Raw genomic sequence first — 57,671 nt, 5'->3', positions numbered from 1 at the left:
ACGCCGATCATGCTCTGGCTGCGGGAGCAGGGCGGAACGACCGACGCGTACCACCAGTCGACCCTGCTCCGGGTGCCGGCCGCACTCGACGCCGGTCTGCTGGCCACCGCCGTACAGGCTCTCGCCGAGCGGCACCAGTCGCTGCGCGCACGCCTCCAGGAGGACGGGGCGCTGACGCTGGACCCGGCGGACCCGGTGAAGTCGGCGGACCCGGCGGACCCGGTGAAGTCGCGGAACCCGGTACGCCGGGTGGATGTCGTGGGTCTCGCGCCGGAAGGCGTCCGTCTGCGGATCGCCGCGTGCGCCCGCGAGGACGCCGACTCCCTCGCCCCGCGCGCCGGCGCCATGCTGCGGGTGACCTGGTTCGACGCCGGCGAGGGTGCCCAGGGCAGGCTGCTCGTCACCGTCCACCACCTGGCCGTCGACGCGGTCTCCTGGCACATCCTGCTGACCGACCTGTACGGCATCTGGCAGGACCTGGCAGCGGGTGCCGTCCCGGAGACCGGTCCGGTCCCGTTCTCGATGCGGGAGTGGAGCCTGCTGCTCCGCGCCGAGGCGGAGGCGCCCGCGCTGCGGGACGAACTGCCCCACTGGCGGCGGACTCTCGGCAGAGGACGGGGGCCGGGTGACGGCAGGCTCGCCGACGTGGAGCTCTCCCCGTCGCACGACGTCTACGCGACGGCCGGTGAACTCTCCCTCGCCCTTCCGCCGGAGCTGACCGCCCCGCTGCTCACGACCGTGCCCGCCGTCTTCGGCACCCACACGAACGAGGTACTGCTCACCGCCCTCGCGGTGGCCGTCGCCGCCTGGCGTCGTGACCGCTCGCCCGACGAGGGCGACAGCACGGCCGTACTGATCGACGTCGAGGGCCACGGCCGCGAACAGCTGTCCGAGGACGTCGACCTGTCCGGCACCGTCGGCTGGCTGACCACGCTGTACCCGGTACGCGTCGACGCCAGGATCGCCGACTGGGCGCCGGACGACGATCCGGCCGGAGCCCGCCTCGGCGAGGCCGTGCGCCGGGTCACGGCCCAGGTCGAGGCCGTCCCCCGGCGCGGCACCGGCTTCGGTCTGCTGCGCTACCTGAACCAGGAGACAGCCGCCGAGCTGGCGTCCCGCCCCGCACCCCAGATCGGGTACAACTACCTCGGCAGACAGGGCGGCGCGGGGACCACCGACTGGAGCGTGGCCCCCGAGTCGGACGTACTGCCCCTCGGGGCCGACCCCCGTATGCCCATGGCGCACGTCGTCGAACTGACCGCGGCGGTCAGCGACGGCGCGGAAGGACCACGCCTGGTCACCCACTGGCTGTGGGCCCGCCGGCTCCTGACCGACCAGGACGTCGCCGAGCTGGGTCGGCTCTGGTTCGCGGCGCTGCGCGCGCTGGTGGAGCACGGGACGAGCACGGAGGCCATCGTCCCGCGGCAGACGACGCCGCCCGCCCTGCCACGGGAGGGCGGTCCGCTGGGCGGAGAACCGCTCGACCGGCACGACACCGAACTCGCCGCTCTCGGCGCCCGTATCGGCCTGCCCGTCGTCGAGGCCCTGCCGATGACGCCGCTCCAGGAAGGGCTGCTCTTCCACGCCCGGTACGACAGCCGGGACCTTGACGTCTACAACGTGCAGATCTCGTTGGAGGTGCGGGGCCGGCTCCACGCCGAGCGGTTCCGGGGCGCCTGCGACGCTCTCCTGGAACGGCACCCGATGCTGCGGGCGGCCTTCCTGCAGAAGCGGTCCGGGGAGCCGGTCCAGGTGATCCCGGAGCGGACGGCCATGCCGTGGCACGTCCATGACCTGACCGGCCTCGACCCGCACGAACAGGCCGAGAGGCAGGCGGCGGTGGTGGCGGCCGACCGGCGGCGGCGCTTCGACCCCGCCGCCCCGCCGCTGATGCGCTGCACCCTGGTCGGCCTGGGCGAGGACCGGCAGAGAATCGTCCTGACCATGCACCACCTGCTGGTGGACGGCTGGACCACGTCGCTGCTGCTGCGCGACCTGCTCGCCCTCTACGACCACGGCACCGCGAGCGGGCTGCCCGCACCCGGCCACTACCCCGACTATCTGCGGTGGCTGGCCGAGCAGGACCGCGAGAAGGCGCGTACGGCCTGGCTGGAGGCGCTGGCGGGTCTGAAGGAGCCCACGCTGGCCTGCCCCGGCACGGACACCGCGCGGGTACACGTCCTTCCGGAGCGGATCGTCGTCGCCCTCTCCGAGGCGGACACCTCCGCGCTGCTCGACATCTCGCGCCGTCACGGTGTCACGCTCAACACCCTGGTCCGGGTCGCCTGGGCGCTGTGCCTGCACCGGCGGACCGGGCAGCTGGACATCACCTTCGGGGCCACGGTCTCGGGCAGGGTGGCCGAACTCCCGGGCGTCGAGGAGATGGTGGGGGTGTTCATCAACACGGTGCCGGTACGGGTGCGCCTCGACCCGTCCGAGCCGGTGGCCGAACTGCTCGAACGCCTCCAGGGCGAGCACGCCGAACTCCTCGACCACCACTACCTTCCGCTGAGCGACATCCAGCGGACGGTGGGACTGGGGGCCCTGTTCGACAGTTGCGTCGTCTTCGAGAACTTCCCGACCGCCGAGACCCTGCCGAGCGGTCCGGACAACGGCTTGCGGCTGACCGATGTCGTCGGCCACGACGCCTATCACTATCCGCTCAAGCTGATGGCCGCACCCGGCCGGCAGCTGGAGCTGGAGATCAGCTACCGCCCGGACCTGTTCGACGCACCACTCGGGCAGCAGGTGGCCGATCGTCTACGGGAACTGCTGATCGAGCTGCCCGGAGCGCTGGCCCTCCCGACGGGCCGGTTCCTGGAACACACTCCCGCACCCCCTGCCGGACCAGGGCAGCAGATGATGTGCGAGCTGATCGCGGAGGTGCTGGGACGCGACTTCGTCCATGCGGACGAGGACGTGTTCGAGCTCGGCTGCGACTCCCTGACGGCCCTGCGCCTGGCGGGCCGCATCGAGACGGAGCTGGGACGGCCCGTCGACGTGGAGAGCGTCTTCCGCTGCCGTACCGCCCGCGCCCTCGGCACCGCACTCGCCTGAGGCCCACGCGAAGCCCGGAACCAGCCCGGGCCGACCCCCGAGAACAGAGAGACTCAAACCATGACAAACCCGTTCGACAACGAAGACGGCGTCTTCCACGTGCTCGTCAACGACGAGCGTCAGCACTCCCTGTGGCCCGCGTTCGTCGAGGTCCCGGCCGGCTGGAACGCGGTGGTGTCGGACAGCACCCGGCAGGCCTGCCTCGACTACATCGAGGAGAACTGGACCGACCTCCGGCCCGCCTCGCTCGCCGCGACCGACGCGGCCTGACCCGTTTCCTCATCGAACGCTCCGGCAGAGACAGGTGACCGCACATGCCGAACAACCTCCCCCCCGTCGTCAACTCGTGGAACGAGTGGGACACCCTCCGGGAAATGGTGGTCGGCTCCGCCGACAACGCCTGCTTCGAACCGGCTGAACCAGGCAGCCGGCCCGCGATCCGCAACGCCCCCGACCAGCCGTTCCCGACGGGCCCGAAGTCCAAGGAGGCCATCGATCTGGCCAACGAGGAACTCGCCGGTCTCGCCTCGCTCCTGGAATCCCAGGGCGTGACCGTACGCCGCCCCGAGACGCACGACTTCTCCGCCCCGGTCACCACCCCCGACTTCGAGGTCGAGAACCAGTACTGCGCCGTCTGCCCGCGCGACGTGATGATCACCATGGGCAACGAGATCATCGAGGCGACCATGTCGCGCCGGGCCCGCTACTTCGAGTACCAGCCCTACCGGAAGCTGGTCTACGAGTACTGGAACGCCGACCCGCGGGTGGGATGGACGACCGCGCCCAAGCCGTCGATGAAGGACGGCATGTACCGCGAGGACTTCTGGGAGTGGCCGCTGGAGGAGCGCCACGCGAAGATGCACTCGTTCGAATTCTGCGTCACCCAGGACGAGGTGGTCTTCGACGCGGCCGACATGAGCCGGCTGGGCCGCGACATCCTGGTCCAGGAGTCGATGACCACCAACCGGGCCGGCATCCACTGGCTCAAGCGCCACCTGGAGCCCCGCGGCTTCCGCGTCCACCCCGTGCACTTCCCGCTGGACTTCTTCCCGTCCCACATCGACTGCACCTTCGTACCGCTGCGCCCCGGCCTGATCCTCACCAACCCGGAGCGGCCGCTGCGCGAGGGCGAGGAGAAGATGTTCCTCGACAACGACTGGCAACTGGTCGATGTGCCCCAGCCCGTCCTGACCAACGACGAGATGCCGATGTACTGCCAGTCGTCGAAGTGGCTCTCGATGAACGTGCTGAGCATCTCGCCGACCAAGGTCATCTGCGAGGAGCAGGAGAAGCCCCTCCAGGACCTTCTCTCCTCGCACGGTTTCGAGGTCTTCCCGATCCCGTTCCGCAACGTCTTCGAGTACGGCGGCTCCCTCCACTGCGCCACGTGGGACATCCACCGCGACGGCGACCGGGAGGACTATTTCCCCTCCCTCGCGTACGAGCCGCTGTCCTGACCGTTCCACCCGAACGCGAACGGCGGGCACCACGACCGCCGGAGTTGTCGAATCGCTTTCCCGAACCAGCAGAGGCGGCCCCGGCCAGTGGCCGGGGCCGTCGGCTTCGGGCGAGGCGCTCTCGCTGCGCACCGGCGGCGGTGTACGTGCGCCGCGGTGGCCTGCGGCCCCGCCCTCCATACATGCCGCCGAATGCGCCCCTATGATCAAGAAATGGGATGTAAAGCTACATTTCGGTCTTCTGAAGGTGGTGCATGAGCGGCGTGGATCTGAACACGGTGCGGGCGACGGCGGCGGAGGGCTGGATCTATGGCCATCCCATGCTGGAGAACTATCGGACGATGTACGCGCAGGCGGTGGACCCGAACGATTCCCGGTACGTAGGCGGTTTCGGTACGTTCCGGCACTATCCGCAGCCGTCGAGGCCGGAGAACACCGACATCGTCACGCCGAACAACGACACCCCGTACTCGTGGTGCTGGCTGGATCTGCGCGCGGAGCCGTGGGTCGTGTCGGTGCCCGCGATGGACCGCTACTACGTGCTGCCTTTCCATGACCTGGACACCACCTACGTCGGCTTCGTGGGCGCCCGCACCACCGGCCAGGACGCCGGGAACTATCTGATCGCGGGTCCCGGGTGGGCCGGCGACGTACCCGACGGTGTGGCCGGGGTCCTGCGCGCCGACACCTACCTCGTGGGATGCCTGGGCCGCACCACCCTCACCGGCCTGGCCGACGCGGACGTCGAGAAACTGCGCGCCATCCAGGAGCAGTACGCGCTGCGGCCCCTGAGCTCTTTCACAGAAACCCGCGCCCCGGCCCCTGTCGCGGACCCGGTGTGGCCGGTGTGGCGCGAGGAATCCGGTCAGAACATCGAGTTCTTCACCGTGCTGGACTTCCTGCTCGGCTTCTTCCCGGTCCTTCCCGGGAGCAAGAATCTCCGCGAGCGGCTGGCCGCCCTCGGTGTGGGCGGCAGCGGCACCTTCGACCCGGCCGCTCCGGCGCCCGAAGTCCGCGCCGCGATGGAAGAGGGCATCAGCGAGGGCCGCGAGCGACTGGAGGCCGCCAAGGCCGGGGCGACCACCTCGGCCGGAATCTTCGGCACGCGCGCGGAGCTGGGAGAGGACTACCTCGCCCGCGGGATCGGCGCGGACAAGGGCCTGTACGGGCTTCCCCCGGCGGAAGCCTGGTACGGAGGCTGGGTCAACGACAGCGAGGGCAACCGCCCGCCGAACGCCTCGGACCGCGACTACACCGTCCACTTCACCGCCGACCAGCTTCCCAGGCCGCGGTTCTTCTGGTCGGCCACCCTCTACCGGCTCCCCGAGCGCCTCCTGGTGGACAACCCGATCGACCGGTACTCCATCGGCGACCGCACCCCGGGCCTGGTCCACGACCAGGACGGCGGCCTGACCCTCTACGTCCAGCACACCCGCCCCACCGACCCGCGGCAGGCCGCGAACTGGCTGCCCGCCCCCGACGGACCCTTCTCCGTCATCATCCGCGTCTACGGGCCGGAGGCCGCCGTGCTCGACGGCACCTGGCAGCTGCCGGCCCTGACCGTGGCAGGCTGATCATGGGGGACGCCATCGGACAGATGCTCACTCCGGCCGTCGGTATCGCCATCAGCCCGGTGCCGCTCATCGCGGTCGTGCTGATGCTGGCGACACCGCGCGGGCGCGCGAACGGCACCGCCTTCACGGCCGCCTGGGTGGTGACCCTGACGGCCTTGAGCACGGTCGTCGTCCTGCTCGGCTCCGGCGCCGACGCACACGAGGACGGGGAGACGGCCTCCTGGGTGTACTGGGTGAAGCTCCTGGCCGGTGTTCTCTTCGTGCTCCTGGGCCTGAAGCAGTGGAAGGGCCGTCCGCGCGCGGGGCAGGAGGCCGAGCTGCCCGGCTGGATGAAGGCCATCGACACCTTCTCCCCGAGCCGGGCGGCGGGTCTGGCCGCCGCCCTGTCCGGGCTCAACCCGAAGAACCTGGTGCTGGCCGTGGGCGGCGCCGTCTCCATCTCCGGCAGCTCCGCCTCGGCGGGGGGCAAGACCGTCGCCGTCGCGCTGTTCGTGCTGATCGCCTCGCTGTGCGCGCTGCTGCCGCTCGGCGTCTACCTGACCGGCGGCGAGAAGTCGGCGCGCGTCCTGGAGTCCTGGAAGGGCTGGATGGCGGCCCACAACGCGGCGATCATGACCGTGGTCCTGGTGCTCCTGGGCGCCAAGTACGTCGGCGACGCGATCTCAGGCCTCACCTCCTGACCGGGCGTCGCAACGGTGAGGGTGTGGTGGAAGTCGTCATGCCCGGCCCGGCGCTGATCAGCCCGGTCGGCCCCGGTCGAGGCCGAGGCCGAGGCCGAGGCCGAGGCCGAGGTGTGGTTCGCACAGGGCCGCGCCGAGCGGGCTGTGCCGGTAACGGACGTGGCGTCCGTGGCGGGCCCGCTCCAGAAGCTGCGCGGTGTGCAGGACGGACAGGTGCTGGCCGCTGCGCCAGCTCCGTCGTGGAGGCCGGCTCGGCCAGCAGGCGCGCTCGTGGCACGCCCAGGAGCCGTTCCAGTGGCCGGGGGGCCGGCGGCACGGGGCGTTCGGCGAGGGTGGCCAGGCCCCGCGTGCCGTAGATGATGTGGGGCAGCGCCCGGGAGCTGAGCATGGTGGAGACGCCGTCCGCGAAGCAGCTGGGGGTCAGCAGCAGACATCGTCCGTCGATCGCGATCTCGGTCTGCGGCGACGGCCAGGGCACCTACCAGAGCATTCACCAGACCGGGATCTCGGTCAGCCAGGCGCTCGGCCCGGGCCTGCTGACCGCCTTCGTCCTCCCCAACGGCACCCTGGGGTGGACGGCTCTCGCGACCCTCTTCGCCGGTGCGGCACTCGCCCTCCCGACAGCCGTCCGCTGGGCAGAACGAAGCCGACCAGCCACCAGCGCCGCCGCCCGCCCCTGTTCACCCGTACCGTCGACCACCACGATATGACCGTTCAGGGCGACGGGCAGCCGGACCTGGTGACCGCCCTGGACGGCGGGCGGTCGGAGATCAAGAGGCTCTGGACGTTGTTCCGGCCGGAGGCTCGGGCTCGTGGGGTTCGACGGTCAGGCCGAGCAGGCGCAGTTCTCGCACGGATTTTCCGGCGATCTTTCTGCCGAGGAGGGGGCGGCCGTCGTCGTGGCGGTAGACGCCGGCGGGTTCGGCGGCCAGGGGCTCCTCCCAGCCCCGGTACAGGGCGGTGAGGCGGACGGTGAAGCCGACCAGGAACGCGAGCGGAGCACTCGCGGCGCGTGGGAGTCCCGCCTGGTCGAGGGCGATCCATACGGCGCCGGTCAGTGCGGCGATGGCGACGAACCACTCGCCGCGGACGAACTGCTTGGGCGGGACGCCGCAGGCGACGTCGATGAGGAAGCGCCCCGCCGTGGGGCCCACGACGGCGAGGACGAGGGAGCCCAGGACCGGCAGGCCGACGTCCACCCCGGTCTGGGCGCCGACGATGGCGTACCAGGGCAGGGCGAAGGACGTGACGAACTGGAAGAGCCCCTCGCGGAACAGCTGCCCCTCGGCGTACGCCAGGCGGTGTCCGATGTATCCGGCGACCAGGCACAGCACGACGTACGAGGAGTTGGTCAGCGCGGCCGGTACGTGGCCGACCATGACGTCGCGGCTGACTCCGCCGCCGATGCCGCCGAGCAGCGCCATGAGCAGGATGCCGACCACCGTGAAGTTCTTGTAGTGGTCGGGACGGCGGGCGAGCAGCGCCCCGTTGAGAGCGTTGGTGGTCGCCGCGACCAGGTTGATGAACGTGCCGCCACCGGTGAACTCGAACGACCCGAAACCGACGGCGCCGATCGCCAGCTGCGCCGTGCCGCTCACCGCACTGTTCCCGTGGGTGCCGCAGCCGGGGGCTCCTGGCTCCGGCGGCCGGGGGCGTCTGTGGCGGCCGGAGCGTGCGGGGCGTCGGTGGTCACGGCGTGACGATGGGGAAGTCGGGGTCGGGGGTGTCGAGCAGCCCGGTGAGGGTCGCGAAGACCTGCGGATCGCCCTCGACGCCCACGCCGTCGAGTCCCTTGCCCGCGAGGACCCCGAGCAGTTGCGGTTTGGTCAGGGTCAAGGTCAGGTCGGCGGCCGGTACCGGACCGTTCGCCCCGGCGGCGGCATCGGTGCTGCGGTGGGTGAGGGCGCCGTTGGACAGCAGGAGGTGCCAGGCGCGGCCCTCGTCGGTGACGTTCCAGGTCATGGTGAGCTCCTCGTCCCACGCTCGGGGGCCGTCGACGCGGACGGCGAGCGAGTCGATGAGCATGTCGACGGTCAGCGCCATCGCCATCTCGGGGTTGGTCGTCTCCAGCGAGGTGTGCGCGACGGGGCCGCGCAGTTCCTGGGCTCCCATCAGGTAGAAGTTGCGCCAGGTGGCGTTCTCCGCGCCGAAGCCGAGCTTCTCGTACACCGACGCCAGCGCCTGCTTGGCGAGCGAGTCGTCGGGGGCGGCGAAGACCGCGTGCCCCAGCAGCGTCGCGGCGAAGCGCAGGTCACCGGAGGCGGCGTAGTCCTCGCCCTTGGCGACCAGCGCGGGCACGCCCCCGTAGTCGGCGGCGAACCGTTTGGCCTGCTCGACGGGCGGGTGCTCCCACAGGTGGGCCGGATTGCCGTCGAACCAGCCCATGTAGCGCTGGTAGATGGCCTTGGCGTTGTGGCTGACGGAACCGTAGTAGCCGCGGTTCGCCCACCGGTTCGCGATCGCCGGCGGAAGTTCGATCCGCTCGGCGATCTCCGGTCCGGTCAGTCCCTGGTTGGTCATGCGCAGGGTCTGGTCGTGGAGGTACGCCCACATGTCACGCTGGCCCGCCAGGTGCTCGACGATGCGGTCCCGGCCCCAGGTGGGCCAGTGGTGCGAGGCGAACGCGACCTCGGCCTGCTCGCCGAACAGCGTGATCGCCTCGTCCAGGTAATGCGCCCAGATGCGGGTGTCGCGGACCACCGCCCCACGCAGGGTCAGGATGTTGTGCATGTTGTGCGTCGCGTTCTCCGCCATGCACAGGGCGCGCCGGTCGGGGAAGAAGAAGTTCATCTCCGAGGGCGCCTCGGTGTCCGGCGTCATCTGGAACACGATCCGCACCCCGTCGACGGTCTCCTCCTGGCCGGTGCGGGTGATGTCCAGCGTCGGCGGAACCAGGGTGATCGTGCCCGTGGACGTCGTCATGCCGAGACCGGCGCCGATCTGCCCGGCGGGCCCCTTCTTCAGTTCGGCGCCGTACATGTAGACCGCGCGGCGGGTCATCGCGCCGCCCGCGTACACGTTCTCGGCCACGGCGTGTTCCAGGAACCCGGCGGGGGCGATCACCGGTACGGGGGCGTGGCCGTGCGGCAGGACCCCGCGGGAGCCGCCGAAATGGTCGCCGTGGGAGTGGGTGTAGATCAGCCCGGTGACCGGGCGGTCGCCGCGGTGCTCGCGGTAGAGCGCGAGGGCGGCGGCCGCGGTCTCCGCCGAGATCAGCGGGTCGATGACGATGACACCGGTGTCGCCCTCGACCAGCGTCATGTTCGAGAGGTCGAGGTTGCGGACCTAAGAGATCCCCGTCGTCACCTCGAACAGGCCCTGCTTGGCGCAGAGCCGGCTCTGCCGCCACAGGCTCGGGTGCGCGCTGGGCGGGCAGTCCTCGTCCAGGAAGGCGTACGCCTCCCCGTCCCAGATCACCCGGCCGTCCTCCGTCCGGACCACCGCCGGTGAGAGGGCGGCGACGAAGCCCCGCTCGGCGTCGTCGAAGTCGGACCTGTCCGCGTAATCGAGATCACCCATAAGTAACAAATAGCCCAGAAATTCCTACGAACCTCGGAGCTGCATCGCGCGTCTCTCGATGCCGACCCACGACCAGGGCCTGCCGCGCCTTGGTGCGGCTGTCCGGCGCACAGGCCGTGTACGCACTGAACGTGCCGCTCCATGGCTGACGGCGGCCTGCCCCGTGCCCGAGTCGCGCAAGGGCCGCCCAGGAGGCATGCGCCCGGTGAAGGGTCACGGGAGCGATGCCCGCGTCGCTCCTACGGGTGACACCGGGTCAGGCCAACTACGAGGCGGTCGGGGTGTGCCTTCCTGGTGGTCGCGGGCCGGCCTCTGCCCAAACATCGGTTTCAGGTCTGCCCCGTGGCCCGCCGCGCACGTGACCCTCTGCTGCGGCGACGACACTTCAGGCGTCATTCCCTATGGAAGGTGTCAGACATGCCCGAGTGGAAGCAGATCCGTGGAACCCTCACTGCGATCTCGGCCGGTTCGCGGACGAACGTGTGGGGTGTCAATGCCGCGGGGAACATCTACAAGTTCTCCGGCTACGACGACCTCGGCACCAGCCCGTGGATCCAGATCCCCGGCAGTCTCTCGGACATCGGGGCCGCCGCCGACGGCACCGTCTGGGGCGTCAACGCAGCGGGGAACATCTACCGCTACGCCGGCGACCGGGAGGAGAGCGCCGACCAGTGGGTCCAGATTCCCGGCAATCTGAAGCGCATCGCGGTCGGTTCGCGCACGAACGTGTGGGGCGTCAACGCCGCGGGGAACATCTACAAGTTCTCCGGCTTCGACTTCCTCACCCCGAGCCCGTGGATCCAGATCCCCGGCAGCCTCTCGGACATCGGGGCCGCCGCCGACGGCACCGTCTGGGGCGTCAACGCAGCGGGGAACATCTACCGCTACGCCGGCGACCAGAACGACAAAAACCACTGGTCCGAGATCTCCGGCAACCTGACCCGCATCGCGGCCGGTTCGCGGACGAACGTCTGGGGCGTCAACTCGGGAGGCAGCATCTACAGCTTCTCCGGCTTCGACACGCGCGCCTCCAGCCCCTGGAACCAGATCACAGGCAGCCTCACCGACATCGGGGCCGCCGCCGACGGCACCGTCTGGGGCGTCAACGCGGGCGGCAACATCTACCGCTACACCGGTGACCGACAGGACTGATCAGTCCCAGAACGTCACCCCGGGGCTCCCGCCTGTTTGTTCAGGCGCGAGCCCCACCGTCCTTCCCGAGAGGCGCAGCCATGCCCTGAGGCAACCGGCAGACCCTGCGAGCACCTTCAGCGCGGGGTGCCGGCGAACGACGCGATGGCCGAGGCGGGCGGGGGGCAAGTCGCAGTCGGGGTCTCGCGGATCCGGCGGGCATTCGGCCTCGCCCCCCATCGTTCGGACGTGGAAGCTGTCGACCGACCCCCAGTTCGTGACCAAGGTCCGCGACGAGGTGGGCGTTTACCTGTCCCCGCCGGAGAACGCCCTGGTCCTGGCCGTGGACGAGGGGCGTTCATGCCGACGTCGCCACGAGCGCCTCGCGGCCAGCACATCGACAGCCCCACGTCTCCGAGCATTTGCACATCAGGGCGTCAGACGCCAGGCCCGGGCCGGATCGTGTCCGACCCGGGCTTGGCAGGTGCTCGGTGAGGGCGCTTCGCGTCGGTCTCGGCACCGTCCCGAAAGCTGATGAGCTCGGTGCGCCGGAAGAGTGAATACCCCCGCCCGCCTTATTGCGAGAGGCTTGCAATAAGGCGGGCGTGCCTCTTTCGGCCCAGTGGTCGGCGACTGTGTCGTCGCTGATTTTCCTGGGATGCCGCTTGGCTGAATCACCGCTCCCACCGGCCTGTTCACCCTCCGTGGACCGCGTGCCCGACCTGGGAATCCGGTCGGAGTGTGTACGGGCCGGGGTTTCGGCGTGCTTGTCTACGGCTGCGCAGTCTTTGGGTGCCGACGGGCCCGCGTTTCGAGCCGCCCCGTCGATCGTCCCTTTCCTGCCTGACCGCTCGGTTCGCAATCTCCCGCCGCGGTACCGAACGCCATCCCCATCAGCCCACCCTCGCTTTCGCATGCCTCGACGCATGCCTGGCAGGGGTTCAGCAGACAGAAGGTACGCCGTGAAGGTTTCACAGGACAGGCCCCGTTCGCGGAGGGTCCTGGACCAGTCCCTGCTCGTGCTCGGTGCCACCACCCTGGCCGCAGGACTGGGGGCGATGACCCTCGCCCCGGGTCTCAGCGCGGCCTCCAGCCACCGTGAGGCGCCCCTGATCGCAGGTGACCCGCGGGCGGACAACACCGACGTGTACGCGTTCACCAGCCCCGACAAGGCCGACACCGTCACGATGGTGGCGAACTGGATCCCGATGGAGGAGCCCAACGGCGGACCGAACTTCTACGCGTTCGGCGACGACCTGCGCTACAACATCAAGATCGACAACAGCGGTGACGGTGTCGCCGACGTCACCTACAGCTGGCGCTTCCGCGGCAGTTACCGCGATGACGCGAACCAGTTCCTCTACAACACCGGCCAGGTCACCTCGCTGAACGACCCGGACCTCAACTTCCGCCAGGTCTACGACCTGGTCGTCACGACCGGAGGAAAGAGCCGGACGCTCCTGTCGGGCGTGCCCGCAGCCCCGTCCCGCACGGGCAAGGCGTCGATGCCCGACTACACGGCCCTGCGCAAGCAGGCGACCTTCGGTCTGCCGGGCGGCGGCAAGACGTACACGGGGCAGGCCGAGGACCCGTTCTTCGCCGACCTGCGCGTCTTCGACCTCCTCTACGGCGGCGACCTGAGCGAGCGCGGGCAGGACACCCTGGCCGGCTACAACGTCAACACCATCGCCATCCAGGTCCCCAAGAAGCAGCTCGCCCTCAAGGGCGACTCGTCCCGCAACCCGGTGATCGGCGTGTGGTCGACCACCGATCGCGCGGGTGTCACCGTCGCCGACTCCCGTGACCAGGAGGGCAAGGGCGGCGCGAAGCAGTGGAAGCAGGTCTCCCGCCTCGGGAACCCGCTGGTCAACGAGGTCGTCGTCCCGCTGAAGTTCAAGGACGCCTTCAACACGCTCAACCCGAGCCAGGACCGCACGGTCCAGCCCGTCGTCGACAAGGTGTACGACCCGATCCTGCCCAAGCTCATTCAGCAGGTCTACGGCATCCCCGCGCCCGCGACGCCCCGCAACGACCTCGCCGAGATCTACCTGACCGGCATCTGCAAGCTCTGCGGTCCGATCAAGGCCGACCTCAACGCTCACCGCCTCAACAAGGACGCGCCGCTCAGGAAGATCGTCCCGGCGGAGGAGCTGCGCCTGAACATGGCGGTGCCGCCCACCGCCAAGCCTCAGCGCCTCGGTGTCCTCGCGGGTGACCTGGCCGGCTTCCCGAACGGGCGCCGTCTCGCCGACGACGTCATCGACATCTCGCTCCAGGCCGTCGAGGGCGCCGCCCAGACCGGCGTTATCGTCCCCGAACTCGCGGAGGGCGACAAGGTGAACGCCAACGAGGTCCCGTTCGGCGCCTCGTTCCCCTACGTCGCGCTGCCGCACACCAAGAACGTCAACCGCGGCCCGGGCGCGGCAGGCCGCACCGCCGAGCAGTCCTCGATGGAGAACACCGCGGCGGCCCCCGTCACGAGGACCACCCAGGCCGCGGCGCTCGCCGGTGCCGGCGCGCTCCTTCTCGGCGTCGGCGGCTTCCGCCTCCGCCGCCGCGGCAAGGACAGCTGACCCGGCAGGCGACGGACATCTGACGCGGTGCCCGGGCCGGGCCGAAGAACGCCGCCCGGCCCGGGCACCGCGGCTCCAGCAGTATCGAACCTTCGGGAGGGAACTCGTGCACCCGGACCACACCGAACCCCCGCGCTGGCCGCCACCCGCCTCGCACGGCAGGCGGCTGCGGAACATCGTGGTCACCCTGGCCCTGGGCGCGGCGATGTTCGCCGCCGGAGCGGTCATGCCGGCGCTCGATCAGACCACTGCCTCCCGTCCGTCGGGCCAAGGCGGGCCCGGGGCTTCTCCACCCCGTGGGTCGATCGAGGCGCTCCAGGCCCGGGTCACCCGCCTGCCGAAGGACCCGGGGGGCTGGGCCGCCCTGGGAATGGCTTACGTCCAGCAGGCCCGTTCCACCGCCGACCCTGCCACGTACGACCGGGCCGAGAAGGCGCTGCGTACCTCGTTCACGGTGCGGGCCGAAGGCAACACGGACGCCGAGACCGGCATGGGCGCCCTGGCCGCGGCCCGCCACGACTTCCCCGCCGCGTTGCGCTGGGCGCGCAAGGCCACCGCCAGCGGCCCGTACAGCTCCTCCGCCTACGGAGTCCTGGCCGACGCGTACACCCAGCTGGGCCGCTACGACGAAGCCGACGAGGCCGTCCAGAAGATGACGGACCTGCGCCCGGACGCCGCTTCCCTGGCCCGCGCCTCCTACGCCTTCGAGCTGAAGGGGGAAACCGACCGGGCCCGCGCCCTCATGCGCCGGTCCCTGGCGGCAGCGGCGAGCCGGGCCGACACCTCGTTCGCCCACAACGTCCTGGCCACCCTGGACCTCCAGGACGCCGACCCACGGGCCGCCCTGACCCGGACGCGGACCGGGCTCAGGGCCGCCCCGGGCGATTCGGCGCTCCTGGAGACCCGGGCGCGCGCTCACCTGGCCCTGGGCGACACCGCCAAAGCCCTCGCCGACTACCGGGCGGCCGTCGCCGTCGCACCCCTGCCGCACTACCTGCTGGGCCTGGGCGAACTCGAACAGTCCCTGGGCCACCGCGAACAGGCCGAATCGCAGTACACCCTCCTGCGCGCACAGGACCGCGTCCGACAAGCCGCGGGCGACCCGGCCGACACGGACGCCATCCTCTTCGAAGCGGATCACGGCGATCCACGACGCGCCGTCACCATGGCCGAACAGACACTGCGCACCCGACCCTTCGTCGCCGTCCACGACGCGTACGCCTGGTCCTTGCACCTGGCCGGCCGGGACACCGAAGCACTCGTCCAAGCCGGCAAGGCCCTGGCCACGGGGATGCGCAGCGCGCTCTTCCACTACCACCGCGCCGTCGTCCATCACGCACTGGGCCATACCGAAGCCGCCCGCCGGGACCTGACCGAAGCACTCCGTGAGCCTGCCTTCCACCCCCTGCACGCCACCGCCGCCCGTGACCTGCTCCAGCGAATCGACACCACGCCATGAACCACACCCTGCGCCAAGCCGTCACCACGCTGACCGCCGCCATCCTCGCCGCCGTCGCGAGCGTGGCGGCGGCCCCCGCGGCTGCTGCCCACCCCTTGGGCAACTTCAGCGTCAACTACCACACGGGGCTCGTCCTTCGACCCGACCGGATCGACGCCCTGATCGTCGTCGACCGCGCGGAGATCGCGGCGCTTCAGGAGCGTCCCGTCGTCGACTCCGACCACGACGACGCCGTCAGCGACGGTGAGTCGCGCGCCTACGCCGAGGAAGCGTGTTCCGTTCTGAGGAAACAGCTCCACCTGAGCCTGGACGGTAACCGGGCGGACTGGAAGCAGTCCTCGGCCGCCCTGGTGTACGAGAACGGGGAAGCGGGTCTGAAGACCAGCCGCCTCACCTGCGAGCTGACCACTCGGGCCGATCTCACCGAGCCCACCGGCATCCGAGCCGAGACGGACTACGACACCACCCGCATCGGCTGGCACGAGATGACCGCCAGCGGCCAAGGCGTCAGGATCACCCGCACCGACGTACCAGCGGCCTCCGCCACCCGCGAACTGCGCCAGTACCCGCAGGACCCCCTCGCCTCCCCGCTCGACCAGCGCACGGCATCGCTGCGCAGCGAACCCGGGCAGGGCGCGGGCGTCGTCCCGGCCGTGGTGGCGGACCTCCCCGGCGCGGATGTGATCAGCGGGGTGCTCGCCAAGGTCACCGGGGCCTTCGACTCGCTCGTCGGCGCCCGCGAGATCACCTTGCCGGTGGGGCTCCTGGCTCTGTTCCTGGCGCTGGTCCTCGGGGCGTCCCACGCGGCGATGCCCGGCCACGGCAAGACCATCATGGCCGCCTACCTCGCGGGCCGCCGCGGCACCAGGCGGGACGCCCTCACCGTCGGAGCCACCGTCACTCTGACGCATACCGCCGGCGTCCTGGTCCTCGGACTCGCCCTGCCCGTCTCCACCCACCTGGCCGGAGAGACCGTCCTGATGTGGCTCGGAGCCGCCAGCGGACTCCTCGTCACGTCCATCGGCCTCTGGCTCCTCCTCGGAGCCGTCCGGGGCAGGCCGCAACACAACCACCATCACCACGGCCCGGGCCACAGCCACAGCGACCACGATCACGACCACTGGGGCGACAGCCCTCACCACCACGGGCCCCTCACCCCAGCCTCCGCACACCACAGCGCGCCGGCCGGGGAACTCCGGGCGGCCTCCGCGGTCGCGACACTCGCCCCGCCGGACCACGAGCACCACCCGGCGGACACGTCAACGGCTCCCCCGAACGCCCGGCGTACACGCCGCTCCGGCCTCATCGGCATGGGAATCGCCGGCGGGCTGGTCCCCAGCCCCTCCGCCCTCGTCGTGCTCCTCGGCGCCGTCGCCCTGGGACGCACCGCCTTCGGCGTCCTCCTCGTCATCGGCTACGGACTCGGCATGGCCGCCACCCTCACCCTCGCCGGACTCCTCCTCGTACGCCTGCGCGAACGCATCGAGAGTCACGACCGCGCCCGGACCCTCCGCCACAACCCCCTGCTCCGGAAGCTGGCACGGACCGGCCCCGTCATCACCTCGCTCCTCGTCGTCGGCGTCGGCCTCGGCCTGACCCTGCGGGCCGCGACCGGGAACGGCTAGGTCCTGTCGTCAAACGCCCCTGCGGGAGAAGCCTCGACCATCTGCTCGCGGTGAGGTCCGTCGCGGGGCGCCCAGGAGAGTAGCGCCCCGCGACAGCTGTCCTCCACGGGCCTTCCACCGTGGGGAACGGATGAGGCATCCATCCCCGATGGCTGCCTCGACGTGTGCGGTGCTTCCTCCGAACAGCCGCTCACATGGGGCATTCGCCACCGCCCGCACGCCGGATTGGTCGTCCCGCGCACTGCACCCGGACGGCTCAATGGATCCCGGGCTCGAACCTTCTCGCTATTCGGACCAATCCGCTGTCGCGGCAGCCCCGAATAGCAGACATGACGATCAAGGCGGCACCAGCACGGCGCGAGCACCGCGAGCACCACCTTCAGCGCACTGCCCGGTCGACTGCGTTGACCGTCGTCTCTGTGTCCCGACGCCTGACCTGACGTCAGCGCTCGCCTCGCCCGAGCCACGCCCGAGCCACGCCTCACCCACACCCCTCGTCGATACCCAGCGCAACCGACCGAGCACACAGGAGAACGTCCGTGAACGCCTTCCGCTTCCGCCGCGCCGCCATCGCCGTCACCGCCGCCGCCGTCCTGCCCCTCACGCTGACCGCCTGTGGCGGGGACGACAGTTCCTCCGACACGGCCGCCGACAAGGCGAGCAGCTCCGCCCCCGCCGACGAGAAGTCGAGCCCGGCGGCTGACGGCGCCGCCGCCGCGGACGGCCCGTTCGGGCCGGCCTGCGCGTCCGTCCCCCAGGACGGCGCGGGCTCCTTCGACGGCATGGCCCAGGACCCGGTCGCCACCGCCGCCTCCAAGAACCCGGACCTGTCCACGCTGGTCACCGCGGTCAAGAAGGCCGGCCTCGTCGACACCCTGAACAACGCACAGAACATCACCGTGTTCGCGCCGACCAACGATGCCTTCGCCAAGATCCCCAAGGCCGACCTCGACAAGGTCCTGGCCGACAAGGAGATGCTCACCAACATCCTCACCTACCACGTCGTCGGCGAGAAGCTCTCTCCCGAGCAGCTGGAAAGCGGAACCTACGACACCCTCCAGAAGTCCACCCTCGCCACCAAGGGTTCCGGCGAGAACTACACCGTCAACGACACGTCCAAGGTCGTCTGCGGCAACGTGCCCACCGCCAACGCCACCGTCCACATCGTCGACACCGTTCTGATGCCCAAGGCCTGACCACTCCCGCGGCCTGCACGCCGAGCCCCGAGTCGCCTCCAACGGACTCGGGGCTCGGCGCAGGCCGACCAGGGTTGCCGGCAAGCGGACCCTTCCGGCCTCGGAATCACCGGTCACCTCTGGACCTGGAGCAACGACGCTCCAGGTCCAGCTGCGTTCACGGACGCACAGTGCACAGGGCGAGAAGGCAGAGGTTGAATCCCTGGGTGTTGCTGGGACCCGTGTGGCCGCCGGGTCCGGATTCGCCGACGGTGCACCGGGCCAGCAGGCAGAGATTTCCGCCCTGTATTCCCCGGTAGCGGGCGAACGGGCCGGGCGAAGTCCCGCCCTCGCGCGCGGTAGGCGCCTGGCGGGGCGCGACCTCCGAAGAGGCGGCGGCCGAGGCCGTGGGTGCGGACGCCAGCAGCACGGTGCCGACGAGGGCTCCGACGAGCTGCCACCGCAGAGCGGGAACAGGCATCTTCATCATGTTCTCCTTTTCGCATTCCGGGACGTGGAAACGCAGTGTCCGAACGAACGTCCGGACATCACCACTTCGGTACGGAGCCCTCCACGGATGGGTGTCTGGCGTGAAGCCGCCTGCCGATTGGCTGATACGCGCCAGCTAACTGCAAAAGATCGGCCCGCTGATGTGCCGTGCGCCACATGAGCAATCCGAGGCTGATGTGACTCCGAACGACTGGTGTGAAGGCCCCGTTGGGGCGACGTCAGCGCAACGGAGGCTGTCAACGTGCACCGGCCCGAAGAAGCGGACGCTTCGCGATCGCGATGTGTACGCGCTCGACCGGGACCGGCGGTTCCCGCGACCGGCCCCGACCCGTCCCGCTCCGCCCTGCCGCACATGCGCGCCCCGGCCCATGCCGCAGGTCTCCCCCACCGAGGTGAATTCGCGTGACCGACGTACCGCACACCGGAACCCCGACGACCACCCTGCGCCTGACCGCCGCTCAGCAGGGAGTCTGGTTCGCGCAGCGGCTCGACCCGGCGGATCCGGCGTACAACATCGCGGAGTACGCCGATATCCAGGGCCCTGTGGAACCGGAGCTGCTGCGCCGCGCGGTCGGCCACACCGCGTCCGAGATGGAGGCTCTGCGCACCGTCTTCGGTGAGCGGGACGGGGTTCCCTTCCAGCGCGTGCAGGAGAGTGCGCCCATATCCATGCCGTGGGTGGACCTCTCCGACGAGGTCGACCCGCACGCGGAGGCTCTGCGGCGGATGCGGGTGTGTCTGGCCGAGCCGGCCGACCTGTCGGCCGGGCCGCTGGTCCGTGTCACCCTCTACCGGCTCTCTCCCTCGCGCCACCTCTTCCACCAGCAGGTGCACCACCTGGCGCTCGACGGCTACGCGGCGGCCCTGGCTCTCTCCCGTATCGCCGAGGTCTACACCGCTCTCGTCCTCGCCCCGGATGTCCTTCCCGAGCCGCGTCCCGCGGGTTCTCTCGCCGCGCTCATCGAGGAGGAGGACGCTTACCTCGCGTCCGAACAGGGCGCCCGGGACGAGAGGTTCTGGACCGGGCACCTCGTCGGCGCCGATACGCCCGAAGCCCCCGCACGCTCAGGTACGAGGAGGAAGTACGGGACGGAGTCGGTGCGACGGGTGTACAGCCGGGCGGAGACGGCACGGCTGAAGGCCGCCGCCAAGCGGGCCGGAACCGGCTGGCCGACGTTCGTCATGGCGGCGCTGGCGCTGTGCCTGCACCGGGAGAAGGGCCTCGGCGAGGTCGTGCTGGGCCTGCCGGTCACCGGTCGGCGCACTCCCGCGGCACGTTCGACGCCCGCCATGCTCAGCTCGATCCTGCCGATGCGACTCGCCGTCTCCCCCGCCGACCGGGTGGCCGATCTGGCGCGCCGGGCCTCCGCCGAAGCCCGTTCGGTACTGCGTCACCAGCGTCGGCCGGCCGAGGTGCTCCGCCACCAGCTGGGGTTGACCGGGACGACGGCGACGCTGACCGGACCGTCCGTCAATATCCTCGCCTTCGACGACGCCCTGCGATTCGGCCCTCACCCGGCGACCCTGCACAACCTGTCGATCGGCCCGGTGGAGGACCTGGCTGTGGCCGTGCACGCCTCCTTCGGCGACGGTGGTATGCACGTCGATCTGCTGGGCAACGCCGCGCGCTACGGTCAGCAGGACCTCGTGGGGCCGCATGAACGCCTGTGCCGGGTTCTCGACGCGTTCGTGGCGGACCCGGAGCGGACGGTCGGAGCGCTGAGCCCCGTCGCCGAGGACGAACAACGGCGAGTGCTCGGCCTCGGCGCCGCTCAGCCCCCGGGGAGTGACGCCCCGGAACCGTCCCCCTTGACCGAGCAGTTCGCCCGGCAGGCGCGAACCACCCCCCACCACACTGCCGTTGTCTGCGACGGTACGACCCTCACCTTCGAGGAACTCGGCCACCGGGTGAGCCGCCTGACGACCCTGCTCGCCTCGCGGGGCGCCCGGCCCGGCACCCGCGTCGCGGTGGGACTGCCACGCTCCACGGACCTGGTGGTGGCGATGCTCGCCGTGATGCGGACGGGGGCCGCCTATCTGCCGCTCGACCCGTCCTACCCGGCGGACCGGCTCGCCTTCATGATCGACGACTCCCGGCCAGTGGTCCTGGTGGCGACCGCGTCCTCGGCGGGCACGATCGACCCTCGGGGCACGGTCCCGCGCATCGACCCTCGGGGCACGGTCCCGCGCATCGACCCCTCGACGGCACCGGCCTGCTTCCCGTCCGGTGCCGTCGAGGAGCTGCCCGGACCCGGACCCCAGGATGCCGCGTACGTCATCTACACCTCGGGGTCCGCCGGCCGCCCCAAGGGCGTGGTCGTCGAGCACCGCTCCCTGAGCAACCTCCTGGAGCACCACCGCCGGGAGGCCCACACCCTGGCCGAGGAAGCTCTGGGGCGACGGCTGCGGGTGGCGCTGTCCGCCGCGACCTCCTTCGACGCGGCCTGGGATCCGGTGCTCTGGATGGTCGCCGGACACGAGTTGCACATCATCGCGGACGACGTCCGCCGCGACCCCCAGGCGCTGGTTCGGTACCTCGTCGACCATCGCGTCGACGCGATCGAGACGACCCCCACCTATCTGCGGCAGATGCTGGCGGCGGGGCTGCTCACCTCCGAGAGCCACCGGCCGCGTGTCATCGCCCTGGGCGGGGAAGCTGTCGACGACGGGCTCTGGGAGGAGCTGGCCGCCGATCCCGACCTGCTGGTGTTCAACTTCTACGGACCCACCGAGACCACCGTCAACGCCGTGACCGCCCGGATCACCGGTGCGTCCCCCGTGATCGGGCGCCCCGTCACCGGGGCCGGGGCCTATGTGCTCGACCCGTCCCTGCACCCTCTGCCCAGAGGATCGGTGGGCGAGCTGTATCTGTCGGGCGAGGGCGTGGCGCGCGGATACGCGGGCCGTCCGGGGCTCACGGCGGAACGCTTCATGCCGGACCCCTTCGGCCTTCCGGGTGCCCGGATGTACCGCACCGGTGACCTCGCCCGGTGGGGCGAGGACGGCTCACTGGAGTTCGTCGGACGCAGCGACCGGCAGATCAAGGTGCGCGGTGTACGGGTCGAGACTGGGGAGATCGAGGCCGCGCTGCGCTCTCTCCCCGGTGTCGTGGACGCCGCTGTCGCCCTGACCACCGCGCAGGACGGTCCCGAGCGGCTGGCCGCGTTCCTGGTGGTCGGAGCGGATGCGCCCGCTCACGCCGAGACGCGCGACGCGGTCGCGGCCCTGCTGCCCGGCCCGTTGGTGCCGACGGCCTGGGCGGCGGTGGAGCGCCTGCCGCTCACCCCCAACGGGAAGCTCGATGTGGCGGCTCTGCCGCCGGCGCTGCCGGTCGCGTCCGACGGCGGTGCCCCGCGCACCGCCCTGGAGGCCCGCATGTGTGCGGTCTTCGCATCGTGTCTGGGGGTGGACCGGGTCGGCCGGGACGACGACTTCTTCGCGCTGGGCGGCCACTCGTTGCTGGCGATGCGGCTGATCGGCCGGATCCGCGACACGTTCGACGCGGAGGTGCCGATCAGCACCCTGTTCGCCACACCCACGCCGGCCGGCCTGGTCGCGACGCTGGGCGAAGCCGTCCCGGCCCGGCCTTCGGTGACGGCCCTCGCCCCTCGCCCGCGACGGCTTCCCCTCTCGTTCGGGCAGCAGCGGCTGTGGCTTCTGGAGACGCTGGGCGACGCGGGTGCCTCCTACCATCTGCCGGTGGCGCTGCGCCTGCGCGGGGCCCTGGACCGCGACGCTCTTGAACTGGCCCTCCACGACGTCGTGGAGCGGCACGAAGTGCTGCGCACGATCGTGGCGCAGACCCCGGAGGGCCCGTGCCAGAAGATCCTGCCGCCCGCGCGGCTCCCGCATCCGCTTCTGCGGGTCATGGCAGCCGGCGACCCGCTGGAGCCGGACGGCGCACGCTTCGACCTGGAGCACGAGATCCCTTTGCGCGCCCGGCTGTTCCCCGTGGGCGCCGAGGAGAACGTCCTGATCGTGACGTTGCACCACATCGCCGCCGACGGATGGTCGATGGGGCCGCTCGTACGGGATCTGTCCACCGCCTACGGCGCGCGCCGCTCGGGATGGGCACCCGGGTGGGGCGAACTCCCCGTGCAGTACGCCGATTTCGCGCTGTGGCAGCGTGACCTGCTCGGAGATCCCGACGCGCCGGACAGTCTCGCGCGCCGCCAGCTCTCCTCCTGGGCGGACTCGCTGGCCGGGCTGCCGGAGGAGTCGTCGTTCCCGATGGACCGACCGCGCCCGGCCCGCTCCTCCGGACGGGGCGGGAGCGTCCCCGTGCGGATCGGGGCCCAGGACCACCGGACGCTGGCGAGACTGGCCAGGGACCACGGCGCGAGTTCCTTCATGGTGCTGCACGCGGCGCTGGCCGCCCTGATGTCGCGCCTGGGCACGGGCGAGGACATCGCCGTCGGCACCCCGGTGGCCGGCCGTACCGACGACGCGCTCACCGAACTGGTCGGCTTCTTCGTCAACACGCTGGTCCTGCGGGCCGACACCTCCGGCTCCCCGGCGTTCCGTACGCTCGTGGACCGGGTGGCGCGTACCGACGTGGCCGCCTACGCGCACCAGGACGTCCCCTTCGAGCGGGTGGTCGAGGAGCTGGTGCCGCCGCGGTCACTCGCGCGCCATCCGCTGTTCCAGGTGATGCTGAGCCTCAACAACACACCCGTCCCCCGCCCGCACCTCGACGGTCTCACGGTCGGCCACGAGAGGTCCGTGGGGCGGTCGGGCTCCAAGTTCGATCTCAGCTGGGACCTGTCCGAGCACCACGACGGCCAAGGCCGCCCGGACGGGATCACCGGTGAGCTGGAGTACGACGAGGGCCTCTTCGACCGTACGACGGCGGATCGGTTCGCCGAGCACTTCACCCGCCTCCTGAGCGCCCTGCTCTCCGAGCCGGACCGTCCGATGACGGACGTCGGATTCCTGACCTCGTCGCAGCGCGCGGCGGCACTGGACGAACTGCCTCGCACCGCGCGGAAGCCGCTCAGCGCGTCGCCGGAGGCGGCCGACGGCGACGGGACGGTGCTGGACGTCCTGGCGACCCGCGCGGCCGTCCAGCCGGACCGCACCGCGGTCGTGGCCGACGACGAGCGCCTCACCTTCGGTGAACTGCGCCTGCTCTCGGACCGCCTGGCCTGCTCGCTCAGGGACCGGGGGGTCGAGGCCGGTGACCGGGTGGCGGTGGCACTGCCCCGCACCGCCCTCGCCGTCGTGGCGGTGCTGGGCATCCTGCGAGCCGGGGCGGTGTACGTCCCGCTCGACCCGGCGCAGCCCGCGGCCCGGACCTCCCTGATCCTCGACACCGCCGCCCCGCGCCTGGTGCTGGCCACCTCCGCCACTCGGTCGGCCCTCCCGGACGCGGCCGACGTCCTCCTTCTCGACGAGGCCGCCGGGCAGGAGAGCCCCGTAGCGGTGACCCTGCCGGTGCCGCCCCGCGGCCGTGACGCCGCGTACGTGCTGTACACCTCCGGATCCACCGGGCTGCCCAAGGGCGTCGTGGTCGAGCACCGGTCTCTGGCCGCGCTGCTGGCCCATCACCGCGACCGGCTGATGGGCCCCGCCGAGGCGGACAACAACGGCCTTCCACTGCGGGTGGCGCACACGGCCGCGATGACGTTCGACGCCTCCCTCGACCCGTTGCTCTGGATGATCGCGGGCCATGAGCTGCACCTGGTGGACGACGTGACGCGCCGGGATCCGGAAGCCCTCACCGCCCTGCTCCACGACCGGGCGATCGATGTCCTGGAAACCACCCCCTCGTTCGTCGAACAGCTGCGCTCCTGGGGCCTGTTCGCTCCCGGCCGACCTCGGCCACGCGTGCTGGCGCTGGGCGGGGAGGCCGTACCCGCACCGCTGTGGCGGGAACTGGCCGCCCTGTCCGACGTGGCGGTGTGGAACCTGTACGGACCCACGGAGACCACCGTGGACAGCGTGATGGGCCGTGTCCTGCCCGGGACGCGACCCCACCTCGGAGATCCGGTGGCCGGCGCCCGGGCCCGGGTCCTGGACCGGCGGCTGGAGCCGGTCGCCCCCGGAGTGACGGGAGAGCTGTATCTTTCGGGCCCGGGCGTGGCCCGCGGCTACGACAACCGCTCCGGCGCGACGGCGGAGCGCTTTCTGCCCGATCCGTACGGGGCGCCGGGCTCACGGATGTACCGCACCGGTGACCTGGTACGCCGGGTCGAAGGACGCCTGGAGTATCTGAGCCGCGCCGACGGGCAGATCAAGATCCGCGGTTTCCGGGTCGAGGCCGGCGAGGTCGCGTCTGCCCTGAACGCCCACAGCGACATCGCGCAGTCGGCGGTCGCGGTCCGCTCGGGCTCGGACTCCGGCTCGGGCTCCGGCTCGGGTTCCGGCTCGGGCTCGGGGGCGGGCTCGGGGGCGGCGCAGTTGGTCGCCTGGGTCGTGCCCGCCGGTCATCGGGACCTGTCCTCCCGGGAGTTGCGGGCCTTCGTCGCGCGGCGGCTGCCGGTCCACATGGTGCCTTCGCTGATCGTGCCGGTCGCCGCCCTCCCCCTGACCCCGCACGGGAAGGTGGACTTCGCGGCGCTTGCGCTGACCACCGTCGCGGAGAGCGCCGATGGGGAGAAGCGGGCACCACGGTCCGCCCCGGAGGAGATCCTCTGCGCCCTGTTCGCGGAGAGCCTGGAGCACGAACGGGTTGCCCCCGACGACGACTTCTTCGAGCTGGGCGGACACTCGCTCCTGGCGACCCGGCTGATCGGCCGGATCCGCTCCGCTTTCGGCGTCGAACTCCCGGTACGGGCCCTGTTCGAAGCCACGACCCCCGCCGCGCTGGCCGAGCGGCTGGAGGGAGCGGGCGCGGCGCGGCCCGCGCTGCGGCGGGTGCCCCGCACGGAACGGCCACCGCTGTCCACGGCTCAGGAGCGTCTGTGGTTCCTGCACCAACTGGATCCCGACGCGGCGGCCTACCACATGGCGTTCGCGGTCCGGTTGGACGGCAGTCTGGACCGGCACGCCCTGCGGCGTGCGCTGGGTGATGTTCTGACCCGGCACGAGGTCCTGCGCACGGTGGTCGAGCCCGGCGACGGCGGCCCCCGTCAGCGTGTGCTCGCGCCCGGTGACGCACTGCCGGAACTCCCCGTCGTGCCGGTCGGGAAGACACAGCTGGGCGAGGCACTGCGCGAGGCGGCGGCCGAGCCCTTCGACCTCACGCACGACGTCCCCCTGCGGCCGGTCCTGTTCCGGAGCGGTGAGGACCGGCACACCCTGCTGGTCACCGTCCATCACATCGCGGCGGACGGATGGTCCATGGGGCCGCTGGCCCAGGACCTGGCCGGCGCCTACGCGGCGCGGTCCGCCGGGCGAGCACCGAACTGGGCGCCGCTGCCGGTCCAGTACGCGGACTACACCCTGTGGCAGCGCGACCTGCTCGGCAGCTTCGAGGATCCCGTCTCCGCGGCCTCGGCCCAGCTCGCCTTCTGGAAGGACCGCCTGGCCGGCGCCCCGGAGGAGACCGTCCTGCCCACCGACCGCCCCCGGCCCGCCTCGCCGAGCGGCCGCGGGGGCACGGTCCCGGTACGCGTACCGGAGGAGACCATGGCGGAGGTGGCGCGGCTGGCCAGGTCGACGGCCGGCAGCACCTTCATGGTCCTGCACGCCGCCCTGGCGGCGCTGCTGCACCGGATGGGCGCCGGCGGCGACGTCACCATCGGCACCCCGGTGGCAGGGCGCACCGACGAGGCGCTCGACCCCCTGGTCGGCTTCTTCGTCAACACCCTCGCTCTGCGGACGGACCTCGGCGGCGACCCGGACTTCACCGAGTTGCTCGCCCGGGTACGGGAGAGCGACCTGGCCGCCTACGCCCACCAGGAGCTTCCCTTCGAGAGGCTGGTGGAGGCCGTACGGCCGACGCGCTCGCTCTCCCGCCACCCTCTCTTCCAGGTCATGCTGACCCTCAACAACCACCGGCCGCCCCGACTGGACCTGCCCGGCCTGGAGGCCCGGCTGGAGGGGGTCGACACCGGAGGCGCGAAGTTCGACCTCTCCTTCTCCTTCACCGAGCGGACGTCGGCCGGAAGCGGCGGGACCCACCTCGACGGAACGCTGGAGTTCAGCCAGGACCTGTTCGACACCGAGACCGCCGTTCGGATCGCCGACCGGTTCACCCTCCTCCTCACGCACGCGGTGGGCGACCCTGCCACGGTCGTCGGCGACCTGCCGCTGACCAGCACCGGAGAACAGCGACGGCTGCTGGATCTCGGCGGTGGCGCCGGCGCGCTCCGCCACGACACCGCGCCTCCCACGACGGTGCTGGACCGCTTCGCGGCGACCGTGGCCGCGGCGCGCAGCGGTGACATCGCGGTGACCGCCCCGGACGGCAGCCTCTCCTTCACGGAGCTGGACGCCCGCTCCGACCGGATCGCCGCGCTGATCGCCCGGGCCGGTGCGGGCGCCGGAGACCGGGTGGCCGTGCTGCTGCCGCGCGGCACCGACTCGATCGCCGCCCTCCTCGCCGTACTCAAGGCCGGGGCCGTCCACGTCCCGGTGGACGGCTCCCTCCCGCAGGCCCGGATCGACGCGGTGCTGGCCGACGCCCGCCCGCACACCGTGCTCACGGCGGACGCCACCCACACCCGGGCAACGGCCCGCTGGCACCGTCTGAACCTGGACTCCCCGGACTCCGCCACCGCGCCCGCTCCCCTGCCCGAGCGTGTCCGGCCGGGACCCACCGAGCCCGCCTATCTCCTGCACACCTCGGGCTCGACCGGCCGCCCCAAGGGAGTCCTGGTCGGCCACGGCTCCCTGGCCCGGCTGCTGGAACACCACCGGCGCCATCTCTTCGGGCCCTCGGTACGGGCGGCCGGAAAACCCCGGCTCGATGTCGCGCTGACGGCCGCCCTGTCCTTCGACGCCGCGTGGGACCCGGTGCTCTGGATGCTCGACGGGCACCGGCTCCATGTGCTGGACGATCTGACGCGGCGGGACCCGGAGGCCCTGGTCGAGGCGGTCCGCGTCCTGGGCCTGGACGTGCTGGAGTCCACGCCCACGCATGTCCGGCAGTTGCTGAACGCCGGGCTGTTCGCCGGGGGCGGCCGAGCCCCGTCCGTCGTCGTCCTGGGCGGCGAAGCCGTCCCGGCCGGCCTCTGGGACGACCTGCGGGCCCGGCCGGGCCTCACAGCCTGGAACTTCTACGGGCCCACCGAGGCGACGGTGGACGCCCTCACCGCCGAACTCCGGGCGACCGAACGACCCGTACTCGGCACCCCGGTCGAGGGGACAGCCGTACGTCTCCTGGACGACCGGCTGCGACCGGTCCCGGTCGGGGTGACCGGCGACCTCTACCTGGCCGGGGCCGGCCTGGCCCTCGGCTACCACGGACAGCCCGGTGGGACCGCGGACCGTTTCGTGCCCGACCCCTACGGCCCCGCGGGAACCCGCATGTACCGCACCGGGGACCGGGCCGTACGGACGCCCGACGACGCTCTGGAGTTCGCCGGGCGCTCCGACGACCAGGTCAAGGTGCGCGGGTTCCGGGTGGAGCCGGAGGGGGTCGCCGCCGTACTGGCGGAGCACACCGACGTCGCCCAGGCGGCGGTGGTGGCGCACGGCGAGGGCCCCGGAGGCTCCCGCCTGGCCGCGTACGTGGTGCTCGCCGCACAACCCGCCCCGGCCGGGAACGGTGCCGTGGACCGCGCCGCGCCCACCGGCCCCGCGCGGTCCGGCTCCGAACGGCTCGACGGGGTGCGGGAGCACGCGGCGGCCCGGCTGCCCGGGTACATGGTCCCCGCCGGCTGGGTCGCCGTGGACGGCATCCCCCTGACGCCGAACGGAAAGCTGGACCGGAAGGCCCTGCCCGACCTCCCACCGCAGGCGGGGCCGGCGGGCACGGGGCGCAGCCCCCGCAACCCCCGGGAGGACGTGCTGTGCACGCTGTTCGCCGAGGTGCTGGAGCGCGAGCAGGTCCTCATCGACGACGACTTCTTCGCCCTGGGCGGTCACTCCCTGCTGGCGGCGGGCCTGATCCGCCGCGTCCGTGACGCCCTGGGTGTGGACGTCAGCATCCGCAGCCTGTTCGAGGCGCCCACGGTCGCCGCACTCGCGGAACGGATCGGCGCCGGCGTCCGGGACAACCCGCTGGCGACGCTGCTGCCCCTGCGGACCAGGGGCGGGCTGCCGCCGCTGTTCTGCGTCCACCCGGCCGGCGGTCTGGCCTGGGCGTACGCGGGGCTGCTCCCCCACCTCGGCAACGACCGGCCGGTCTACGGGCTCCAGACCCCGAACCTGGACGGCACCGAGCCCTTCCCCGACAGCATCGAGGCGATGGCCGCCGTGTACGTGGCCGAGCTGCGGGCCGTCCAGCCGCACGGCCCGTACCACCTGTTCGGCTGGTCATTCGGCGGCAACGTCGTCCAGGAGGTCGCCGTCCAGCTCCAGGAGGCGGGCGAGGAGGTGGCCCTGCTGACGATCCTGGACGCCTTCCCGCTCGCCCCGCTGGACGACCTGGACAGCGCGAGCAGGGACACCGTCTTCCGCGCCCTGCTCACCAACATGGGGGTCGGCCAGGAGGCCCTGGAAGGGGACGGTCCGGTGGAAGCCGCGGCCGTACGGGACCAGTTCCTCGCCGGCGGCAGTCCGCTCGGGTCGCTGGAACCGGCCACGATCGACGCGATGGTGGACAACTTCGCCGCTCAGGCACGCCTGATGCGGAAGTACACCCCCCGTGTCTTCCACGGACCCGTGCTGTTCTTCACCGCCACCGAGGGCCGCCCCCGGGACACCTTCGGCCTGTCCCTGTGGGGCCCGTACGTCGACGGGCCCATCGAGAACCACGACGTGGCGTGCGCGCACGCCCAGATGATGCAGCCCGCCGCGCGGGAACAGATCGGCACCACCGTCTCGGCCGTGCTCGACGCCGGCCACCGCACCGAACAAGGAGACCCGTCATGACGAATCCCTTCGACGACCCGCAGACCCGGCACCGCGTCCTGGTCAACGACGAGGGCCAGCACGCCCTGTGGCCGTCGTTCGCGGCGATGCCCGCCGGCTGGGACGAGGTGTTCGGCCCGGCGGAACACGCGGCTTGCCTGGAGTACGTGGAGGTCAACTGGACCGACATCACCCCCAGGAGCGCCCGCGCAAGGGTGGCATGACCCTGCCCTCGCCTGCTCCCTCTCCCCGGGCGCGCCGGACCCACGCGCCCGCCGCACCCCACGCATCACGAGAGGCACCCATGACCGCCCCGCCGACCCCTCCGGCGATACGCGCCGAAGGACTCACCAAACGATTCGGGAAGAAGCAGGCCCTGGCCGGGGTGGACCTCGAAGCGGCCCCCGGCACCGTGCTGGGGGTCCTCGGCCCGAACGGCGCGGGGAAGACCACCACGGTGCGGGTGCTGTCGACGCTGCTGCGACCGGACAGCGGCCGGGCCTGGATGGCCGGCCACGACGTCCTCGCCGACCCAGAGGCCGTACGCCGCGACCTCGGGCTCTCCGGCCAGTACGCCGCGGTCGACGAGAAGCTGACCGGCCGGGAGAACCTGTACCTCGTCGCCCGGCTCTACGGGTTCGGCCGTCATGCCGCCCGCCGCAGGGCCGGTCAACTGCTGAGCGGCTTCGACCTGGAGGACGCCGCGGACCTGCCGAGCGGAACGTACTCGGGAGGAATGCGCAGACGGCTCGACCTGGCCGGCGCGCTGGTCGCGCGGCCGGCCGTGGTGGTCCTGGACGAGCCCACGACCGGCCTCGACCCCCGGGGCCGGGCCGGTACCTGGCAGGCCGTCAGAGACCTGGTCGCCGAGGGGACGACCGTGCTGCTCACCACCCAGTATCTGGAGGAGGCGGACCAGTTGGCCGACGCCATCGTCGTCATCGAGGGCGGACACGTGGTCGCCCGCGGCTCGGCCGCCGAACTCAAGGCGCGGGTCGGCGGCGAGCGGCTCTCGCTGACCGTCGCCGAACCGCGGCACCGGGTCACCGCGGCAGAGATCCTGGTCACGCTCGGGGAGCACCTCCCCGACCTCGACCCGCGCACCGGCCGCCTGACCGTCGCCACCGATCACGGCGCGCAGAGCCTGGAGTACGCCCTGGGCTGCCTGCGGCTGGCCGGCATCGCCGTCCGGGACGTGGAACTGGCCCCGCCGACCCTGGACGACGTGTTCCTCTCCCTCACCGGCCGCCCCCTGGAGCCGGGCGGACCTACGGCCTCTCCGGCGGCCTCGACAGGCACCACGGCGACCGGGGGCGATGGCCGGTGACCGCGGTCCAGCGTCTGAGCCGCGACTCCTCCATCGTGGCCTGGCGCAATCTGCTGAACCTGCGCCGGACACCGGGGTCGGTCATCGCGGCCCTGGTGCAGCCGGTGATGTTCGTCCTGCTGCTCGCCTACGTCTTCGGCGGAAGCCTCGGAGGGGCGGACTACCGCACGTTCCTGATGGGCGGCATCTTCGCCCAGGCCGTCACGTTCAACGCGGCTTTCACCGCCCTGGGCCTGGCCAACGACATGGACAAGGGCATCGTCGACCGCTTCCGCTCCCTGCCGATGCCCGCCATGGCGGTGCTCCTGGGCAGGACCCTGTCGGACCTGACGATGAGCACGGTGACCCTGGTCGTCACCTCGCTGTGCGGGCTGCTGGTGGGCTGGCGGATCTCCGCGTCGCCGGCCGACGCGCTCCTGGCCTACCTGCTGATCCTTCTCTTCGCCTTCGCGATGTCCTGGGTGGGAGCCGCGATCGGGCTGATGGCCCGCAGCGTCGAGGTCGCGCAGAGCGCGGGGCTGATCTGGCTCTTCCCGGTCACGTTCGTCTCCTCGGCCTTCGTCTCCACGCACACCATGCCCGGCCCGCTGCGGACGATCGCGGAGTGGAACCCGGTCTCCGCGACGGCCACCGCCGTCCGCCGGCTCTTCGGCAACCCGCCGCCGGCCGGCGTTCCGACGAGCGACACCTGGCCGGTCGTGCACGCACTCCCCTACGCCGTGGTCTGCGCCTGCCTGATCACGGGCGCGTTCATGCTGCTCGCGCTCAGGAGGTTCCGCCGTATCACTCTCGGCTGAGGGAGACCCTCCGGCGACGGGGCGAGCGGGATACGGCCTCTTGAGCCGGCCGATTCGGCAGGCCTCCTACCCTGCCCGAGGAGGGGCCCCGGAGGCCGGGGCCCCGTAGGGGCATGGGTTCGCCGTCAGGGGCGAACCGGAGCGGCCGGTGTCAGGCCTCGGTCGCGGCCTTCTGCGCGACCGTCGCTCGGACCTGCTTGAAGGACTCGGCCCAGAGGACGAGGTCGTCGAGCAGCTCGTGGAGGGTGGCCTCCTGGTGCTCGCCGGGCGTGATGTCGCCGGGGACGGTGGGGTCGGTGATGGCGAAGTCGGTGAAGACGGAGAGGGCGACCTGGCTGCTGACCGTGGCGACCTTCAGCTCGGCCAGGATGCCGCGCAGGTGCTCGACGGCGCGGGTGGCGCCGTGGACGCCGTGGCCGACGAAGCCGGCCGGCTTGTGCGCCCATTCGCCGTGCAGGAAGTCGATGGCGTTCTTCAGCGGACCGGGAACGGAGGCGTTGTACTCGGGGGTGACGAAGACGAAGCCGTCGAACCCGGCGATGGCCTCCGCCCAGCGCTTGGTGTGCTCGTGGATGTACACACCGAAGGCCGCCGGCACGGGCTCGTCCAGGTGGGGAAGGTCGAAGTCGGCCAGGTCCACCAGTTCGACGGTGACGTCCTCGTTCTTGACGGCCGGGTGGCGTCCTGCGGCTTCGAGAACCCACTGCGCGGCGACCGCGGTGCGGCGCGTGGGACGAGTGCTTCCGACGATGACGGCGATCCGGGTCATGGGTCCTGCTTTCTTCGCATTGACTGACACGATGTCATGTGCCCTGAAGGTACAACAGTGATGGCAAACACTGCAACCATCGTTGCTCATGCCCGGGATGACCAACACCGTTGAGAGGCAGGAGAGTTCGGCCTCACACCGCAGCCTCACACCGCACCTCACCGCCAGTCGAGGTCCGCCGGGTCGACGTCGATGTGCCGGACGCCGTCGGACCGCTCGGGAGGCGGGCTCATGCGGTAGGCGCCGAAGTCGGTGGTGCCCCGGAAGGCGGGCAGGCGGTACAGGCCGCGTGCGTACGCCCACAGGTGCGGGAAGGCCCGGAGACCACCGCGACAGATGCCGCCGACCGGGTTGTAGGCCAGGTCGAACCGGGCGAGTGTCGGCCAGAGCCGGACGTCCGGTTCGCTCACCGCGTCACCGAGCAGGTACCTGCGGTCCGCGAGCCGGGCGTCGAGCGCCTCCAGCGCCTGGCACAGCCACTGTCGCGACGACTCGCACCCGGCCTGCGTCACGGCGCCGTCGACGCGGTACACCCCGTCGTTGACGTTCTCGTAGAGGTACTCGTTCAGCTCGTCGATCTCGGCGCGGAGCGGTTCCGGCCGCAGGTCCGGACCCGGAGCGGCCCACGCGTCGAAGGCGGTGCACAGGTCGGTGGTGATGTCGCCGGAATGGTTGCTGACGATGCGGCCGGTGCGGCGGTCCCACAGCACGGGGGTGGATATGTGGCCCGGATAGCCGGGCTCGGTCGCCTCGTACGCGTCGAGGAGCAGCCGGAACCCCCTGACCGGGTAACGACCTTCGCGGTGTTCGTAAGCCTTGTCGCTGCCGGTGTGCGGCTCAAGAGAGGGCGATGCAAATGTTGACGCGGTTACGTCAGGTGAACGTCATGCGGCGTCGGGCACGCCCGGCCCCGACGATCCGGTCAGCGCGGCAGGTAGCCGCGCAGGAAGGCCCGGACGCCGGAGCGGATGAGGCTGCTCACCTCTTCGGGAGGCAGCGGCAGCGCTCCGTAGTAGGAGCGGTCGATGATCTCTCCCGAGATCAGCTGGAGGAAGTGCACCGCGGTCTGGCGCGGGTCGTCGGTCCGCAGCATGCCGTCGTCCGCCAGGCCTTGGAAACGCTCCCCGAGGGCGCGCTCGACCCGCAGCGGCCCGGCCTCCTCCCATGCCTTCAGGAGCTCGGGTGGCAGGTGCCCCACCTCCGCCCGCAACTGCCTCACCAGCGCGAAGTGATCGGGGAAGGTGCCGAGCGGCTCGACCCAGGCCCGTCCGAAGTCGACGAGGTCGTCCTCCAGGTCGGTGACCTTGCGCAGCCAGCGGTCGATCACGTCGAGCTGCGCGTCGTGGATCTGGACCGCGCCCTCCTCGACGATGATGCGGAACAGCTCGGCCTTGCCGTTCTCGAAGTGGTTGTAGATCGTCCGGGTGGAGACCCCCGCCTCTTTGGCGATCGCGTCGACGCTGGTACGCGTGTACCCGTCACGACCGAAGACCGTGCGGGCCCCGCGCATGATCGACTCCCGCTTCTCCACCATCCTGCCTGCCACGAAACATCCTTTCCCAAGCCCTTGTGTCCACGGCGGGTGACAACGGGACACCACCCGCATCGTATGCAATGGCCGAACCCGCACAGGCCCGCACGGCGTCCCTTGACCAGCATGCTGCGGCCGGAGAAGACCAGCAGGATCGACAGCAGGACGGCGACGACGACGTAAGCGATGAACACGGTTCCTCCAAGGAAGCGGATGAGCGGGTGGGCACGGATACGGATACGGATACGGATACGGGTACGGGTACGGGTACGGGTACGAGTACGGGTCGAGGGGATCTCGCGGTGGAGCTGTCGCGGATCAGGCGGGGGACAGTGACGCCGCGTCGAGCCGGTTCAGCTCGTCGGCGCCGAGCGGGATCGAGGCGGCGGCCACGTTCTCCTCCAGATGCGGCACCCGGCGGGTGCCGGGGATCGGGACGACCGGGGTGCCCCAGACCCGCGCGCGGTGGTGCACCCAGGCCAGGGCGATCTGGCCGGGCCTGACGCCGTGTTCCGCGGCGATCTCCCGCAGGGCGGCGGGGAGGTCCTCACGGCCGGGAAAGGTCTGGGCGAACTGCGCCGTCGTGTCCGGCCGGCCGCTGAGCAGCCCGCGGCCGTTGGGCGAGAACGGCACCACTCCGACGCCGAGTTCGGCGCAGACGGACACCATCGACTCGATGCGCCGGGCGCCGAGCGACCATTCGGACTGCACCGCGGAGATGGGAGCCACGGCGTGGGCACGGCGCAGTTCGTCGCCGCTGACCTCCGAGAGCCCCAGGTGGCGCACCTTGCCCTCGGTGACCAGCTCGCCCATCGCACCGACGGTTTCCTCCAGGGGAACGTCCACGTGCGGCCGGGCCAGGTAGTAGAGGTCGATGACGTCGGTGCCGAGACGGCGCAGACTGGCCTCGCAGGAGGAGCGGACGAAAGCGGCGTCGCCCCGCATCCGCCACCCCCCGTCGGGGGTGAAGACCACGCCGAACCGGGTGCACAGCACCGCTTCGCCGCGTCGACTGCCAAGAGCCCGGCCGACCATCTCCTCGTTGCGGCCGCGGCCGTACATGTCGGAGGTGTCGATCATGGTGGCGCCGAGGTCCAGCGCGTGGTTGACGATGGTGCTCGCCTCGGCCCGGCCGGCCGCGGCGGCCGATTCGGTCATCCGCATGCAGCCCAGGCCCTGGAGGGGAACCACGAGGCCGGTGCCGCCCATGGACGTCGTCGGCAGATTCGTGAGCACAGCTGTCACTCCTTCTCGTTCGCGGCGGTTCCGGCCGGCTGCGGGGCGGGCGCCGGGTCCTCGCGGTGCGCGGGCCGGGGGCCGATCAGACGGTGGACCGCCAGGGCCGACACCGCGCACAGGGCCGCGACCGCCCACAGCACGACATGCCAGGCTTCGGTGTACTTCGCGGTCAGGAACTCGGTGCGGCCCTCGCCCAGGTCGCCGGCGGCGATCCGGCCGGCCACCTCGCGTCCGCCCACGGACGACTGCATCAGGGTGATCAGGAGGGCGCCGAAGATCGCGAGGACCAGGGCGTTGGCACCGCCGCGCATGGTGTTCAACAGCCCCGACGCCATGCCGACCCGGTCGGGGGCGACGTGTTCCATCGCCTGCGCGTCGATGAGGGCGGCGGCCAGACCGTTGCCGACGCCGATCAGCACCAGCGGTCCGACCAGGTCGGCGATGCCCGAACCGGGGGCGAGAACGGTGAGCCAGGCGTTGCCGCCGGCGATCAGCCCGATCGCCAGGATGATCAGCAGCCGGGGCGGCGTGCCCTGGTTGACCAGCTTTCCGGCCACGGGAGGCACGAACAGGACCGGCAGGGTCATCGCCAGCATCATGGTGCCGGCGTCTCCGGCGGAGTAGCCGCCCGCACCCTGCAGGTACGTCGGCAGATAGACCAGGACGCCGACCGTGCCGACGGCCGTGGTGAGCGCGGCCAGCAGCCAGCCCGTGAACGGACCGCCACGGAGCAGGTCCAGGTCGAGGACCGGCGTAGGGGCGCGCCGCTCGACGACGACGAACAGCGCGAACATCAGCAGACCGGCGCCGACGCAGCCCAGCACCTTCGGGCTGGTCCAGCCGGACGAGGCCACCAGGTTGGTGCCGTACATCAGGCCGATGATGCCGAGCATGAAGGTCAGGCTGCCGGCCAGGTCGAACCGGGAGCGCTGCTCGGCCGCGGACTCGGACATGAACAGCGTGCCCGCCACGAGCAGCACGCCCGCGGCGGCGAACGCGGCGAACATCTCACGCCAGCCGACGGTGCTCACCAGCCAGCCCGCGAAGGTCGGTCCGAAGGCGAGACCGACCCCCACGGTGGTTCCGACCATGGCGAAGGCCCTGATCCGGGCGGCGCCCCGGAAGGTGCTCGCCAGGATGGCGCCCCCGCCCGCCATCACCCCGGCGGCCCCCACCCCTGACAGGGTGCGGGCCGCGTCGAGGACCAGCACGTGCGGGGCCAGAGCGGCGCCGAAGGTGCTGAGCGCGTAGAGCGCGGCCCCGACCCGGAAGATCCGGCGTCGGCCGAAAAGGTCACCGAGTGATCCCGCGACGAGCATCAGGCACGAGGCCGCGAGGAAGTAGCCCGTGACCACCCATTGCAGGGCACCGCCGCTGCCGCCGAGGTCGGCGGCGATGCGGGGCAGCGCGACGCTGGTGCCGGACATGGCCATCGGGACGATCAGATAGCCGAGGAGGACGGACCCGAGGGTCAGCCCGGCCTTGACCCTCCCGATGGGAGGAGGAGGCGCCCCTGGGGGCAGCTCGGTGCCGTCGAGCTTCCGTGATTGGCTCATAAAGGTAAAGTACAAGCTGTATGGGAGCAAGTAAAGTATGCGTTGTAAGGGCAGGGAGCTAACGCAGCGGTTCACGAGGAGGCGCCACGATGACCGACACCGGACAGCCCGGCCGAGCACGACCTCGCAAGGGATACCCCGCGAAACGGCGGGCCATCCTGCGTGCGTCGCGGAAGGTATTCGGCCAGGCCGGCTACGGGGGCGCGAGCATCGACGAGATCGCCGCCAAGGCGGGTGTCTCCACCCGCACGATCTACAACCACTTCGTCAGCAAGGAGGAGTTGTTCGCCACCGTCGTCACGGACAGCACCGAACAGGTGGCCGCCTCGCACGAGGCGATGACCCTGCGCCACCTCGGCGGCGTCTCGGCCGGCGATGACCTGGAGGCCGACCTGATCAGGCTGGCCAGGGACTGGGTGCGGCCCCGACCGGAGTTCACCGACCACTTCGCGATCGTCGGCCGGATCAGCACCGCCGGCGACGACTTCCCGCCTCATCTGCGCGAGACCTGGCAGAAGGCGGGACCGCTGCGCGTCCAGCGCATCCTCGCCTCCTGCATGGCCCGGCTCGCCGAACGCGGCTTACTGCGGGTCCCCGACGCCGACTTCGCGGCCCAGCACTTCGTGGTGCTCGTGACCAACACCTGGGGCCGGGGCCCGGCGGGTGCGGACGCGATGTGCGAGGAGGAACTGGTCGCCATGGCGACGGCCGGCGTGCGCGCGTTCCTGTACGGGCACCTTCCCCGGAGCTGAGGCGGCACGGGGGGCGCCGGCCGCGCCCCCCACCCGCCCGGCCCCGGCCCGCCCCCGCTCCCCGGCAGCCCCCGGATCAGTGACCGGCGGCCGGCCGCTGCCCGGCGTGCCACACCAGGTCGAAGGCGAACCTCCGGATCCGCCAGCCGGCGCCGGTGCGTACGAGGTCGGCCTCGTAGTGGCCGCCGATCTCGAAGTGCTCGGCCCCCGGCTCCTCACGCCTGCTGACGTGCACGGCCCTCAGGTGCGCCCGTACCCGCGCCCGGTCGTGGTCGCCGTCCGGGTAGAGCTGGACCTCGTAGTTCCCCGCGAGGTGATGGGTCCGCTCGAAGTTCGTACGAGCCATCCGCTGGAAGCCCGCCAGCCCCTCGAAGCCCTTGTACTCACCGAAGGGAAAGGCGAGATGGACGTCCTCGGTGAAGACCGAGCCGAACCAGGTGTCCTCGTGGCGGCTCCGGTCGAGGTGGATGACGTAGAGGTCGCACACCTCGGTCACCTCGGCGCGGTCGGTGAGCCGCAGTACCCGGGTGCGCAACTGGTCGAGTTCGTCGTGCGTGGTCATGACAGTCCTCTCAGAGGGTGCGGGCACGGTGGTGGGCGGCGGCGGAGCGCCAGCCGTGCGGGGCCACGTAGGCAGCGGTGCGCTCCGGCCGCTGCCACCGGGCCGTCGCCCGATGGCGGCGGGACAGGTCGTCCGGCTCGACGCCGGCCGCGGCGGCCCGGGACAGCAGGACAGCTGTGAGGGCGGCCAGTTCCTCGGCGTCGGGAGCGCCCCGCTCGATCCGGAACAGGTTGCTGGGGGCATCCACGTCGGCAGCGTGACGCATGGTCGGCTCCTCCTGGCGGCAGGGGCGGACATCACTGGGGCGGGTTTCCGTGCTTGCGGTGCGGCAGGTCGACGTCCTTGTCGACGAGCATGGACAACGTTCGGCAGAGCGCCGAGCGCGTCTCCCGTGGGTCGATCACGTCGTCGACCAGGCCGCGCTCCGCGGCGTAGTACGGGTGGACCAGTTCGCGCCGGTACTCCTCGATCTTCTCGGAGCGTGTCGCGTCCGGGTCCCGCGCGGCGGCGATCTCACGGCGGAAGACCACGTTGGCCGCGCCCTCGGCGCCCATCACCGCGATCTCGTTGGAGGGCCAGGCCAGCGCGACGTCCGCGCCTATGGACCGCGAGTCCATGACGATGTAGGCACCCCCGTAGGCCTTGCGGAGCACCACCGAGATCCGCGGAACAGTCGCGTTGCAGTACGCGTAGAGCAGCTTGGCGCCGCGCCGGATGATGCTGTCGTGCTCCTGGTCGACACCCGGCAGGAAGCCCGGCACGTCGACGAGGGTCACCAGCGGGATGCTGAAGGAGTCGCAGAACTGCACGAACCGCGCCCCCTTCTCGCTGGCCCTGATGTCCAGTGCGCCCGCCATGAACAGGGGCTGGTTGGCGACGATGCCGACGACGTGGCCGTCCTGCCGGGCCAGCGCGCAGACGATGTTGGGCGCCCAGGAGGCGTGCACCTCCATGAACTCGCCGTCGTCGACGACCTCCTCGATCACCGCACGGATGTCGTAGGAGCGGTTGCCGTCGGCCGGAACCAGGTCGAGCAGCGCGTCGCAGGGCCGGTCCACCGGGTCCTCACCTCGTACCCGGGGCGGCAGTTCCCGGTTGTTGGAAGGCAGCAGGGACAGCAGGTAGCGGACCTCGGCGAGGCAGGTCTCCTCGTCGTCGTAGACGAAGTGCGCCACACCCGAGACGCCGGCGTGCACGTCCGCGCCGCCCAGTTCGTTCTGCGTGACCTGCTCGCCGGTGACGGCCTGGACCACGTCGGGGCCCGTGATGAACATCTGGGAGATGTCCCGCACCGCGAAGACGAAGTCCGTCAGCGCCGGCGAGTACGCGGCGCCTCCGGCACACGGACCGAGCATCACGCTGATCTGCGGGACGACCCCGGAGGCGCGGGTGTTCCGCCGGAAGATCCCGCCGTACCCGGCGAGTGCCGAGATGCCCTCCTGGATCCGGGCGCCGGCTCCGTCGTTGAGCGAGACGAGAGGGGCACCCGCGGAGATCGCCATGTCCATCAGCTTGTGGATCTTCTGGGCGTGGGCCTCGCCCAGGGCGCCGCCGAAGATGCGGAAGTCGTGGGCGTAGACGAAGACGGTGCGCCCCTCGACGGTGCCCCAGCCGGTGACCACACCGTCGGTGTAGGGCCGCTTGGCCTCAAGGCCGAAGCCGACCGCCCGGTGCCTGCGCAGCGCCTCCACCTCGGTGAAACTCCCCTTGTCGACGAGGAGTTCGATGCGCTCGCGCGCGGTCAGCTTGCCCTTCGCGTGCTGTCGTTCGGTGGCCTTCGGATCAGGGCCCCGGTGGGCTTCCTCCTTGACCCGGAGCAGTTCGTCGAACCTGTCGGTCGTCATGGCCTCGGCCATGTCTCCCCCTGTCGTCGTGGTCGGGACGGGCTTGGTCCGGGCCGGCCGGGTGCCGGCACCGCCGTGCACAGGGCCGGCCCGGCCCCGCCGAGCAGCTCGGCCGCCTGACGGCCCGGAAGTGCGGGAACGCGTGGGGCAGTTCGCGCCGAACGGATCGGGCGGGGCCGGTGCCGGCGGCGAGGGCCCCGGCGGCCGTGTGGTCCGGGCAGCCGGGCAGATCCGCCACCGACCAGCCCCGCGCGCCGGCCGAGCGGCCTGAGACGTGGTGTACGCCCAGGTAGGGGGCCGCGGCGGCCGGCGGCACCCGTGTTCCCTCAGGCGTCTCCAGCGCCCACAGGTGCACGTCGTCGGCCGGCGCCTCCCCGCGGGGCCGACGGGGAGATCCCGTGGGCGGGTCATGTGCCGTTCTCCGTCGGGTGCACGACCTTGGACGTGGGGACGGGCCGCGGGTCCGGCGCCGGTCGGGACCGGCGCTCCACGACCAGGGCGACCAGCGCGGCCGCCGTGGAGACGAGGCCACCGACGACCAGCCCGGAGCGGGCGCCCAGGGCCTCGGCGAGGAGGCCCACCAGCAGGGCGCCCAGCGGGGTGGAGCCCTGGAGGATCAGGGTGTAGAGGGCCATCACCCGTCCCCGGTAACCGGGATCGCTGCCGAGCTGGATGCGGTGGTTGGCGGCCTGCACGAAGTAGATCGACGCGAAGCCGGTGAGGCCCAGCAGGACCACGGCCGAGGTGAAGCCGGGCGCCCCGCCCGCCGCGGTCTCCAGCAGGCCGAAGGCCAGCGCGGACACCAGGACCGTGCGGGCCGGTGGCCGGCCCCGGCGGCCGGTACCGGCCAGCGCGGCCAGCAGGGAGCCGGCCGCCAGCGCCGAGGTGAGCAGCCCGAAGGAGGTGGCGTCGGCGTGGAAGACGGTCTTCGCCATCAAGGGGAGGGTCAGCTGGAAGTTGAGACCGGCCAGGCCGATCACCGCGACCAGGAGCGTGGGCGACAGCAGATCCGGCCGGCTCGCCACGTACCGGAGGCCGTCGAGGACACCGCCCCGCCCGGCGGGCCGCTCGTGCCGGTGCAGCTCGGAGGTGCGCATCAGCCGCAGACCGACCACCGTGGCCAGGTAACTCACCGCGTTGAGCAGCATGACCGGGCCGGGCCCCAGCACGCCGATCAGCAGTCCCGCCAGGGCCGGTCCGGCCACCCGGGCCGTGTTGAAGTAGGCCGCGCTGAGCGCGGAGGCGTTGGGCAGCAGCCGGGTGCCGACCAGTTCGCTGACGAAGGCCATCCGGGCCGGTATCTCGAAGGCGTTGACCGTGCCGAGGGCGAGCGCGAACAGGTGGATGTGCCACAGCCGGGCCCCACCGGTCAGTTCCAGCGCCGCGAGTCCCAGGGCGAGCGCGAGGGAGACCAGGTTGGCGACGGTGAGCAGCATCCGCTTGTCGTAGCGGTCGGCGAGCCGCCCGCCGTACAGGGTGAACAGCAGCAGCGGACCGAACTGCAGTGCCGTGACCACGCCCAGGGCCGCGGCCGAGTCGTCGCTGAGGGCGAGGACCATCCAGTCCTGGGCCACGACCATCATCCAGGTGCCCGCGGCGGACACGAGCTGGCCGGCCGCGAAGAGACGGAAGTTGCGCACCGACAGGGAGCCGAACACCGTGGTCAGATGCCGTCTGAACATGCCGCCGCCCTCAACGTCCGGGCGGAGCGCTCTCGCGCAGGGCGAGGCACTCCTCCAGGAAGCCCAGAGCGCGCAGGCGGTACGAGCGGGCGGCCCAGCCCAGGCTGACGTTGTGTCCGCCGCCCGGGAGCCGGTCGATCGTCACGGAGCGTGCGTCCGCGCCCGGACGTTGACGTAGTGGCCTCGGGGACAGCTGGAGGAGGTCGCGGTTCCCGGGCTCCATCGTGGCCTGCGTGTGGCCGTCCGCGGTGGCGGCCGAGCGGGCCGGCCAGGCCGCCCGTTCCGGATCGGTGCCCGGCCGCGGCGGCGGCGCCAGGGCGGCGGGCGCGGTCACGGCAGAGCCCCCTCGCCGCCGTCGGCCTGGAACGCGACCGTGCGCCGCAGCGCCTCGTTCCGGTCCGGCTCGGCGTAGACCGCGACACTCGCGATCCCCGCGTCCCGGCACGCCCGAGCAACGCGGACAGCGATTTCGCCACGATTGGCGATGAGCACCTTGCGCACGATGACTCCCTCATCCGGCTGAACGGACCGTCCCTAGAGAGTGCTTCGTGCTGTGGCGCGCCTCAAGCGGCGCGACTTCAGGAGTTCGACAGGTTTACGCAGCAACGTGCGGCGTTCTGCGCAGAAGTTCAGGAGAACCTCAGAGCGCCTGCAGGAGGCCCGCCCACCCGGTGCGGACCGCTGCTGTTGCTGCGGCCGCCGCAGCAGCAGCCGATCGAGCGGATCGACTCCGAGCCCGGGGCTCCTCAGTCACCTCGGCCGAAGCTGAATCCGACGCCCCTGACCGTGACGACCCAGTTCCTGTTCCCGAGTTTGTTCCGCAGACTGCTGACGTGGGTGTCGACCGTCCGCCGGGACCACGAATCACCCCAGACCTGGTGAATGAGGCGTTTGCGGGGAATGACGGTGTCCGGCTCGGAAGCGAGCAGGTACAGCAGGTCGAACTCCTTGCGGGTGAGCTCGATGCGCCGATCGTGCAGCGTGACCCTGCGCGTGTCGGCGTCGATTTTTAACGGTCCGTGGCTGATGGACCGGATCAGCGGATCCTGAGTCTGGCTCCGCCGCATGACCGCTTCCACGCGAGCCATCAGTTCGCGGAAACCGTACGGCTTGACAAGATAGTCGTCGGCCCCCGCCTGCAGGCCGAGCACACGGTCGAGTTCCGATCCCCGGGCGGTGACGATGATCACCGGGACGTCACACGTCGATCTGATTCCGCGACAGACCTCCAGGCCGTCGAGGTCGGGCAGTTCCAGGTCGATGAGGACGAGATCAACGTCCCCGTAGCTCTGCAGTGCCTCGCCCCCGGTCGTCACGCTCTGGACGCTGCACCCCTGCCGCCGCAGCGCGCACACGAGCGCTTCCGCGTCCTTGGCACTCCCCTCCACGACGAGGACCCGCTGTGCCGTGGCCGGGCGAGGTGTTCGTCCCGTCCGACCGCCTGCGGCCAGCGGGTCGGCGACGGCCTCTCCCCGTTGTCGTGGCAGTAGCTTGTGAAGCTCCAGCAGTTCTGTCCGACGTTGTTCCATGGTGCCCCCGACCATCCAACGCGTTAGTCCAGGCTGCTCACAAAGAGCAACGATCATGGCAATCTACGAACCGCAGATCCGGTTTGTCAACGGCGTTCCAAAACGGCGACACGATCGACACATCCGCCCAAACCCCGGGATACACAACGAAGTTGCCCGCGAGTTGCAGGCTCGCCAACGGCGCGAGAACAAGCATCCGCGTCGACCGTCGGCCGCCGGAGCCCTCTGCCGACCTCGGGAGGAACCGAATACATACCTCCCGGTCTGTTTCCGTCCGCCCATGGGAGGTGCGCAGAGGTACCGGGTGAGCGCGGAACGCCCTCCTCGCAGTCCAGGTCACAGCCTCGCAGGAAACGCCCCCGACCCATGAAGACCCACATCCGCCACACCTCCGTGAGGCGAATACCTCACGCAAAACGCCCCAGGAAAACGCGTTTCCCCAGGTCAGAACGGCTCTGCCTGGGGACGCCCGGTGGGGCGGGTGGGACTCGAACCCAAAACGGTGACGCGTCTGGCGGTGGCCGGGCCGTCGCCCCCGGTGGATTCAGCTCGGCTTCCCGGCGGAACCGTCCACCTCCTGAGGTACGTTCCACGGGTTGGTGCGCCGGAGCGGCACGGGGAGAAGCGCGTCGGGCATGTTCTGGAAAGCCACCGGACGCATCCAGCGGGCGACGGCCCTGCTGCCGACACTGGTGTGCAGGGGCGACGTGGTCGCGGGCCACGGTCCTCCGTGGTGCATGGCGGCGGTCACCGCGACGCCGGTGGGCCATCCGTTCCAGATCAGACGTCCGGCCCGCAGCCCGGCCATCAGGCCGTGCAGAAGGTTCTCGTCATCCTGCTCCTGGCCCTGAACGGTTGCCGTGAGACCACCCGGCAGCATGCGCAGCGTTTCCAGTAGATCCTCGGTACTCGCGTAAGTGATGACGAGTGAGGCGGGACCGAAGCATTCGCGCAGCAGTTCGGGACACGCCCGCAGGTCGTCGGTGGTGACGGTGAGCAGAGCAGGTGCGGAGGCCCTGGGGTCCTCGGGCTCCTCCGCAAGGTGCAGGACGCCCACGGCGGGGTGGGCGGCGAGTTCCTTGAGGGTGGAGCGGTAGGCGGCGCTGATCCGGGGACCGAGGAGGGGGGCCGAGGGCACCGCCGCTATCTCCCGGCGCAGGTCGTCGTCCAGCCCGTGGCCGGTCGGCAGGAAGAGCAGACCGGGCTTCGTGCAGAACTACCCCTGTCCCAGGGCGACCGAGGCGACGTACTCGCGGACGATGTCCGCGCCGCGCGCCGCGCAGGCCGCCGGGGTGACCGTCACGGGGTTGAGGGAACCGAGTTCACCGTAGAAGGGAATGGGGTCGGGACGGCTGTTGGCAAGGTCGAACAGGGCTCGGCCGCCGGAGGTGGAACCGGTGAAACCCACCGCTTTCACTGCGGGGTCGGTGACCAGACTCCGGCCCGCTTCGCGGCCGTGCACGACGCTCAGGACGCCCGGGGGCAGGGCCTCGGCCGCCAGTTCGGCGGTCAGGTCGGAGAGCCGGGGGTGCCCTTCGTGTGCTTTGACCACGACGGGGCAGCCCGCGGCGAGAGCGCTGGCGGTGTCACCGCCCAGTACGGAGAAGGCGTACGGGAAGTTGGAGGCCGAGAAGACCGCCACGGGACCGAGCGGCACCAGCATGCGGCGAATGTCGGGCCGGGGTGCGGGCCGGGCCGCCGGGTCTGCCTCGTCGATCAGGACATCGAGGAACGCGGCGGATTCGACCGTGTCGGCGAACATTTCCAACTGCGCTTGTGTGCGCCGGATTTCCCCCTTCAGTCGTTCGACGCCGAGTCGGGTCTCGTCCTCGGCGACGGCCGCGAGGTGGGCGGCGTTGTCACCCAGCACGTGGGACAGGCCGCGCAGCAGAGACGCGCGTACGGGAAGGGAAAGGGCCGCGAGACCGGGAGCGGCCGCGTGGGCACTCGCCGCGGCGCGGGCTGCGGTCGTCGTGCCGTCGGTGGCCGGGGCCGCGTCCTGGGACGGAGCCGGGTCGGGGGAAGACATGAGCTGCCTCTCGGTGAGCGGGGCGGGGTGCGGGGGCGGGGGCGGGGGCGGGGGGGTTCACACCGGCTGGTGATCGGACGCCCGCGCCAGCAGTTCGGCAAGGTGTACGGCCTTGACCTTCGACCGGGAGCGGCGCAGGCCGGCACGCAGTTGGCGCAGGCAGCCCGGGTTGACCGCGGCGACGTAGTCGACGCCCGCGGCTTCTATCTCCTGGATCTTGGCCGTGAGGATGCGGCGGGACTCGCGCGGGCGGAGCAGGGAGTAGGTGCCCGCCGGGCGCCCGCCCGGGACCAGCCCGGCTCACACGCCCGGAACAAGCCCGGCTCGCGCGCCCGGAACCAGCCCGGCTCGCGCGGCCTGCCAGACTTGCTTCATGGCGGCACCCACGAACAGGACAGAGTCCTCTGAACCCACCGCAGTGGTACCCGACCCACCACGCGTCGCCTGGCGCAAACTCATGAGGCAGCGCGTACTGGACGCCGCACGTGAGCTGACATGCGCCTCGGGCTGGGATCAGGTGAGCCTGTCCGCCGTCGCCGCTCTGGCGGAGGTGTCCCGCCCGTCCGTCTACAAGGAGTTCGGAAACCGGGCCGGCCTCGGCCGCGCCCTCGTGCTCCGGGAGACCCAGCAGTTTCTGGGAGACGTCGCCCTGACGCTCTACCCGGGCCGGCCCGACACGCGTGCCTCGCTGGAGGAGGCCATCCACTACGTCCTCACCGAGGCTCACCGCAACCCGCTCATCAGCGCTGTCGTGACGGCGGCCCGGGAAGGATCCGACAGCCTGCTGCCCTACCTCACCGCGCGCGCGGACCCGATATTCGACGGGTCCACGCGCCTGCTGCGCCAATGGTTCACCGAGCGCCTCCCGGAACAGGACGAGGAGCTCATCGCCGTGGCAGCGGACATCGCCGTACGGATGACCATCAGCCACCTCGTCCTCCCCGGCGCAGCTCCCCGCCCGACCGCGGAACGCCTCTCTCTGGCAGTGCTGAAGGTCTTGCGATGACGCCCGTTCGGAAGCTCCCGCTCTTCAACGACGGCGGCTCCATCCTCATGAGGGCCTTATGATCCTGCTCGATCCGACTCCAGCGGGTCGCGGTGCAGCGTTCGCTGCACCGACCCGAGAGGCACATGAGACCGCATCCGGGCCGTCCGGTCACGTCCCTCTCAACCGCACCGAGCGGAAGTCTCGCTTCCGGCCGGGAGGCCGACCAGAGAATCTGAGACATCGGCCAGCCGAACGTCCGGCACAACCATCAGTAACGTTCGTCGAACGTCACCGAAACCTGCCGCAGGCGCGGGTCGAGGAGCACGCCGCCCAACTGGGGCCCGCCTCGAACGCCGCCAACTCCGCGCAGACGGAGTCCGCTACCACCGTGTCCGTAAGTGATCATTCCCGAGTTCGCGACGATCACGCTCATGGAGCGGGTCGACCGCGAAAACGACGAGGTCACCACACCAACTGAGCCGCCTGACGGGCTCTGCCGCACCCCGATGCCACCGAAGGCCGAACCGCATGGCCGTCGGGAGGCGGGTCGCGATCAGCGCACGGGGATCCTCTCTGTACGTTATCGTGTACGTCATGAAGACGATGAGTGTCACCGAGCTACGCGCGGGCATCGCCGACGCCCTCGACGCGGTGGAGAACGACGCCGAGGAGCTGGTCATCACCCGGACTGGCCATGAGCCGATGGTCGTCGTCTCGCTCGCCGAGTACGAGGCACTGAAAGAGACCGATTACCTGCTGCGGTCGCCCGCGATGGCCGAGCGCCTGCGCAGGTCCATCGAGCAGGACCGGGCCGGCCAGGGTGCACTTCGCGAGCTGGTGGATCCCGATGACGGGGCCGGGCGAGGCGCCGCGTGAAGGTGCTGTTCGTCGACGACGGCTGGAACGATTACCTGTGGTGGCAGGGGAACGACCGCAAAATACTGAAGCGCATCAACCAGCTGATCGCCGACATCGACCGGGGCGGCCACGAAGGAATCGGCAAGCCCGAACCGCTGAGGAACGACCTCTCCGGCTACTGGTCGCGGCGCGTCAACTCCGAACACCGACTGGTGTACCGCATCGATGAGAACGCCATCATCCACGTGGTGGCGTGCCGCTTCCACTACGAACGGTGAACCAGGCGCATACCCACGGGCCATGCCTCGGCTCTTGGCAGCGCCCATCAGCCTTCGCAGGACGCAGGCGCGGGCTCACGATTGGTCGAGTCCGCACTGGCGCCGCCTTCAGCGTCCGACTGTGGGCTCACTGATGCCTGAGCAACCGTCTCCGTCACAGCCTGCTTCCACAGGCTCTTGAAGCGATTGACTTCGCTGGAGACGTCGTCGCATCGGGCGGCTCCGGCCAGAGCGGCAACGATGAGCTCAAGTCGGCCAAGGTCCGGGAGGTCGGGCCGTTGAAAGACGTTGAGGACCGACTGATGGTTCACGATCCAGTAGTCCTGTGCGTCCCGTCCGATGTGGTTCATCGCCAGGGTGGCCGCTTGGGCGCCGCCGTGACGCTACTTACGACGCGCGACCTGAGCGAGCAGAGCCACCACCGTTGCGGCACCGGCGTAAGCGGCCGGCCGGTCGCAGCTGGGGCCGACACAGAGTGAAAGGCTTGCGGCTGGTGGAGCAGCCGCAAGCCCGGACGCACGAAGCCCCTCACCGTCCACACCTGGGGTGGGCCCTTCGTCGCGCTTGAGCCACCGAAGCTCCCACGAACAGCGCTCCCCCCTTCCTCAAGGAGCTCATACGCGCCAGCTGCGGTCAGTCGCCCGGCACCATCGGGAATCAAAGCCTTCACGCCGCTCATGCTTCTCAGCAACGAGCGTCTGCGTCACGGCAAGGACACAAGCGTCCTCCCGCCGCGCAACGCGCTCGGCCTGCACCCGCGGAGACGAAGACGGCTCCGTCGGCAGGTAGTCCCGGAACCACCTGCCAGACCGGCTCAGGTTCACCCACCGCCGGTGATTACGTCACGCAATCGCGACGGTGATGCATCTCCCACAACGGTCACTCATCCGAGACGCCCCCCTCCGTGTCGCCTGTCTCCTCGGCCGATGGAGCGAGGAATAGCGTGCAGAGCCTGTCGAGGATCCAGGTTCCGCTGTTCAGCGTCGTACCGTCGATCGTCACCGGGTGCACGAGCATTGGAGTGGCGGCGAAGACGGCGAGAACGGCTTCCTGGACTCCGAGGACCGGGGCAAGACGCTCGTAGAGCCGGAGAAGCTGCGCCGCTCCCCGCGCGAGGATCTTGCCCTCGTAGTGCCACTCCGGAGAATTTTCCCGCTCCTTCGCGAGTACGCCGAGGCCGGCGGCGACGAGGTACGGGTTCCAGGCGTCGGGGTGCGAATTCAGCCAGGCGACCGTGGCCGCCAGCTCGTCGCCCTCGACCGCTGGGAGGGGATCCGCGGCCCTCGGAGCAACTAGGGGTTCCGGCAGTGCGTCCCTGAGCTGCGGAAGACCCGTCTCCATCGGGTCGCTGTCCAGGAGGTTGTAGAACAGTGCCCGCGTCATGGCTGCCGGCCCTTGCCCCGTGATCGCGGTAAAGGGCTTGAGCTCCCAGCCGGGGTCGGCGGTTGCCCGCTGCGCGTCGGTCTCGAACCGGTTGACGGCGTGCGTGGTCATGTGAGCGCGTGGAGCCCGAGGGTTCCTCTGTGCAGCCTCAGCCGCCGCACGAGTAGCACGCCAGACGAGGTTGTAGATCTCACCGAGCGGCCTGTGCTCGGCCACCTTGTACGCGGCTTCGGAGAGCCGGGCAGCGTGGTTCTCAAGTACAGCGGGCAGGTTGAGGTCGTCGAGCCGGTTGGTGAAGTAGCGGAGAGCCTCCTCCGCGATGAGCTCCCGGGCGACGGCCAGCAGATCCTCTTGACGGCCTTCACTCATCCCGGCGGGCGCCAGAGCGGCGGCGAGATGAGCATCGAGCTCCTCGACGGCCTTGCCCGCGCTTGTACCGTGGGGTGCGTAGTAGTGGGCGGCCAGCGGGTAGAAGCTGCCTGACAGTCGAGGCGTGTCGATGGCGTCCAGATCGCCCTCGGTCTCGCGCAGGGCTTCCTCGAAGGTCGCCGGCTGCCAGACGAACGCGGTCGCAGGGCTGGAGGCATGGATCCTGAGAAGATCGGCCCGGACCAACGCGCCAAGGAGCGAGCCGACCTTTCCGCTGTCCGGATGGAGCGGGTCCGGCCAGGAGCCCACCGCGGTGATGGGAGAAGTCGACGGGGCGTACCGCAGCAGGGCCAGTGCGCCGACCATCTCCCGTACCCCCGAGGCCGGCACTCCCCCGTTCGAAGGGAAGACAGCGGCGTACTCCTCAGCGATGACGTCCCGCTGGAGCCGCTTCCAGCGTGCGTGGCCGGATTCGACGGCGTTCCGCTTTTCGGCCTTCGCCCTGGCGGCTTCACGCTTGGCCTTCCGCGCCGGATCGCTGATGACGCGCACGGCAGAGGTCAGCGACTCGTTGCAGTCGGCGCAAGCGGGGTCGGAGCCGTCACAGACCTGCTGAAAGGCGGCTCGGGAGGTCAGGCTCAGCGAACCTCCGCACTGCGGGCACACTCGTCCGACCACCACGGCTCGGACACCGGCTGCGGCAACGGCATAGATCTGATGACCCCAGCCTGCGGTGTCGATGTCCTTGGCCTTCTCACACCAGACCGGAGTGCCGAGCTCGGGCGCGAAACCGGCGAGCGCCCAATACCGCTCCCCGATCGCCACCAGTTCCGCGTCGGCTCCGTCGAGGGGGACAATCGCAGGAACGAGCTGGGCAAGATCATTTACAGCCGGTCGCGGCCTGGGAACGTCACTCACACCTCGCACCTTACGACCACCGTCGGCCGCGACGTAGCCGGTTCCGGTGGGCTGGGTGTGACGACATCAGGCGCGTACGTCTCGCTGCTTCAGTTCCTTGAGGACCGCCGCCACCGTGGCGAAGTCGTTGTCCACGTGGAGCACCGTGTGCCCATGATGGACCGCTGTCGCACACACCACGAGGTCGATGGCTCCGGCGGCCCGGTGCTGCGCCCGCTGGGTGAGCTTGTACTGCGCGGTGTCGACCCAGCGCCGAGCGTTCTTGGGGACCGGCGAGAGATGACAGAGATCATCCAGCTCTTCTGCCAAGTCGTCCCGATGCGCCGGGCCAGTGGCCGAGTAGAGGAACTCCGCCTTCGTGGGTTCACAGACATGGAACACGCCGGCAGCGATGTGGCCTTCCCAGAGCCGCAACGCGCTCGGGGTACGGAAGAGGTACCACAGGGCGGACGTATCGAGGAGGTACGTGATCACTCGAAGGCTGCCTGCCGTGCACGCTTGGCCGCTGTATGCGCCGCGGCCGCAGCCTCGAACTCGCCCCGCTCACCTCGCGCCGCAAGCTTCTCGGCGGCCTCCAGCCGCTTGACGCGCGCCACATAGTCCCGCAGAGCTCCGTTGACCGTCTCCTTCTTCGTCGACGCACCCATGAGCCGCATCGCCTCGGCCAGAGCCTCGTCATCGAGATCGACCTGGGTCACAGACATACCGGCCACCCCTCCACCTCTAGAAGTCCACGATGTACATAAGCGTGATACTTCACCAACATTCCCGAGCGCCGACGTAGGACGCGGAGGAGGCTCGGAGGGGGCGATGGCACGCCGATGCGGGGCGGTCGAGCGGAGCGCGGCACTCCCCCAACGGTCGTGGGACCGTTCCACGACGCCCCCACGGAGACGTCGCCACAAAACACCAGACCAAAGCCACCCCAGAGATCACCTTCGGCCTGCGAGGGCCCGCGTTCACCACACCCCAGAGACGATCGCCACACCTGAAAACATCCCCGGATAACGCGTTACCCCAGGTCAGAACGATTCTGCCTGGGGTACGAAGTGGGGCGGGTGGGACTCGAACCCAAAAGCGTGACGCCTCTCACCTGCGGAAACACCACAGAGGCGGACATTCACATCCTACTGAATCCTGCTGCATCGGCCTCGATCCCGGGCAACGGCAATGTCGTGCGGTACGTGCGGTACGTACCGCACGGCTATGTGACGGCCCCTGCGCCTGTAGTGGCCACTCAGGGCATCTACCGCGAGGCAGGCAATCGCGCGGCTCACCCGCAGCGCATGCCGCAGACTCCGTTGCCCCCTCCCCTTGCCAGGTGCAGTCACACTCCGTATCGACCGGGCACCGGGAGCCGCAGGCGTATCGGTTAGCCTTCCGCCCCCATCCGCCGGCATGGGGCCTGGGGTGGGTTGTTGGGCGGTGTGTTCGCGGGCGTCAGGTGACGTTGGTACCTGGGCGACCTTGTCTCCGGTAGAGCGGTTGCTGTTCCGCCAGTATCGGACCGCGCGATCCAGGACCGGGCGGGAGACGCCGTTAAGGAGGTGGCGGGTCACGTTGCTAACCAGGACTTTGCGGGTGTCGTCGTAGAGGACCTTGCGGACCATGTTGCCGGCCTGGGTGAAGTCGTCGCCCGCGGAGTGCAGGGTTCAGGCAATGTCCTGTGTCACCACCCGCCGCATCTCGAGGTGACCTCACCCCCAGTGCGGCAGCCATTGGCCATGAGCCGCCTGCGCAGCTCTCCCGATCGAGCCGTGCAGGACAGCCACACGTCAGACACTCGGCAGCGAGCTTTTGGCCAGGCACCAACTGTCGCCTGAGCCACAGCATTCCGTATGTTCATGGGTAACGATCACGCTGATGGGGGGCCATGGCCTGGGACGAGTGGAAGCAGATCAAGAACGATGTGGCCGCCGAGCGCACGGACTCCATGCGGCTGAACAAGCTCGACCCGGGGGGAGGCGGCGGCACCCCGGATCTCGCCTCAAGCCCGCAAAAGAAGCAGGCGGCGGCGAAGGCCATCAACGAGGATCTGGAACCCAGCGTCGAGAGGGATGGCAAGCACGCCACCGAGAGCGTGACAGCGGTGGTCAAGGAGTTCGGTGCCAGGGACGGGCACGGCTGGGACACTTCGGGTGCGTTGAGGAAAGCGCACAGGACGTGGGAACAACAGGTCAAGGCGCTGCTAGGTCGAATGGCTTGGGAGAAGCACGCCCTGAGCAAAACGGGCATCGACCTCCAGAACGACGACATCGGCATCGGCTCACAACTGGCTCCGCCGTCGCCGATCGACAACTACTGACCAGCCGACCGACCGCCCGGGGGATGCGTGCCGACCTATCACGAAGTGATGAGCAGCGACCTGTCCAAACTCGCCGACGCCGCCGACAAGTGGGTAGAGATGGCGGGCAAGTTCAAGTCGATCGAGAAGCAGTACGAACGCGATGTCTATCGCATCTCGCTCGGACGGTCGTGGGTCGGCCAGAGCGCCGATGCCGCGAACTACAGGTTCAGCGTGACGCTCAAGGAGCTGCAAGGGGCTCAGAAGGAGGCCAAGGCGATTGCGTCCATCCTGCGGGATTCACACACCCAGCTGGCCGCCCTCCGTGGCAGGGTGAACACCGTATGCAGTGACGCCATCAAGGACGGCATGCGTATCTCCGACCAGGGCGTCGTTTCGTTCGATACAGAACAGCTCAGCCAGAGTGCACGCACTGCGTACGCGCATGACCCCGCCTACCAGGAAAGCGTGCGCGCTCAGGTGGCCCGGTGGGCCGATCTCCTCCACCGGGCGGTCCAGGCGGTCACTGACGCCGACGACGGCATCAGGCTCGCCCTCGCGGCCGCCGTGGTCGACTCCGACATCATGGACGGGACCATGAACGGCTTCAACAGAAGCCCTGCAAGAAGCCCTTATCCCTCCCTGGAGGAGGCTGGCAAGGCCGCCAACATGCCGAAGGGGAGGGCCGCCGTGGCGGAGTGGTGGCGTGATCTCGATCCGGTTACGCGCGGCATCCTGCTGCGGGAGCGCGGCAACGACCTTCGAGAAGCAGGGATCATGGCCCCGCTGTACGAGTGGAGGCCGGCCGACGCGGGCTCGGGACCATTCGACACGGAGGCTCCCACCGCTCACGACCTCTGGGTCCTGACGCAAGCTCAAGCCATCGCCACAGGCGGCGATGTCACAGGAGAGGTCGCGGCATCCCGCAACATGCAGCACTATCTCAGTGGCACCGGCGAGCCGCTCGACCTCGATGTCAACCGCATCCTGCACGACGATTCCGGATTCCGGACCGACGTGGGCACGCTTCACATCGCCGAGAACCAGGAAGCATGGCGTCAGAAGGCCCTTGATGAGTTCGAGAAGGCCGGCGGCGACAGGACGGTCGTCGTTCCCGTGGAGAGCCAGGCGATCGGGCGGACCTTCGGTGAGGACGAATGGTTCCACGCGGTCGGGTCGCACCAGCAGAACGTGTCGGGCATGGTCACCGTCAGTCCGGGCGACGGTAGCAAGCCACAGGTCTCGCTCGACTACCAGGTCAACGTGTGGGACCGGTACAACTGGGACTCAGGAAAAGCGACGACGTTCCCCGGTGGTGTCACCATTCCCGACGATGATATGGGGCGACTGCACAAGGTGGGCTTCGCCCAGGAATTCGACATGCGCGGTAGCAGCAGCACCTACACCCAGGATCTGGACAGTGGCTCAGCCCCCGGGGTGACACCGGCGGACCCCGGGCTCGAAGGGTCCCGCGGGGACGTCTCGCGCGGCGACGAGGAGAACCGGTGAACGACCGATCTGCCCTGAGGCCACGGCTGCTCGCGGCCCTCGGGGCCGCCCTGCTGCTCACCTCCTGTTCTAGTGCCGACGGGGATGATCACCGGACGACAGACGGGCGCACCTCACGCTGGGGAAAGGCCCTGGGCGCCCCGGAGGCATCGGCGTTCATGCAGCTGGAGGTGCCCAAGAGAGCGACGGAGGTGAAGGGCGCCGTGCAGATCAACCCTCAGGAGGACATCTACCTGCTCTCCTTCGTCACCGACGAGAAGACCGCGGTACGAGTGGCGGAGGACCTGCGTCCCGAGAAGCCCCTGCGCGCCAGGAACGAGAACCCCCCGACCCCCACGGAGCTCTTCGGACATCTCGGCCTCGCCGAGCCTCAGAGCAAGAAGGGCGTCCGTTGGGCCGGAGTCTGCCCGCCTTGCGTGGGAGACAGTCGCCGGACCGAGGTCCAGTGGATCGAGATCCACGTCCTCGAACTGGATGCCGGCACAACCCGGGTGTACTTGCAGGCGTTCTGACCGATCGGGAGACGCCTGGGCCGCCTCGGAGCCCGGGACCTGGCGGCCGGCTCGCGTGAGCCTTCCTGTCTTCGCCACGAGGACGAGCATCCCTGCTGCTGGGCACTGTCACTTCCTAGCAGTACGCGGTCACGCCAGCGGCTTCGAGCGCATCGACCTGGTGCGTGGGCCGGTCACCGCCCACGAGCACCGGCACCGGCACCGGCATGAGGACAGCGTCTGTTGCCCGTCGGGCAAGGCCCCGTCCCCATTTGGCGGGTAGGCGCCGACTGCACCCCTGAGGCGGGGACACCGCGCGTCACTGCCTGAAACCCGCGCCCGGCGGACACGGCGCCAGCGCATCCACCTCGATGAAGGTGCGGCGCACTCCCCCGGCGCCGGCCTACGCGCCCGGGACGTTGGGGCCGTCGGCACCCCGCCGCCTTGCCGGACGAAGCAACCGCCGGTCCGGTCCGTCCCAACTCATCCCAGTGCCTGACGCCTCAGCCACATGCTGACCACAAGCATTGAGCACTATTCGGACTCCAGCGACTGCCGGAGAACGCGCCGCGATGAGCGGACTCAAACCGACCAGCAGCCGTGGGATCGCGCCACGACGCCCCCTCAGGCACCTACCGTAAAGGACCAGGTCAGACGCACCTTAAGTGCGCTGCAACAGTGCGACAGGGGTCAGTACCGCACGGATAACCGCCGCAAAATCCGCGTTTCCCCAGGTCAGAACGATTCTGCCTGGGGACGCTGGTGGGGCGGGTGGGACTCGAACCCACGGCCGACGGATTATGAGTCCGCTGCTCTAACCGGCTGAGCTACCGCCCCGTTTCGGCGTGGCGCGTACAAGTGTGCGCACCGTCTGCCGCAGCATAGCCGGTCATACGATCTCTCGCTTCGGATGGCCGACTTCACCTGATCTTGAGACGGCGCTGCGTGCTGCCCGGTTGCAGGGGAGATCGAGGAGACCCGAAAGAGTCACTCCGAAGCCCCTCGGGAGCCCCGGGAAGACGTCGGCCGGGCACGCGAAAGAGGACCCCGAAGGGCCCTCTTCCGTTCCGCTCCCCCGACTGGACTCGAACCAGTAACCCTCCGGTTAACAGCCGAATGCTCTGCCAATTGAGCTACAGGGGATCGCGCTCCCCCGACTGGACTCGAACCAGTAACCTGCCGGTTAACAGCCGGCTGCTCTGCCAATTGAGCTACAGGGGATTGCTGCGTCGCTGCGAAATCGTACCTGCCTGGCGGCTGCCGGGCGGCGCGCGTTCGCTGCGACACATACATTAGCGCAAGCAGGGGGGTGCTCCGCCAATCGGTAACGCCCGGGGTGATCTCGGGTGGTCGCGGGTAGGCGGGCTGCACACGTCGCACGAAGCGTAGGAAGGGTGGCAGCCATGCGGTACCGGCTCACGTTCATCGCCGGAGTGGCCCTCGGTTACGTGCTCGGCACGCGAGCCGGGCGCGAGCGTTACGAGCAGTTGAAGAAGTCGGCCCGGCAGTTCACGGAGAACCCCGCCGTGCGCAACGCCGCCGAGAGCGCCGCGCACAGCGGACGGGACTTCGCGGGCAAGGCGTACCACTCGGTCAGCGACAAGGTCGGGGACAAGGTGCCCGCCTCCGTCGCCGAGCGGGTCCGGTCGCTGCGGGACCGCAGCGGTCAGAACGGCTTCGAGGACGACTGGGGGACCACCAATACCTAGCTTGATCTTTAACCTGTGCGGCGTGGACGTGGGTCCGTTGACTTCTTCGTTCGTCGTTTCGCGGAGCCTGGTTTGCCGACCGTGTGCACGTCGTGGCGTGGGGTGGGCCGGGTGTTCTTGCTTCCGGGGGGCCGGCCAGGTCCGGGGCGGGAGGCTTTCGGTGCTCCGGCTGGGCAGTGGGCCTTCGGGCGGAGGTGCCGAAAGTCGCGGCGGACGCGGGCAGGGGTGAGCCTGTCGGGCGGGGCCGGTTTTTCCCACGGACGCCGGAGGTCGGCTGCCAGCGGACGGGCGAGACGTAGCTGGGTGAAGACCGCGAGGATCAGCCAGGTCCAGCGGTCGGCTGCTTCGGGGGTGCGGATCTTCGGGCAGGTCCAGCCGAGTGTTTGCTTGAACAGGCGGAAAGTGTGCTCGATGTCGAAGCGTCGCAGGAATGTCTGCCAGAGCATGTCGACGTCGGACTCACAGGCGTCGGTGCCCGACCACCACAGCCAGACGGGCTTCGGTGTGGCGCCGCTGGGAAGGTGCTCGACGTGCAGGCGGATCACGGTGCCCTCGATGACCGGCAGTGCACCGAGCTGGGAAGTCCAGGCCGAACGGTGGGTCAGTCGAGGATGGAGTCGGTCCCAGGCCCTGGCGGTGGCCGTTCCGTAGAGGCGGGTTGTGGTCATCGTCTGCGCGTCGGGTGTGCCCCAGGTGGCCGGGTCGCCGAAGACGAATTCGCCGCCATGACGAGGAGGGCGGCCGCGGGTGCCGGGCTCGCGGGGTGGGACCGCGCGTCGCAGGACGCGGTCCGAGCGCATGCGTCCCAGTACCTGCACCGGGAGATCTTTCAGGAGGAAGGCCAGGCGGGGAACGTCGTAGCCGGCATCCACCACGACCAGGATCTCCGGATCGCCGTCCGTCCACTGCCCGGCCGCGACCAGTCGCTCGACGAGCTCGCGCATCTGCCGGGCCGTGACAGTGGCAGCGTCGTCACCCGGCGCCAGACGTAGTGCGTCCAGCGGTGCGGTCCAGGAACTGCGGCCCGTCTCAAGTGCGCAGATCACCGAGTAGGGCCAGCCGGGAACGGGAATGTGCTGGTCTTTTCCTCGTCCGTAGGTGTGGCACAGGATCCGCTGTGGCGAGGTGTGCGCGCTGGGTCGCAGCCAGCAGGTGAGGTCGGCGGCCAGGACCAGCCGGCCGTCCGCCGCCCGCGGCAGAGGCACCGCGGCCAGGGCCCTTCGCAGCCGGGCCACATCGACCCGGCCCGCAGACAGGGCATCGTAGAGCCCGCCGTGCCCGCGACGGTGTTCACCGACAAGGGACAGCTCTACCAGCGACCGGACCGGACCGTCCGCGCACAACACCGCGTCCGCGAGTTCGAACAGTGCGTCCGCACGCTTGGTCAGACAGGAGTAGAACTCACCCCGGAAGCGTGACAGTCCCGCAAACGGATCCTGCCGGACAGCGTGATGCGACAGACTCATCCTCACGGCCTTCGTGCTGAGCTTGTGTGTTCCTTGGTCGGATCACATGCTCAGCCGAAGGCCGCCTGCACGCCCGGCAGTTACCGATCCGAGTGATCAAGTACGACGAACCGTTCGGATCTCTAGGTTAAAGATCAAGCTA

44 protein-coding genes, 3 tRNA genes and 4 pseudogenes (1 of these 51 running past the window's edge) are annotated in these 57,671 nt (G+C 70.5%); 24 read left to right on the top strand and 27 right to left on the bottom strand.

Translation table 11 applies throughout. The features are described from left to right. The 6 genes from D581_RS0134540 to D581_RS0134515 all read left to right on the top strand — a co-directional run. A protein-coding gene (locus D581_RS0134540; RefSeq protein WP_018961688.1) for a non-ribosomal peptide synthetase crosses the window boundary here: on the top strand, window positions 1-3,057 show its 3' portion. Its footprint begins 3,273 nt before the window's first position; only the last 3,057 of its 6,330 coding nucleotides appear in the window; its start codon lies beyond the left edge, outside the window; the stop codon is at window positions 3,055-3,057. 60 nt (window positions 3,058-3,117) lie between these two features. Beyond that, window positions 3,118-3,327: an MbtH family protein gene (locus D581_RS0134535; protein ID WP_018961687.1), complete on the top strand. Its 210-nt coding sequence runs from the start codon at window positions 3,118-3,120 to the stop codon at window positions 3,325-3,327. Between the two features lie 44 nt (window positions 3,328-3,371). Next, window positions 3,372-4,514, top strand: coding sequence for a glycine amidinotransferase (locus D581_RS0134530; RefSeq protein ID WP_018961686.1), 1,143 nt, complete (start codon window positions 3,372-3,374; stop codon window positions 4,512-4,514). A 254-nt stretch (window positions 4,515-4,768) separates the two neighbouring features. Further along, window positions 4,769-6,088: a DUF1254 domain-containing protein gene (locus D581_RS0134525; protein WP_018961685.1), complete on the top strand. Its 1,320-nt coding sequence runs from the start codon at window positions 4,769-4,771 to the stop codon at window positions 6,086-6,088. 2 nt (window positions 6,089-6,090) lie between these two features. Then, a complete protein-coding gene (locus D581_RS0134520) occupies window positions 6,091-6,768 on the top strand; it encodes a GAP family protein (protein ID WP_018961684.1) in 678 nt (225 codons plus the stop codon). A 386-nt stretch (window positions 6,769-7,154) separates the two neighbouring features. Further along, complete coding sequence (locus D581_RS0134515; RefSeq protein ID WP_158688662.1) at window positions 7,155-7,478, top strand: MFS transporter; 324 nt, start codon at window positions 7,155-7,157, stop codon at window positions 7,476-7,478. Between the two features lie 60 nt (window positions 7,479-7,538). On the opposite strand, the gene D581_RS0134510 is transcribed toward D581_RS0134515, so the two are convergent. Next, window positions 7,539-8,366, bottom strand: coding sequence for a trimeric intracellular cation channel family protein (locus D581_RS0134510; protein ID WP_018961682.1), 828 nt, complete (start codon window positions 8,364-8,366; stop codon window positions 7,539-7,541). Window positions 8,367-8,457: 91 nt separating this feature from the next. Then, a pseudogene (locus D581_RS1000000138780) lies at window positions 8,458-10,287 on the bottom strand (alkyl/aryl-sulfatase). Between the two features lie 417 nt (window positions 10,288-10,704). On the opposite strand from D581_RS1000000138780, the gene D581_RS0134500 reads away from it, so the two are divergent. The 6 genes and pseudogenes from D581_RS0134500 to D581_RS0134480 all read left to right on the top strand — a co-directional run bounded on the left by D581_RS0134500 (window position 10,705) and on the right by D581_RS0134480 (window position 18,271). Further along, on the top strand, window positions 10,705-11,439 hold the full coding sequence (locus D581_RS0134500) for a tectonin domain-containing protein (RefSeq protein WP_018961679.1): 735 nt from the start codon (window positions 10,705-10,707) through the stop codon (window positions 11,437-11,439). A 180-nt stretch (window positions 11,440-11,619) separates the two neighbouring features. Continuing rightward, window positions 11,620-11,770, top strand: a pseudogene (locus D581_RS1000000141060) (IS630 family transposase); the annotation flags it as partial. Window positions 11,771-12,380: 610 nt separating this feature from the next. Continuing rightward, a complete protein-coding gene (locus D581_RS0134495; protein ID WP_018961678.1) occupies window positions 12,381-13,991 on the top strand; it encodes a DUF4331 domain-containing protein in 1,611 nt (536 codons plus the stop codon). Between the two features lie 106 nt (window positions 13,992-14,097). Further along, window positions 14,098-15,450, top strand: coding sequence for a tetratricopeptide repeat protein (locus tag D581_RS0134490; RefSeq protein WP_018961677.1), 1,353 nt, complete (start codon window positions 14,098-14,100; stop codon window positions 15,448-15,450). Beyond that, window positions 15,447-17,075, top strand: coding sequence for a HoxN/HupN/NixA family nickel/cobalt transporter (locus tag D581_RS0134485; RefSeq protein ID WP_018961676.1), 1,629 nt, complete (start codon window positions 15,447-15,449; stop codon window positions 17,073-17,075). The genes D581_RS0134490 and D581_RS0134485 overlap by 4 nt, the downstream gene beginning before the upstream one ends. A gap of 539 nt (window positions 17,076-17,614) precedes the next feature. Further along, complete coding sequence (locus D581_RS0134480) at window positions 17,615-18,271, top strand: fasciclin domain-containing protein (protein ID WP_018961675.1); 657 nt, start codon at window positions 17,615-17,617, stop codon at window positions 18,269-18,271. 157 nt (window positions 18,272-18,428) lie between these two features. On the opposite strand, the gene D581_RS0134475 is transcribed toward D581_RS0134480, so the two are convergent. Then, a complete protein-coding gene (locus tag D581_RS0134475; RefSeq protein ID WP_018961674.1) occupies window positions 18,429-18,737 on the bottom strand; it encodes a hypothetical protein in 309 nt (102 codons plus the stop codon). A 425-nt stretch (window positions 18,738-19,162) separates the two neighbouring features. On the opposite strand from D581_RS0134475, the gene D581_RS0134470 reads away from it, so the two are divergent. From D581_RS0134470 to D581_RS0134455, 4 genes are all read left to right on the top strand, one after another. Further along, a complete protein-coding gene (locus D581_RS0134470) occupies window positions 19,163-29,680 on the top strand; it encodes a non-ribosomal peptide synthetase (RefSeq protein WP_018961673.1) in 10,518 nt (3,505 codons plus the stop codon). Further along, window positions 29,677-29,883, top strand: a complete 207-nt coding sequence (locus D581_RS0134465) for an MbtH family protein (RefSeq protein WP_018961672.1) — start codon at window positions 29,677-29,679, stop codon at window positions 29,881-29,883. The genes D581_RS0134470 and D581_RS0134465 overlap by 4 nt, the downstream gene beginning before the upstream one ends. Before the next feature lie 80 nt (window positions 29,884-29,963). After that, entirely contained in the window at window positions 29,964-30,986 is a 1,023-nt protein-coding gene (locus D581_RS0134460; protein ID WP_018961671.1) for an ATP-binding cassette domain-containing protein, read from the top strand. Further along, window positions 30,983-31,783 carry an ABC transporter permease gene (locus D581_RS0134455; RefSeq protein ID WP_018961670.1) on the top strand — a complete coding sequence of 267 codons (801 nt, stop codon included), beginning with the start codon at window positions 30,983-30,985 and terminating at the stop codon, window positions 31,781-31,783. Before D581_RS0134460 ends, D581_RS0134455 begins: the two co-directional genes overlap by 4 nt. A gap of 151 nt (window positions 31,784-31,934) precedes the next feature. Here the strand turns inward: D581_RS0134455 and D581_RS0134450 are convergent, their stop codons facing one another. The 5 genes from D581_RS0134450 to D581_RS0134430 all read right to left on the bottom strand — a co-directional run bounded on the left by D581_RS0134450 (window position 31,935) and on the right by D581_RS0134430 (window position 36,878). Then, window positions 31,935-32,552 carry an NADPH-dependent FMN reductase gene (locus D581_RS0134450; protein WP_018961669.1) on the bottom strand — a complete coding sequence of 206 codons (618 nt, stop codon included), beginning with the start codon at window positions 32,550-32,552 and terminating at the stop codon, window positions 31,935-31,937. A 158-nt stretch (window positions 32,553-32,710) separates the two neighbouring features. Continuing rightward, window positions 32,711-33,262: a glutathione S-transferase C-terminal domain-containing protein gene (locus D581_RS01000000138145; protein WP_018961668.1), complete on the bottom strand. Its 552-nt coding sequence runs from the start codon at window positions 33,260-33,262 to the stop codon at window positions 32,711-32,713. A 212-nt stretch (window positions 33,263-33,474) separates the two neighbouring features. Beyond that, window positions 33,475-34,098, bottom strand: a complete 624-nt coding sequence (locus tag D581_RS0134440; protein ID WP_469219604.1) for a TetR/AcrR family transcriptional regulator — start codon at window positions 34,096-34,098, stop codon at window positions 33,475-33,477. Window positions 34,099-34,401: 303 nt separating this feature from the next. Continuing rightward, window positions 34,402-35,319 carry an aldo/keto reductase gene (locus tag D581_RS0134435; protein WP_018961666.1) on the bottom strand — a complete coding sequence of 306 codons (918 nt, stop codon included), beginning with the start codon at window positions 35,317-35,319 and terminating at the stop codon, window positions 34,402-34,404. 5 nt (window positions 35,320-35,324) lie between these two features. After that, window positions 35,325-36,878: an MFS transporter gene (locus D581_RS0134430; protein WP_018961665.1), complete on the bottom strand. Its 1,554-nt coding sequence runs from the start codon at window positions 36,876-36,878 to the stop codon at window positions 35,325-35,327. An 89-nt stretch (window positions 36,879-36,967) separates the two neighbouring features. Here D581_RS0134430 and D581_RS0134425 point away from each other — a divergent pair, with 89 nt between their 5' ends. After that, the gene (locus D581_RS0134425; RefSeq protein ID WP_018961664.1) at window positions 36,968-37,630 is read left to right on the top strand and encodes a TetR/AcrR family transcriptional regulator; all 663 of its coding nucleotides are present in this window, start codon (window positions 36,968-36,970) and stop codon (window positions 37,628-37,630) included. A gap of 76 nt (window positions 37,631-37,706) precedes the next feature. Here D581_RS0134425 and D581_RS0134420 read toward each other — a convergent pair whose 3' ends face one another. The 10 genes and pseudogenes from D581_RS0134420 to D581_RS1000000142395 form a co-directional block, all read right to left on the bottom strand. Continuing rightward, the gene (locus tag D581_RS0134420) at window positions 37,707-38,192 is read right to left on the bottom strand and encodes a nuclear transport factor 2 family protein (protein ID WP_018961663.1); all 486 of its coding nucleotides are present in this window, start codon (window positions 38,190-38,192) and stop codon (window positions 37,707-37,709) included. A gap of 10 nt (window positions 38,193-38,202) precedes the next feature. Further along, window positions 38,203-38,457, bottom strand: coding sequence for an acyl-CoA carboxylase subunit epsilon (locus D581_RS0134415; protein ID WP_018961662.1), 255 nt, complete (start codon window positions 38,455-38,457; stop codon window positions 38,203-38,205). A gap of 31 nt (window positions 38,458-38,488) precedes the next feature. After that, window positions 38,489-40,036: a carboxyl transferase domain-containing protein gene (locus D581_RS0134410; protein ID WP_026291166.1), complete on the bottom strand. Its 1,548-nt coding sequence runs from the start codon at window positions 40,034-40,036 to the stop codon at window positions 38,489-38,491. Between the two features lie 407 nt (window positions 40,037-40,443). Continuing rightward, window positions 40,444-41,718 carry an MFS transporter gene (locus D581_RS0134405; RefSeq protein ID WP_018961660.1) on the bottom strand — a complete coding sequence of 425 codons (1,275 nt, stop codon included), beginning with the start codon at window positions 41,716-41,718 and terminating at the stop codon, window positions 40,444-40,446. Window positions 41,719-41,728: 10 nt separating this feature from the next. Then, window positions 41,729-41,872: pseudogene (locus tag D581_RS1000000141055) on the bottom strand (alpha/beta hydrolase); the annotation flags it as partial. Window positions 41,873-42,051: 179 nt separating this feature from the next. Beyond that, a pseudogene (locus tag D581_RS1000000140375) lies at window positions 42,052-42,219 on the bottom strand (biotin carboxylase N-terminal domain-containing protein); the annotation flags it as partial. Window positions 42,220-42,464: 245 nt separating this feature from the next. Then, window positions 42,465-43,106, bottom strand: coding sequence for a response regulator transcription factor (locus D581_RS01000000138140; RefSeq protein ID WP_486585915.1), 642 nt, complete (start codon window positions 43,104-43,106; stop codon window positions 42,465-42,467). Window positions 43,107-43,791: 685 nt separating this feature from the next. After that, on the bottom strand, window positions 43,792-44,385 hold the full coding sequence (locus tag D581_RS1000000142405) for an aldehyde dehydrogenase family protein (protein ID WP_018961656.1): 594 nt from the start codon (window positions 44,383-44,385) through the stop codon (window positions 43,792-43,794). Window positions 44,386-44,463: 78 nt separating this feature from the next. Continuing rightward, window positions 44,464-45,276, bottom strand: a complete 813-nt coding sequence (locus tag D581_RS1000000142400; protein ID WP_018961655.1) for an aldehyde dehydrogenase family protein — start codon at window positions 45,274-45,276, stop codon at window positions 44,464-44,466. Between the two features lie 57 nt (window positions 45,277-45,333). After that, window positions 45,334-45,534, bottom strand: coding sequence for a heterodisulfide reductase-related iron-sulfur binding cluster (locus tag D581_RS1000000142395; RefSeq protein WP_486585914.1), 201 nt, complete (start codon window positions 45,532-45,534; stop codon window positions 45,334-45,336). A gap of 199 nt (window positions 45,535-45,733) precedes the next feature. On the opposite strand from D581_RS1000000142395, the gene D581_RS0134380 reads away from it, so the two are divergent. The 3 genes from D581_RS0134380 (at window position 45,734) to D581_RS0134370 (ending at window position 47,400) form a co-directional block, all read left to right on the top strand. Further along, on the top strand, window positions 45,734-46,282 hold the full coding sequence (locus D581_RS0134380; protein WP_018961654.1) for a TetR family transcriptional regulator: 549 nt from the start codon (window positions 45,734-45,736) through the stop codon (window positions 46,280-46,282). Window positions 46,283-46,858: 576 nt separating this feature from the next. Then, complete coding sequence (locus D581_RS0134375; protein WP_026291163.1) at window positions 46,859-47,140, top strand: type II toxin-antitoxin system prevent-host-death family antitoxin; 282 nt, start codon at window positions 46,859-46,861, stop codon at window positions 47,138-47,140. Then, on the top strand, window positions 47,137-47,400 hold the full coding sequence (locus D581_RS0134370; protein WP_018961652.1) for a Txe/YoeB family addiction module toxin: 264 nt from the start codon (window positions 47,137-47,139) through the stop codon (window positions 47,398-47,400). The genes D581_RS0134375 and D581_RS0134370 overlap by 4 nt, the downstream gene beginning before the upstream one ends. Window positions 47,401-47,447: 47 nt before the next feature. On the opposite strand, the gene D581_RS1000000141485 is transcribed toward D581_RS0134370, so the two are convergent. The 5 genes from D581_RS1000000141485 to D581_RS1000000140365 form a co-directional block, all read right to left on the bottom strand. Next, window positions 47,448-47,750, bottom strand: a complete 303-nt coding sequence (locus D581_RS1000000141485; RefSeq protein ID WP_158688661.1) for a hypothetical protein — start codon at window positions 47,748-47,750, stop codon at window positions 47,448-47,450. Window positions 47,751-48,279: 529 nt separating this feature from the next. After that, window positions 48,280-50,070 carry a hypothetical protein gene (locus D581_RS1000000139070; protein WP_158688660.1) on the bottom strand — a complete coding sequence of 597 codons (1,791 nt, stop codon included), beginning with the start codon at window positions 50,068-50,070 and terminating at the stop codon, window positions 48,280-48,282. Window positions 50,071-50,136: 66 nt separating this feature from the next. Beyond that, window positions 50,137-50,544, bottom strand: a complete 408-nt coding sequence (locus D581_RS0134360) for a PIN domain-containing protein (RefSeq protein WP_018961650.1) — start codon at window positions 50,542-50,544, stop codon at window positions 50,137-50,139. Further along, a complete protein-coding gene (locus D581_RS0134355; RefSeq protein WP_018961649.1) occupies window positions 50,541-50,774 on the bottom strand; it encodes a type II toxin-antitoxin system VapB family antitoxin in 234 nt (77 codons plus the stop codon). The genes D581_RS0134360 and D581_RS0134355 overlap by 4 nt, the downstream gene beginning before the upstream one ends. A 423-nt stretch (window positions 50,775-51,197) precedes the next feature. Beyond that, window positions 51,198-51,719 (bottom strand): catalase-related domain-containing protein, encoded by a 522-nt coding sequence (locus D581_RS1000000140365; RefSeq protein WP_486585913.1) that lies wholly within the window; start codon window positions 51,717-51,719, stop codon window positions 51,198-51,200. Between the two features lie 224 nt (window positions 51,720-51,943). Between D581_RS1000000140365 and D581_RS0134350 the strand changes: the two genes are divergently transcribed. The 3 genes from D581_RS0134350 to D581_RS0134340 are packed head-to-tail and all read left to right on the top strand — an operon-like array spanning window position 51,944 to window position 54,375. Further along, window positions 51,944-52,375, top strand: coding sequence for a hypothetical protein (locus tag D581_RS0134350; RefSeq protein ID WP_018961648.1), 432 nt, complete (start codon window positions 51,944-51,946; stop codon window positions 52,373-52,375). A gap of 48 nt (window positions 52,376-52,423) precedes the next feature. Beyond that, the gene (locus D581_RS0134345) at window positions 52,424-53,863 is read left to right on the top strand and encodes a hypothetical protein (RefSeq protein ID WP_018961647.1); all 1,440 of its coding nucleotides are present in this window, start codon (window positions 52,424-52,426) and stop codon (window positions 53,861-53,863) included. After that, window positions 53,860-54,375, top strand: a complete 516-nt coding sequence (locus D581_RS0134340) for a hypothetical protein (protein ID WP_026291161.1) — start codon at window positions 53,860-53,862, stop codon at window positions 54,373-54,375. Before D581_RS0134345 ends, D581_RS0134340 begins: the two co-directional genes overlap by 4 nt. Window positions 54,376-55,114: 739 nt before the next feature. On the opposite strand, the gene D581_RS0134335 is transcribed toward D581_RS0134340, so the two are convergent. From D581_RS0134335 to D581_RS0134325, 3 genes are all read right to left on the bottom strand, one after another. Then, a tRNA-Ile gene (locus D581_RS0134335) sits at window positions 55,115-55,191 on the bottom strand. Between the two features lie 233 nt (window positions 55,192-55,424). Continuing rightward, window positions 55,425-55,497 (bottom strand) — tRNA-Asn (locus tag D581_RS0134330). Window positions 55,498-55,502: 5 nt separating this feature from the next. Then, a tRNA-Asn gene (locus D581_RS0134325) sits at window positions 55,503-55,575 on the bottom strand. A 182-nt stretch (window positions 55,576-55,757) separates the two neighbouring features. Between D581_RS0134325 and D581_RS0134320 the strand changes: the two genes are divergently transcribed. Next, a complete protein-coding gene (locus D581_RS0134320; protein ID WP_018961645.1) occupies window positions 55,758-56,063 on the top strand; it encodes a YtxH domain-containing protein in 306 nt (101 codons plus the stop codon). Between the two features lie 8 nt (window positions 56,064-56,071). On the opposite strand, the gene D581_RS0134315 is transcribed toward D581_RS0134320, so the two are convergent. Beyond that, window positions 56,072-57,529 (bottom strand): NF041680 family putative transposase, encoded by a 1,458-nt coding sequence (locus D581_RS0134315; protein ID WP_018957419.1) that lies wholly within the window; start codon window positions 57,527-57,529, stop codon window positions 56,072-56,074. Window positions 57,530-57,671 lie beyond the last annotated feature (142 nt).

It is taken from the genome of Streptomyces sp. CNB091 (assembly GCF_000377965.1).
This window is presented reverse-complemented; position numbering and strand designations above follow the sequence as displayed.

Coding starts and splice junctions, on each gene's coding strand:
- D581_RS0134535 (WP_018961687.1), top strand. CDS start 3,118: ATGACAAACCCGTTCGACAACGAAGACGGCGTCTTCCACGTGCTCGTC.
- D581_RS0134530 (WP_018961686.1), top strand. CDS start 3,372: ATGCCGAACAACCTCCCCCCCGTCGTCAACTCGTGGAACGAGTGGGAC.
- D581_RS0134525 (WP_018961685.1), top strand. CDS start 4,769: ATGAGCGGCGTGGATCTGAACACGGTGCGGGCGACGGCGGCGGAGGGC.
- D581_RS0134520 (WP_018961684.1), top strand. CDS start 6,091: ATGGGGGACGCCATCGGACAGATGCTCACTCCGGCCGTCGGTATCGCC.
- D581_RS0134515 (WP_158688662.1), top strand. CDS start 7,155: ATGGTGGAGACGCCGTCCGCGAAGCAGCTGGGGGTCAGCAGCAGACAT.
- D581_RS0134500 (WP_018961679.1), top strand. CDS start 10,705: ATGCCCGAGTGGAAGCAGATCCGTGGAACCCTCACTGCGATCTCGGCC.
- D581_RS0134485 (WP_018961676.1), top strand. CDS start 15,447: ATGAACCACACCCTGCGCCAAGCCGTCACCACGCTGACCGCCGCCATC.
- D581_RS0134475 (WP_018961674.1), bottom strand. CDS start 18,737: ATGAAGATGCCTGTTCCCGCTCTGCGGTGGCAGCTCGTCGGAGCCCTC.
- D581_RS0134465 (WP_018961672.1), top strand. CDS start 29,677: ATGACGAATCCCTTCGACGACCCGCAGACCCGGCACCGCGTCCTGGTC.
- D581_RS0134460 (WP_018961671.1), top strand. CDS start 29,964: ATGACCGCCCCGCCGACCCCTCCGGCGATACGCGCCGAAGGACTCACC.
- D581_RS0134450 (WP_018961669.1), bottom strand. CDS start 32,552: ATGACCCGGATCGCCGTCATCGTCGGAAGCACTCGTCCCACGCGCCGC.
- D581_RS0134430 (WP_018961665.1), bottom strand. CDS start 36,878: ATGAGCCAATCACGGAAGCTCGACGGCACCGAGCTGCCCCCAGGGGCG.
- D581_RS0134425 (WP_018961664.1), top strand. CDS start 36,968: ATGACCGACACCGGACAGCCCGGCCGAGCACGACCTCGCAAGGGATAC.
- D581_RS0134420 (WP_018961663.1), bottom strand. CDS start 38,192: ATGACCACGCACGACGAACTCGACCAGTTGCGCACCCGGGTACTGCGG.
- D581_RS0134415 (WP_018961662.1), bottom strand. CDS start 38,457: ATGCGTCACGCTGCCGACGTGGATGCCCCCAGCAACCTGTTCCGGATC.
- D581_RS0134410 (WP_026291166.1), bottom strand. CDS start 40,036: ATGACGACCGACAGGTTCGACGAACTGCTCCGGGTCAAGGAGGAAGCC.
- D581_RS0134405 (WP_018961660.1), bottom strand. CDS start 41,718: ATGTTCAGACGGCATCTGACCACGGTGTTCGGCTCCCTGTCGGTGCGC.
- D581_RS1000000142400 (WP_018961655.1), bottom strand. CDS start 45,276: ATGTCTTCCCCCGACCCGGCTCCGTCCCAGGACGCGGCCCCGGCCACC.
- D581_RS0134380 (WP_018961654.1), top strand. CDS start 45,734: ATGAGGCAGCGCGTACTGGACGCCGCACGTGAGCTGACATGCGCCTCG.
- D581_RS0134375 (WP_026291163.1), top strand. CDS start 46,859: ATGAAGACGATGAGTGTCACCGAGCTACGCGCGGGCATCGCCGACGCC.
- D581_RS1000000141485 (WP_158688661.1), bottom strand. CDS start 47,750: ATGAACCACATCGGACGGGACGCACAGGACTACTGGATCGTGAACCAT.
- D581_RS0134355 (WP_018961649.1), bottom strand. CDS start 50,774: ATGTCTGTGACCCAGGTCGATCTCGATGACGAGGCTCTGGCCGAGGCG.
- D581_RS0134350 (WP_018961648.1), top strand. CDS start 51,944: ATGGCCTGGGACGAGTGGAAGCAGATCAAGAACGATGTGGCCGCCGAG.
- D581_RS0134345 (WP_018961647.1), top strand. CDS start 52,424: ATGAGCAGCGACCTGTCCAAACTCGCCGACGCCGCCGACAAGTGGGTA.
- D581_RS0134320 (WP_018961645.1), top strand. CDS start 55,758: ATGCGGTACCGGCTCACGTTCATCGCCGGAGTGGCCCTCGGTTACGTG.
- D581_RS0134315 (WP_018957419.1), bottom strand. CDS start 57,529: ATGAGTCTGTCGCATCACGCTGTCCGGCAGGATCCGTTTGCGGGACTG.